This window comes from Clostridium sp. D53t1_180928_C8 (assembly GCF_015667795.1).
Taxonomy (GTDB): Bacteria; Bacillota; Clostridia; order Clostridiales; family Clostridiaceae; genus Clostridium.
In genome coordinates this window covers 137,122-190,088 of record NZ_JADPEL010000004.1, presented here as the reverse complement: position 1 = coordinate 190,088, position 52,967 = coordinate 137,122, and the positions used below count along the sequence as shown (strand labels likewise).

The window sequence follows — 52,967 nt, the reverse complement described above, 5'->3', positions numbered from 1 at the left end:
CAATGACTAATGAAGGTAATGGGGTGTATAGTTATACATTACCAGAAGGATGGGGAGATAAAACACAAGTAATATTTAATAATGGAAGTAATCAAATACCAGTAGCACAACAACCAGGATTAGTATTACCAACAGGTAGCTCAAAGATTTATGAAGATGGAGCTTGGAAAGATAGTATTGTTGAAGTTAAGGATCCAGAAGTATCTAGTTCAGTTGCTGATGGAACAGAGTTTATAGAATCATTAAAGGTAACTTTAAATGCAAGTAACACAACAGAAGCAACTTATTCAGTTAATGGACAATCTTCAAAAACTTATACTAATGGAACACCAATTACTATAGGGGAAGATGTAGCTGTAGGCGATACAGTAAAATTAACATTAACAGGTAAAAATTCAGAAGGAAAAACAACAACAAAAACTTATTCTTATAAAAAGATAGAAAAACCTACTTCAACTGCTTCAACAGCAAAAATCAAATTACCAAGCGGTTGGTCAAGTGCAAATATCTATGTATATGATGAAAGTGTAACTCCAACAAAGGAAATAGCAAAATGGCCAGGAGTAGCAATGACTAATGAAGGTAATGGGGTGTATAGTTATACATTACCAGAAGGATGGGGAGATAAAACACAAGTAATATTTAATAATGGAAATGCTCAAATACCAGCAGCACAACAACCCGGTTTTGTATTACCAACAAACAGTAATAAGATTTATAAAGATGGTTCTTGGATGAATAATGAAATTCCAGCTCCAGAGGTTTCAAGTTCAATAGTAAATGGAACAGAATTCAGTAATTCATTAAATGTAACTTTAAATGCAAAAAATACAATAGAAGCAACTTATTCAGTTAATGGAGAAAGTGCAAAAACTTATACTAATGGAACATCAATTACTATAGGTGAAGATGTAGCTGTAGGCGATACAGTTAAGTTAACATTAACAGGTAAAAATTCAGAGGGTAAAACTATAACTGTAACTTATAGTTATAAAAAGGTAGAAGAACCTGTTATAACTACATCAATTGCAAAGATGAAATTGCCAAGTGGATGGTCAAGTGCAAATATATATGTATATGATGAAAGTGTATCTCCAACTAAAGAAATTACAAAATGGCCAGGAGTAGCAATGACTAATGAAGGTAATGGAATATATAGTTATACATTACCAGAAGGTTGGGGAGAAAATACACAAGTAATATTTAATAATGGAAATGCTCAAATACCAGGAGCACAACAACCAGGATTTAATTTACCAGAAAATAAAATTGGAACTTATGAAAATGGAAATTGGACTTTAACAGATATAGTTAGACCTATACAAATAACTTCATTTGTAGCAGATAAATTATCACCACAAGTTGAAGAAACTACTATAGGTTTATCAGTAAAAGCAACTGGCGGAAATGGAACATTACAATATAAATTTACTTGTAAAAATACTGAAACTAACACAGAGAAGATTATAAGAGATTACTCAAATGCTAGTAATGCTGAATGGACACCATTAACAGCTGGAACTTATAAAGTAATAGTAACAGTAAAGGATTCAAAAGGTAATGCAAAAGAAGATTCTTTTGAATTTAAGGTAGATCCAAAGTATACAGATATAGTTTTAAATTCTCTTAACTTAGATAAAACAGAAGTAAGTGCAGGTGAAGAAATTTCAATTTCAGCAGATGCAAAGGGCGGAATAGGAAGCTTAACTTATAAATTCTATTATAAGAAAGGAGCAGAATATACTTTAATAAAAGATAATTCAAGCGAAGATTCAATAAAATGGACTCCAGAAGAAATTGGAGAATATTATGTTTATGTAGATGTTATGGATTCAGCTGGTAATATAAAATGTACATCTAAGAAAGTAACAGTGAGTAAAAAAGCGGTGGAGATTACAGATGTATCTGTGGATAAAACTACTATAAAGGTTGGAGATAGTGTAAATATTATAACTACAGCAGCTGGTGGTTCTAAGCTTCAATATAGGGTTGCTGTTCATGACTTTGAGAATACATGGACAACACTACATGATTTTAAAGATTCTAATATTACAGCTTGGAAACCAGAAATTGCAGATAAGTATGTAATTTGGGTAGATGTTATTGATGAAGAGGGAGATTATGCATCAAAATCAATAGAAGTTACTGTAATAGAATAATAAAGTATAGATTAGGGCTACTGTGAATAAATTCACAGTAGTCTTAAATTTATTATTATCATAGTATAAAGTATTGATTATTTTAAAGGTGAGGTATAAATGAAACATACTCAATGGTATTTAATTAAATTAAGAGGTGATATCCAAAAAATATCTTTTACATCAGAAGAGGCAAAAGATATTGCAAGAAAAATAGGTATTGATTTTACAAAGGAAAAGTTTGATTTGAATGAATTTACCATAGGAATTAATGTTGAATTAGAACATGGAACTAAATTTCTAAAATCAAATATAACAAATAATGATCCTATTTTAACAGGGAAAATTGCCTATGCACATCTATTAGAGTTTCCAGACTATTATACAAGGCTTAAAAAGCTTGAAACAGAAGCAAATGATTATTGGAAAGCAAAATTATAAAGATGCACTAATTTATAAAAAAAGTTTGTACTAGTCTTATTTGTAATTATAAAAAATTACTATTGCTTTGTGATATAATTAACGTAGATATAATTAAGAGGTAGTAATATATGAAAATAAAGATAGTTTGCTTAGATAAAAGTATTAAGTTTGAAAGTGAAAATAGTTTACTTATAAATATAAAGAGCAATAATGAAAGCTCTGAAAGACAAGTTTATAAAATAGGTAAAAATATATTAGAAAGTATTTATATAGATTATAAAGATTATAAAAAGATAATGTTTAAATCAGATATTATAATTATATTAGTAAATGATATTAATGATAAAAATATAGATAAAATAAATGACTTAAAAGGAGAAGCAAACTGTATAATTGCAATTGGACGAAATAATATACAAGATGAAGTAATAAAAGAGGAGTTTGAAAAAGCAAATAATGTAATAAAAATAAATCAGTTAATTATGGGAGAAAGAATAAACTTAAATTTATTAATGTTTATAGTTGAAAATAAAGATATTTTAAAGTATATAAAGTTAAATAAAAATAGTATTAATGTAATATTTGAGAAAAGAAATAGTATAGGTGAAATAACAATAGAATTATTAAAACAGTTTGGAGAGATACAATATGATAAGGAATATAAGTTTTATTTATATTCGAGGGAAGAGATTAGTTTGCTAGAATTAACTTATTTAGAAGATCCAATAAGGGAATATATAAGTAATGATTCAAAATTGTTAATTAATAATCTAGTAAGTGAAATAATTGACGATAAAAGTTTATATTTTATATCAATAAGTAAATAAAAATAATATATAGGTATGTTTTATTATAAAAAGCTCCATTAAATCAGTGATTACCATTGATTTGATGGAGCTTTTGATAATTTATAAGAAAAAATAATTTGTTAAAAATATAACTTAAATAACTTAAATAATTATTTATAAATTTAAACAAATTGTAGAAAAATGTCGAAGCTTGTACAATAAATTTGTACTTGAGAGAAAAACATTTATATGAATGTTAAAAAATATACAAGAGGAGAAATGATATGTTAGAAATTATAAAAAACACTTTAACAGACAATGCTATTTTAGGAGCAATATTTTCATCAGTAGCAATAATTCTTTTAGGGTTTTATTTAAGAAAAAGAGAAATATTAAATTCAAATGCATCTAAGATGTTAACTAAATTAGTTCTTACAATTTCTTTACCAGCATTAGCATTTACATCATTTATGAAAGATATAAATGGAGAACAGCTAAAACAAGGTATGAGTATCTTAGTTTGGGGATTTGCAATTTATATTGTATTAATTCCAATAACAAAAATAATGTATGCAAAAGTTAAAGGGGACAAGCAAGACGTATACAGAGTACTTACTATATTTGGTTCAACTACATTTTTCGGAACACCAATAGTTTCAGCAGTATATGGGGCAGTAGGTACTATGTATTCAAATATATTTAATATTGCTTATAGAGTTTTCTTATATTCATATGCATTTATAAAGATGTCTGGAACAAAGATGGATAAAGAAAACTTTAAAAAGAACCTAAAAGAGATATTCTTAAATCCAATTATTTTAGCTACATTCTTTGGATTATTTATTTGGTTATGCCAAGATATGCTTCCACAAGTTGCAGTTAATGTTAATGGAGAAGTTTCAAATTATGCATTTTTAAGAATAGATCAAACTTTACCATGGCTGTACAAACCTCTTACTTATTTAAGTAATTTAGCATCACCACTTGCATGGATTTCAATCGGAGCTACTTTAGCTGAAGTTCCATTCAAAAAAGCAGTATCTCAAAAAGATGCTTGGGGGTATAGTTTAATAAAAGTATTATGTGTTCCAGCTATAAACTTTGTTTTATTATTAGCAGTTAGTAAGTTAGGAATATTACCAGTTTCATTTGAGGGAATGGCAACAACAGTAATAATGATGGCAGCACCAACAGCAACAGTTGCAGCAGCATATGCAATTAGTTACGATAGGGAATCTTTATTTACATCAAATTGTTCATTATTATCAACTGTAGTAGCAGTAGCAGCTATGCCAGTATTAATAGTTATATTAGAAGTTATAAGAAATATAGGATTATTTGCATAAATAAAATTTTATATTAAATAATAAGAAAATAATAAGGACAAGCCATTCTATAAAGTATAGAGTGGCCATTGTTCTAAAAAATAATCTTGGGATTTAATAACAAAGGAGAGAGTTAGTATGATAAAATTAGTTTGTTATGGTGTTAGAGAAACAGAAGTTAAATACTTTGAAGAGATAAATAAAAAATTTGGATATGATATTAAATTAGTTACTTTAGGATTAAATCATGAAAATGTTAAAGAGGCAATTGGAGCTGAGGCAGTTATGGTAAGAGGTAACTGTAAAGCAGATAGACAAAATTTAGAGTTATTAAAAGCTAATGGATTACAATACCTTTTAACAAGAACAGTTGGCTTTGATCATGTTGATTTAGAAGCGGTTAAAGATTTAGAATTAAAGTGTGCTAGAGTTCCAGGATATTCACCAAATGCAATAGGTGAATTAGCAGTATCTTTAGCAATGATGTTACTTAGACATACAGCTTATACTGTAAATAGAACAAGAGAAAAGAATTTTGTTGTAGATCCATTTATGTTTAGTAAGGAAATAAGAAATTGTACAGTTGCAGTTTTAGGAGCTGGTAAAATAGGATTAACTACAGCAAAGTTATTCAAAGGATTAGGAGCAAGAGTTATAGCATATGATGTATTCCAAAGTGATGCGGCTAAAGAAGTAGTTGAATTTATGGAATTAGATGAAGTATTATCACAAGCAGATGTTATTTCAGTTCATATGCCATTTATTAAAGGGGTAAATTATCATATGATTAATGATGAATTTATATCAAAAATGAAAGATGGTGCTATATTAATAAATACTGCTAGAGGTGAAGTACAAGATATAGATGCTATAATAAGAGGAATTGAAGTCGGAAAGTTAGGCGGATTCGGAACAGACGTATTAGAAGGTGAATCTGCAACATTCTTTAAGGATTTAAATGGACAAACATTAGAAAATAAATCACATGAAAAGCTTATTGATCTTTATCCAAGAGTGTTAGTAACTCCTCACATAGGATCATATACAGATGAAGCTTTAACAAATATGATAGAATATTCTTATGAAAATTTAAGAGATTTCTTAAATGGAGAAGAGTGTAAAAATAGTATAGCATAATATAGCAATATATATGAGTAGAAAAAAAGGGGTGTTTTTTTACACCCCTTTTTATGTATTAAAAATATTTATAAGTATAAAACTAAAATGGTGATATTAATGAAGAAAAAAATGAGTTTTAAAAATAAAATACTTTTTTTAGCTATAATTATTACATTTGTGCCATTACTTTTATCTTATTTAATTTTTATTTCATCAAAATTAACTGATATAAATGAAAATATAAAAAATTCATTAAGAGAAGTTGGATATAGTATAAGTAATAGTGAGTTAATTAAAGAAAAACTTAATACAAAAACAAATGATGGTAGTGTTCAAGAATATACTAAGGGATATATAGAAAACCTCAACAATATTGACATTATTGTAGTTGGAGATATGACTGGAGAAAAATATTCTCATTTAGATGAAAGTCAGATAGGTAAAATATATGTAAATGAGGATAATAAAAGAGTTATAAGGAATGCAGACAGCTATTATTCTGTTATGGAAGGTTCTATGGGAATTACATTAAGATGGTTCGAACCAATATTTTTTGAGGGTAAGCAAGTTGGTTTTGTTATGGTGGGAAAATATTATAATGATATTACAGTAATTAACTTGCAAGCTAAAGTTAAATATTTATTATTGTTTATTTTCTCAATGTTTATTTCGATGATAGGGGCTAAAATATTATCTAATAAGGTTAAGAAATCAATATTAAATATGGAACCCTTTGAAATAGCAGCACTGTATAGGGAAAAAAATATAATACTTAATAGCGTTAAGGATGGTATTATTTCTTTAAATAAATATAAGAAGGTTATTGAGCTAAATAAAAATTGCTATAGATTATTTGAAAACTTTGATGTTAAATATATTTTAGAAAAATTAGATTTCTATATAGATAAAAAAGAAGAGTTTGAAATGAAGGAATTTATTATTTTAGATAAGAAAATTTTTGTTACTATGAAGCATATTTATTTAGATGATAATTGCCTTAGAACTATAATAACATTAATTGATAAACAGCCTATTAATAAAATTGCTAAAGAAATAACTGGGGTAGATGAAGTTGTTAAAAATTTAAGAGCAAATGTTCATGAATTTAAAAATAGTCTTCATGTTATTTTAGGATTACTTGAAATAAAGGCTTATGAAGAAGCTAAGAATTATATACTCAGATTACAAAAAGTTCAAGAAAATAGTACAAAAAAGTTTTATAATATAAAGGATAAATATGTCCGTGGTCTGTTAATTAGCAGAGAGTTAGTAGCTAGAGAGAGAAAGCTAGAATTAAATTTAACAGATGAATCTTTTTTAGAAGAGGATCATGGAATAATTGATTCAAATGATATAGTAACAATATTAGGTAATTTAATTGAAAATGCATTTGAGGCTTGTTCTTTAAAAGGACATAATAATAAAAGGGTTGAAATATCACTATATGAGGATGAATCGGTTATAGAAATGCAAGTGCGAGATAATGGGATAGATATTGATTTAAACTTGAAAAATAGAATTTTTAAAGAAGGAATATCTTCAAAGGGTGAAGGTAGAGGGACAGGACTATATTTAGTAAAAAATAGAGTTGAATTATATAATGGAAATATTGATATAGAAGAGTTTGATGGTGAAAAAATATTTGTTATTACAATTTTAAAAGGGGAATAAAAATGATGAAAGTATTAATTGTTGAAGATGATCCGATGGTTGCATTAATAAATAAAAGTTATTTAGAACAAATTGGTGATATTGAAGTTTTAGGGCCTGTAATGTATGAAAAGGACATTATTAATATATTAGAAAAAGAAGATATAAATATAATACTTCTAGATGTGTTTTTACCAGAAAAAAGTGGGATTGAGATATTACAGTCACTTAGAAGTAAGAGTTTTTTCAATGATGTAATAATGATTACTGCAGCAAATAATATAGAGGAAATAAAAAAGGCTTTTGCATATGGAAGTATAGATTATTTAGTTAAACCTTTTGAATTTGAAAGATTTAAAGAAGCTATAAATAAGTATAAAATAAAAAGAAAATTATTAAATAATGATAAAGTATTAACTCAAAGTGATATAGATACTTTAATTATAAATAAAGCTGAAGAGGTAGAGTTAAAACTTCCAAAAGGATTAAATAAAAAAACCTTAGATAAAGTAATAGAATTTTTAAATGAAAATTCAAAAAAAATATGGACACTTAGAGAAATTGCATATGAAATGAAAATAAGTAATGTAACTATAAAAAAGTATATGGATTATTTAGAGAAAATTGGGAAAGTAAGTTCGGAAATATCATTTGGAAATATTGGAAGACCGGAATATAAGTATTCTGTTATAAAAAGTAAATTATTATAAAATAATGTGGATTTGTAAATAAATATTATGGTATAATTTCGGTAAAACATAATGATATTTAAGGGGGCATAATTTATGGAATATAACAAATATAAATATATTGGATTTTTAGGACTATTATCATTAGTAGGGCTTAAAGGAGTTGTTACACATAATTACTTATGGTTTTTATTATTTATAAATTATTTGTGGTTTACATTTTTTTATGAGAATAGCATTGTTTATAAATTAAGTTTAAATAGAAAATAAAAGTTTGAAGAAGATTTTTGTATATATTACAAAAGTCTTTTTTTATAGGAATTTATATATTAAGCATAATTATATATGTAAAATTAAATGTATATAATATGGTATAAATAAGGAGAATGATTGAAATATGTATAATAAATACGAGATGTTAGTTAAAGTTTTAAAAGAAAAGAAAAAAATATGTATAGCATTTTCAGGCGGTGTTGACAGTACTTTATTGCTAAGAGTAGCGAAAGAAGAATTAGATAAAAATGTACTTGCAATTACGATAGTTTCATCTATGAATCCTAAAAGAGAAATTAAAGAAAGTATTGAGTTTTGTAAAGAAATAGGGGTAAAGCATATTTTAATAGAAGCAGATGAGTATAGTATTCCAGAATTTATTGCTAATGATAAGGAGCGATGTTATTTTTGTAAAAAAGCAATATTTACAAAAATAAAAGAAAAGGCTAAAAATGAAGGTTATGATATAGTTGCAGATGGAAGCAATATTGATGATGATTCAGATTATAGACCAGGAATGAAAGCATTAAAAGAGTTAGGAATAATTAGTCCATTAAAAGAGGCTAATCTTAGTAAAGATGAAATAAGAAAGATATGCAAAGAAATAAATTTAAGTATTTGGAATAAGCCATCAATGGCATGTTTAGCATCAAGAATACCATATGGTACATCTATTAGCAAAGAAAAATTAAAAAAAGTTGAATTAGCAGAAGAGATTTTATTAAATAAGGGTTTTAAACAATTTAGAGTAAGATATTATGATAATCTTGCTAAAATAGAAGTTTTAAAAGAGGATATTAATAAAATAATTTCTATTTCAGAAGAGATTATAGGTGACTTCAAAAAAATAGGATTTAATTATATAGCCTTAGATTTAGAAGGATTCAGAAGTGGTAGTATGAATGAAGTTTTAAAATTATAATAAAAATAGATGCCAAGGGATTTTGGCATCTATTTTTTATTAATTGATAAATAAAATTTAAGAGTTTTTTATTTTATTCTTAAATTCTAAATATTGATTTAATATATTAGGATTTTTTTTCAAAAACTCATTAAAAATCCTTAAGTCTTCAACAGTATCTGCTTTAATTACATGTTCTATTAATTCAGTTTCTATTAGTACATCATTTCTTTGACTTAAGTTTTTTAAAAAATTTTCGATTATATTGTGTCTTTTATATAAGAAAGCACCAATTTCAATACCCTTATCAGTTAATGATATCAATCCATATTTTTGATATTTTATTAATGATAAGTTTCCAAGTTTTTGCATCATTTTAGATGCGGAAGAATCTCTAACATTTAACATTTGTGCAACTTTATTTAATCTTATATATGTATTTTCTAAACTACATCTATAAATCATTTCTAAGTAATCCTCCATAGAAGGAGTCAATAATTTATTAGCGGCATTTATCATTTCATAGCCTTTAACTGTATGAAAATCTTTATTTATAAAAATCACCTCAACAAAAAAATAATACAAATTTTTACAAAAAATCGTCGCACATTAATATTTATGTGCATATGTTAGACTAGGGAAAGATTTTTTCACTAGGCTTAAAAAATAAAAAACAAAAAGGAGACTGTTAAAATGGAAAAACAATTAAATGATATTATGCCACTAAGTAACTTACTGTTAGGAGATAAATGCAAGGTTAATTCACTTATTGCTCATGGAGCTATAAGAAGAAGACTTTTAGATCTTGGATTAATAGCAGGTACTGAAGTAATGGCACTTGAGCAAAGTCCTTCAGGTGATCCAATAGCTTACTTCATACGTGGGGCTGTAATTGCATTAAGATCAGAAGATGCTTCACAGATTTTAGTTGAAAAAATATAGCTTTATTTTATGGATATTTATAAAAAGTAAATTAAATTACTATTTTAATAAATTTTTTATTGGAGGAATAAATATGGGCTTAACAAAGCAATCAACGGGAACTCATGCAATGGATGAAAATTTAAAAATAATAAAAGATTCTGAAGATGAAAAAATAATTGCTCTTGGAGGAAACCCTAATGTTGGTAAAAGTACTGTTTTTAATAATTTAACAGGTTTAAAACAGCATACGGGAAACTGGCCAGGAAAGACAGTAACTAATGCTACAGGGAAGTATCAGCATAACAATAAGGACTTTATATTAGTTGATATTCCAGGTACCTACTCGTTAATGGCAAATTCGGAAGAGGAAGAAGTTGCAAGGGATTTTATATGCTTTGGAAATCCTGATGCTACTGTAATTGTTGTTGATGCAACATGTTTAGAGAGAAATTTAAATTTAGTCCTTCAAACTATGGAGATAACTAATAAGGTTATTGTCTGTGTAAACCTTATGGATGAAGCAAAGAGAAAGGGGATAACAGTTGATCTTATAAAATTATCATTATTGCTAGGTGTACCAACTATAGGAACTAGTGCTAATTTAGGAGAAGGGCTAAATGAATTAATGGATTCAGTATACAATGTTACTTTTGATAAAACTATACTGAATCCAATTAAAATTAAATATGATGAAAGAATCGAAAATTCTATTAAAATAATAGAACCGAATATTAAAAAAATACTTAAAGATAAAATAAATTCAAGATGGCTTGCATTAAAATTATTAGAAAATGATACTTCATTATTAAACTCTATAAATAAATATTTGGGATTTGATATAACTAGTAATAAAGAGGTAATTCAAGTTGTTGAAGAAGGAAAAAAATACTTAAATACTAAGGGAATAAATCATGAAAGTCTTAGAGACGAAATAGTTTCGGTTATAGTTAAGAAATCAGAGAAGATAAGTAAAAGTGTAACTTCATTTACAAAAGAAGAGTATAATTCTACTGATAGAAAGATAGATAAGATATTAACATCAAAGAAATTTGGTATACCAATAATGATATTACTTTTAGGTGTTGTTTTTTGGTTAACAATAACTGGAGCAAATTATCCTTCTCAACTTTTATCTGATGGATTATTTTGGATGCAAGATAGATTAACAGAATTTTTTATTTGGATTGGAGCACCAGTTTGGGTAGAAGGGATATTAGTTCAAGGTATGTATAAAACATTAGCATGGGTAGTAGCTGTTATGCTACCTCCAATGGCAATATTCTTCCCGTTATTTACGTTACTTGAGGATTTAGGATATCTACCACGAATAGCATTTAATCTAGATAATTTTTTTAAAAAATCATGTGCCTGTGGAAAGCAAGCTCTTACTATGTGTATGGGGTTTGGGTGTAATGCAGCTGGGATAATTGGATGTAGAATAATAGATTCACCAAGAGAAAGATTAATAGCGATTATTACAAATAACTTTGTACCTTGTAATGGTAGGTTTCCTACTCTAATAGCAATAATAACGATGTTTTTTGCAGGAATGTTTATAGGTCCGTTTAAATCTGTAATATCAACTGCTTTATTAGTAGGAGTAATTATTTTAGGAGTTTTAATGACTTTATTTATATCAAAAGTTCTTTCAAAAACTATTCTTAAAGGTGTTCCATCATCATTTACCTTAGAGTTACCACCTTATAGAAAACCACAAATAGGAAAAGTGATAGTTAGATCTATTTTTGATAGAACATTATTTGTTCTTGGAAGAGCTATAAGTGTTGCAGCTCCGGCAGGTATAGTTATTTGGATTATGGCTAATGTAAGTGTAGGAGATATGAGTTTATTAACTCATTGTGCGAACTTCTTAAATCCATTTGCTCAAGCTATAGGATTAGATGGATATATATTAATGGCATTTATACTAGGTTTTCCAGCTAATGAAATTGTAGTTCCAATAATAATTATGAGCTATATGGCAACAGGAAGTATGTTAGAGTTAGAAAGTTTTACGGAGTTAAGAAACTTACTTATAGCAAATGGATGGACATGGGTTACAGCAGTATGTGTAATGCTATTCTCACTTATGCATTGGCCTTGTAGTACAACATGTTTGACAATAAAAAAAGAAACACAGAGTTGGAAGTGGACAGCAGTATCATTTTTAGTGCCAACAGTAATGGGAATAGTAATTTGTTTTATGTTTACTAGTATTGTAAGACTTTTAGGATTAGCATAAAATCATTAATTTGGAGTCAATTAATAAATTTTAATATAAAGAAAAAATTAAGGGTGTATCAAAATATATATGTTGAATAATTTATTTGTTTGTTCAATAAGAATTTCGATACAACCCTTTTTATTAAGTACATTATTATATACTTACTGATTAGTATACTAAAATAATTAGGTAACTAAAATTTAAAACTTACATTGTATTTGATATAATTAAGATATAAATAAATTAACAAGGAGAGATACTATATGATTAAGCATATTATTTTATGGAATTTTCAAGAAGGAAAAGGTAGTGAAGAAGATAAATTACAAATAAAGAATGGACTTGAAGAGCTAAAAAATAAAATACCAGGAATAGTTGAAATAGAAGTTATAACTAAACCAGTAGCAGGAAGTAATGCAGATATAATGTTAAATAGTACTTTTGAAAGTATTGAAGCATTAAATAATTATCAAGTTCATGAAGAGCATGTTAAAGTTGCAACATTTGTAAGAAGTGTAACTTGTAATAGAATGTGTATGGATTACGAAATATAGAGGAGTTCATTAGTGGAGCAGTTGTATATTGATAATATAGTAAGACAATATTTTATTAGTAATAATTATTATATTAAAGAAGGATCTAGTGGTATGAATAATACCACTAAATTTTTAGTAGTAGATAATAAAGAGTATATTTTAAGAATATATGAAAGTCATAATGAAGTGGAAAAAGTTAATTATGAGCATTGTATTTTAAAGGCTTTAAAGAAAAGAGATTTATCCTTCAATATTCCAGAACCAAAAGTTAATTTAAATGGAAAAACTATAGGGGTAAGTAGTGATGGAAAGTTAATTTCTATAGCTAATATGATTAATGGAAAAAATCCTAAATTAGAAAGTGTTAATCAGTTTTATAGGCTGGGGAAGGTAGTGGGAGAGATAACAAATGCATTAGCTAAAGTTGATGTAAAAATGGAGCCAATATATTCGGCCTGTTATGAACTAGAAAAATCATGCCCAAAATGTCCATTGGATAAAGTTATAGAATTTTGTATTAATCCTCCAGAAGAATTTAAAAACGAAGAAAAAAAGCTTATAGAGTTAAAAAAATATTTTGAAGAGTTTCAAAAGATTATTCCAATACTAAGAAAATTACCACATCAGCTCATTCATGGAGATATTAATGCATCAAATGTGTTAGAAGATGAAAATAATAATATATCTGCTATTTTAGATTTTGAGTTTGTTGCTAAAGATTTAAGGGCAATGGATTTAGCTATATGTTTATCTGAGGCCATTGCGAACGATTATGATGATGAATTTAAATTTAAAAATATTAATAGTTTTATTAAAGGGTATAAGGAATATATCAACTTAATAATTGATGAAATAAGAATAGTTCCATATCTAATAATGCTTAGAAGGTTAGATGTAATTGTACATTTTCTTGTTAGATATAATGATAGTATTAATAATAGTTTTATTTCATCTAGTGATATACTTAAGGATCAAATAATAAAAGCGGTAAAACTTTGTGATTGGGTATATAAAAATGAAGAAAGAATAATAAGAGCATTTATGTAAAGAAAAGTTATTATTAATATAAATAAATTATGAATAATACTAGGTTATATATATAAATTTAGTATGAAAATAAAAATTAGAGTAGGAGGGGTTTTGAATGAATGAGGTTATAAAGAATATTAAATCTAGAAGAAGTTGTAGGTTTTACAAGAAAGAACAAGTATCTAATGAAGAATTAAATGAAATTTTAGAGTGTGCTCTATGTGGACCAAGTGGTATGAATAGTCAAGGCTGTTATTATACAGCTATTCAAAATAGAGAGGTATTACAAGAATTAAATGAAGCAGTAAAAAGTGTGTTTAGAGAAAGGAAAGATGAAAGAGGATTTAATGAAAATTATAATTTTTATTACAATGCACCAACTCTTATAATAGTAACTGCTAAGAAAGATTACAAATATTTTTATACTGATGGTTCAGCAGGTCTTGAAAATATATTTTTAGCGGCAACAGCTTTAGGTTTAGGGTCATGTTGGATAAATCAATTAGGGGATACCTGCAATTCTTATAAAGTAAGAAAAATACTTGATAGATGTCATATACCATCAGGGTTTGAAGTTATAGGATGTGCATCAATTGGATATATAGCGAAGGAAAGTATAATACCTAAAAGAATTCCAGGAAGAAGTTTAATTATAAGGTAAGATAAATTAAAGGTTTTTATAAAAAGTGACAAGTGTAAGTTTGTCACTTTTTTGTATAATTTATTAAAAATAGTGATAGTATAAAAGAAAATTGAGAAATAATAGAATAATTAAGGAATATAATATGTGAAGTATAACATTATTTTTTCATAGTTATATACTTCATACCAGGTGTTAGATATATTACAGGGTATACTGAATGTGTTACAAATTTATCATATAAAAAGTTTTATATTAATGGTTATTATACTAATATATATAAATTTAAATAAAAATTAACAAGTGTTTAATTTAATCTTTAAATAATATAATTAAAATTATGTTAGGTTAATTTGTCTATTATATATATTTATGTGAGAAATATGATGAGTAAAAATAAAATACTTAATAAAGTTTTAAGTGCTTTAATTGCATTTGTAATGTCTACGTATATATTTGAAGGTAATATAGTAAAAGCATAAAGTAAAAGCTTCATAGAGAAAATATCTAGTTTTAATACAGGATCATTTAGTGAAGATGGAGGAGCCGCAGAAATTGTAAAATATAATAAAGATAATAATAAATTTTATGTTATTAATGGAATTAAATCAAAGATACATATTGTTAGTCTAGATATTAATACAGAATTAAAAGCTGATAAAGATTAAGTATAGTAAATCTTCAAAATGGTGAATCAAAACTAGCTACTTTTGAAAAGTTTGATAATATTATATTAATGAAAGGGGCTAATCCTTCAGTTGACTTAGAACCAGAATATATAACGATTGACTCAGCTAGTAGTACGGCATATATAAGTTTACAAGAATCAAATTCAGTCGCCATATTAGATATTGAGTCAGGTGAATTTATATTAGTAAAAGGATTAGGATTTAAGGATCATTCTAAAGATGAGAATGAAATTGATGTAGTTAAAGATAAAAATATTAATATTAAAACTGAAGAAAATCTTTATGGTGTATATATGCCAGATAGTATTACTTTATATGAAGTAAATGGAGAAAAATATATTTTAACTGCAAATGAAGATGATGCAAGAGAATTTGGAGATTTTAATGCACTTGTAGATATAAAGTCAAGGCTCTGAACAGGATAAAGAAGATGAGGTTATAGTATATCCGAATAATAACAAATATTCAAATAATAAACTTCCGCAAGCTGGAGGAAGAAATATAATTTCTATATCCGTTTTAGCTGTTATTATGATTATTAGTGGAGTAATTATTATTAAAAAGAAAAAAGTTATTTAATTTATTAGACCTTAATATTTCAAATAATATTATAGAAGCAATATGTAAATTGTATAAAAATCAAGGTTATATATTGCTTCTTATTAATATATAACATTTAGACATATATTAGTGACATAGAGTCATAGTTTTTATTTATATATATAAGTATAATAATTTTATAATATGAAAACGTTGTACAAAATGTAAAGTGATATGTATTAGGAGGATATTATGGGAATTATATTTAATAAAGAAAATAGATTATTTCATATTCAGTCAAAGAAGACAAGCTATGTATTAAGAGTTTTAGAAACAGGTCATTTAATTAATTTATATTGGGGAAGAAAAATTAATTCAAATAAAATAGATTATGTAGTAAGGAAGAGACCGTGTGGAAGTTTTTTAGCCGATTTAGATAATATAGATGCATTACATTTAGAAGTTATTCCACAGGAATATCCAAGTTACGGGAATCCTGATTTGAGATCACCTGCAGTTCAAATAAAATTAGAGAATGGAACTACAGTAACTGATTTTAGATATGATAGTTATGAAATATATAAAGGTAAAAAGAGGCTTGAAGGTTTACCAGCAACTTATGTTGAAAAAGAAGATGAAGCTGAAACTTTAGAAATAACTTTAAAAGACGAATTAGCTGGAATAAGAGTAATATTATCATATACTGTGTTTGAAAATTATGATGCAATAACAAGAAGCTGTAGAATTATAAATGATAGTAAAGAGGAAGTAAATTTACTAAGGGGTTTAAGTGCAAATGTTGATTTTAAACATAGTGACTTTGATTTAATTCAATTATCAGGTTCTTGGGCAAGAGAAAGACATATAATAAGAACGCCATTAAGAAATGGTGGACAATGTATTGAAAGTAGAAGGGGGGCAAGTAGCCATGCACAAAATCCATTTATAGCCTTAGTAAGCAAAGATACAACTGAGGATAATGGAGAGGTTTATGGATTTAACTTAATTTATAGCGGGAATTTCTTAGCTAATGTTGAAGTTGATATGCATAGCAATGCAAGAGCTCAAATTGGTATAAATCCATTTGATTTTACTTGGAATTTAGAAGCGGGAGAAGAATTCCAAACTCCGGAAGCTGTTATGGTATATTCGTCTAATGGATTAACAGGAATGTCTCATATATATCATGATTTATATAGAGAAAGGCTATGTAGGGGGATTTATAGAGATAAAGAAAGACCTATACTTATAAATAACTGGGAAGCAACATATTTTGATTTTAATAATGAAAAAATTAAGGATATTGCTAAAGAGTCTAGTAAGCTTGGAATTGAATTATTTGTATTAGATGATGGATGGTTTGGAGAAAGAAATAATGATGATTGCTCACTTGGAGATTGGTTTGTAAATGAAGATAAGCTTAAAGGGGGGTTAAATACATTAGCAACTGATATTAATGAGATGGGAATGCAATTTGGTTTATGGTTTGAACCAGAAATGATATCTCCAAAGAGTAAATTATATGAAGAACATCCAGATTGGTGTATTCATATTGATGGAAGATTAAGATCAGAAGCAAGAAAACAACTTATATTAGATTTATCTAGAGATGAAGTTTGTGATGCTGTAATAACAATGCTTACAGATGTACTAAAATCAGCACCAATATCATATGTTAAATGGGATATGAATAGAAATATGACTGAAATAGGTTCACCAGCGTGGCCAGCGAAAAAGCAAAAAGAAATTGCTCATAGATATATGTTAGGTTTATATAAGATATTAGAAAATATAACTTCTAATTTTCCTAATGTTTTATTTGAGAGTTGCTCAGGTGGTGGTGGAAGATTTGATGCTGGAATGTTATATTACATGCCTCAAACTTGGACAAGTGATGATACTGATGCAATCGAAAGATTAAAAATTCAAGAAGGAACTTCATTAGTATATCCAACAATTACAATGGGAAGTCACGTTTCAGCAGTGCCAAATCACCAAGTTTATAGAATGACACCACTTCATACAAGAGGGGTAGTAGCTATGGCAGGTAGCTTTGGATATGAATTAGATATAACAAAAATGACAGATGAAGAAAAGGAAGAAATAAAGTCACAAGTTAAATTCTATAAAAATATTAGGAATACTGTACAATTTGGAGATTTATATAGATTAAAGAGTGCTTTCAACAGTAATGAATCAGCGTGGATGAATTTATCTAAGGATGGAAGAAGTGCATTAGTTAGCTATGTTAAAAAATATTCTGAACCTAATGTAATACCAGGAAGATTAAGGGTAAAGGCGTTAAATGAAGAATCTTTATATGAAGTTATTGAAACTGGAGAAGTATTTGGTGGAGATGAGCTTATGTATATAGGTCTTGAAATAGGAGAACTTATAGGAGACTATCGAGCTAAGTTTTGGACTTTAAGAAAAGTTGATTAGTATTTTTGAGTAAAGTTATTATTTTTATTGACAAAAATAAAACTTTAAAAAGCAACATAGAACCATATAGGTTTTATGCTGCTTTTTTTTATTTTATTTAATTGGTTAGTAAATATTTTTCTGTAGTTTTCTTTTTAGTATTTCGATATTCTTTAGGGCTGACACCTTTTATTTTTTTAAAGGTTTTAGAAAAGGCTAAGGGGTCACTATATCCGCATGAATAAGCAATATTAGCTATTGGTAAGTCTGTGTTGTACAATAGTTCGGCAGCTTTAGTTATTCTAAATTTCATTAAAAATCTTTGAGGTGACATATTTAAATTGCTTTGAAAAATAGAAGTTAAATAACTTCTATTTAAACATATATAATCAGCTATATCAGTTACTTTAATAGGATTATGGTAATTATTTTGTATAAATTCAATTGCTTTGTTTATATAATTATTGGTATTTTCTTCTTTTGTTAGTAAAGATACATCTTTTCTATCCTCACATAGTTTTGAAAAAAATAAGTATAATAAACCTTCAATTTTAAAGGCATCAGAATCAGACATTGTATGATGCTTTAACATTTCTAATACATAGTCTTTCAATGAATCATCTTTATCATAGGTAAAAATTAAATTATTATTATCTAGTCCAACTGAATTTAAATAAATTTTTGCTTTATCACCATCAATTCCAATCCATAAGTATGTCCAAGGATCATCTTTGTCAGCTTGATAAAAAGTTACAATATTTGGTTCAATTAAAAATCCTTGATTTTTAGTTACTGTATATTTATTATCATTTACATAATAATAACCTTTTCCATTTAGAACATAATGAATTAAATAATTGGGCCTAACTGCAGGTCCAAATGAATAAAGTGGCGCACATTGTTCTAATCCACAATAGCAAAGGTATAAGTCGTTAAAATTACGATTAGTATTTTCTAAAAAATATATATCTAACATAAGTTCTCCTAAATCTAACATTAAGCCATAATTTTATAATGTTGTTATATATAATTTTATTTTACCAAATAATATAATTCAAGATATTATTTTTAAGAATAATAAGTAATATTATTTTAAGTTATAACATGTAATCTATAGGTATTAATATTGATAATATATTAGATTATGAATAAAGAGCAGTATTATGTTAAAAAATGGAAATATAGTACAAGTATACAAGAAAAATATGGAGTATAATAATAGTTAAGGTATCTCGAGATAATAAATCTAACATTTAGACATGTTTTAATTACATCTATCTATTTAGAAATTTATAAAAAGGATTTAAAATAATAAATGTAAACGATGTATAAAGGTTTTATCTTACGGCCAAGCGTTGTAACATTTGCGCTTGATTTTAGTTGAGAGCTAACAATGTTATGTCAATAGATAGAGAATCTAACCTTCAGATAGAATTAAAACTCAATCTGAAACTAAGGATTAAATTTATATCGAATATTTATGAGAGGGATGAGGAAATGAAAAATAAAACAGTGATGGCGACAATTTTACTAACAACTTCAATACTAACAACACTTTTTACAGGATGTTCAAGTAATGTTGGAACAAATAACTCTAAAAAACAAATTGTGTTTTTTAGTAATAAAATAGAAGCCGTAGATACCTATAATAAGCTAGTAGAAAAATTTGAGGATGAAAATCCAGACATAGATGTAATTGTGAGTGCACCACCAGATGCAACAACAGTATTAAAAACTAGGTTAGTGAAGGGGGATGCTCCAGATATTATTTCTTTATCTGCTGATAGAACCTTTGCAGATTTTGTAGATGCCAATATATTAGAAGATTTGAGTGGTAAAATAGATTTTGATGTAATTGACCCAGTTTATAGTCAAATGTTAAAGGATCTTGAATTAGAGAAGGTTGAAGGGAAGTTTGGTGTTCCATATGCATTAAATGCAAGTGGAGTTATATATAACAAGAATATTTTTGAAAAGCTAAATTTATCTATCCCAAATACATGGGATGAATTTATAAATGTTGCCAAAATAGTAAAAGATAATGGTATAACACCTTTCTATTTTACATTAAAGGATTCTTGGACTTCACTGCCACCTTGGAACACTATAGCTAGTACTTTAGTTAGTAGTGATTCTTTTCAAAGAGTAAATAATTTAGAAATTACATTTAATGAACTTTATGATGAGACAACAGATAAAATAATTCAATTAATGGATTATGGACATTCAGATAATTTTGGAGTGGGATATAATGATGGTAACACTGCTTTTGCTCAAGGAAAAACAGCAATGTATCTTCAAGGAAGCTATGCAATAGCACCAATATTAACAGTAAATCCAAATTTAAAATTGGGAATGTTCCCATTGCCAGCATCTAATAACGAAGAAGAAAATAAATTAGTTTCAGGTGTAGATGTTTATTTTGCAATTCCAAAGGACTCTAAGAATAAAGAAGAAAGTATAAGATTTATAAACTTCTTATTAAGAGAAGAGAATGCTAAAACATATATTGATGAACAATGTGCATTTTCAGCAGTTAAGGGAGTAAAACAAGAAGATTCTAAATTTGAAGCTTTTGATGAATTCTTTAAGAATTCAAGAGTTGTAGATTTCCAAGATCATTTTTATCCAGCTGAATTACCAGCAGGAGATATGGTACAAACATATTTATTAGATGGAGATAAAGATAAATTCTTAAATAATTTTCAAAAAGAATGGTTAAAAGCAAATAGGCAATATATTAAGAAATAGTATAGAAGGTGATTAGAGATGAAAAAAAGAGATAGATTTTTTCTATGTACAATAATACCAATGATAGTTGTATTTTTCTTATTCCATACGTTCCCATTATTGAAAGGTGTAATGTATAGCTTCACAAATTTTAGAGGATTTGGAGATTTCGATTTTGTTGGATTAATGAATTTTAAGGATTTATTTACTGACTCAAGAGTATTAAATTCATATATGTTTACATTTAAATTTGCCATAGTTGCAACGATAATTGTAAATATAATAAGTTTAGCTTTAGCATTAGCATTAAATTCAAAAATTAAATTTAAAACTACTTTAAGGGGCTTGTACTTTTTGCCTAATATATTAGGTGGTTTAATTGTAGGGTATATATTTAATTATATTTTTACTTTCATAATTCCTAAAGTTGGACAAATGATGGGGAGTGAAATTTTTAGTAAAAGTATTTTAGGAAGTACAAATTTAGCGTGGATAGCTGTAGTAATAGTAGCTTCTTGGCAAGCGATTGCATTCAATACTATAATTTATATTTCTGGTCTTCAAACTATTCCAGATGATGTTTATGAGGCAAGTGGAATTGATGGAGCTGGTAAATGGCTACAATTTAGAAAAATTACATTCCCATTAATTGCACCATTCTTTACCATTAATATGGTTTTATGTATGAAAAACTTTTTAATGGTATTTGATCAAATTATGTCATTAACAGGAGGCGGGCCTGCACAATCAACAGAATCAATATCTATGCTTATATATAAAGCTGGATTTGGTGGAAGTCAATTTGGATATCAATCAGCAAACTCTGTTATATACTTTATAGTTATTGTAGCCATATCAATATTCCAAATTAAAGTATTAGAGAAGAGGGAGGTACAACTATAATGACAGAAGTAAGTTTAAAATCTAATAATATAGTTAAATCAAAGAAAAAATATTTAATAAAAAAACAAGATGGAAAAGTTAATTGGCCAATTACTGTATTACTTATAGCTTGTTCATTAACAATATTATTTCCACTTTATATAACAATAGTTATAGCTTTTAAACAACCATCTGAAATGATGGGAAATGTATTATCATTACCTAAAAGTTGGAGGTTTAGTAATTTTGCACAAGCAATTGAAATGACTAATTTCTTTCATACAATAATGAACAGTTTTTTTATAACAGCTGGAGCAGTAGTAGTCACTATAGTTACAAATTCATTAGTTGCATATGTTATTGCTAGAAATATGCATAAGAAATTTTATAAGTTTGTATACTTCTATTTTGTAAGTGCAATGTTTGTGCCATTTTCAATGTTAATGTTGCCTTTAGTTAAGCAAGTAAGCTTCTTTAATTTAGATAATAAGCTTGGAATGATAATTTTATATATGGTATTTGGTATGTCAATGAATACTTTGCTTTATGTTGGATATTTAAAGAATATTCCACTAGAATTAGAAGAAGCTGCTTATGTTGATGGAGCTAAGCAATGGACAGTATTCTGGAAAATAATATTCCCGTTGTTAAAGCCTATGCATGCGACAGTTGGAATAATGACTGCTCTTTGGGCTTGGAATGATGTAATGATGCCTCTTGTAATACTAAGTGAGCAAAGTGCAGCAACTTTACCATTAGCTCAATATATATTCCAATCAAAATTTGGAACAAACTATAATGTAGCATTTGCATCTTATCTTTTAGCATTATTACCTTTATTAGTATTCTACTTATTTGCTCAAAAATGGATTATAAATGGAGTAACTAAGGGAGCAATTAAATAAAAATTTTAAAATAGAACTTCTATTAAAAAAGTATTTATTAGATTAAATATAATATTAATAGAGGTTTTATTTTTTTGTAAAAAAGTTTTGTAAATTATAATATAAGTTTTGATAAGAGATAGTTTATTGATATATACTGTAATAAAATTCAAATATAAATAAATAGTATAGATTTAGTAAAAAATAATTTATAAAGGAGTAAGTGATTATGTTTAAGTTTTTAGCTGTTTTAATTCATATTATAAATATACTTACAATAGTATATATGGTATTTAAGGAAAAGCGTTCAGCAAATAGTATTATAGCGTGGACATTAATCTTATATATAGCACCCTATATAGGATTCATAGCATTTTTACTAATTGGAAGAAAAATAAATAATTCCAATATGTTTGGAATTAAAAACGCAGAAATAAAGATTTTTGAAAAATATAGTAAGCAGGTTAGAAAAAGAAGTCAATTACAGGTAGAAAGTAATAATTTTGAGAATATGGATATGATAATGGCTTTAGAGGCTATGGATTATTCGCCTTATAGAAATGACAATGAAGTTTATATGTATTCAGATGGAAAAGATTTTTTTAAAGAATTATTAAATAGCCTTAATAAAGCAAAGAAAAGTATAAATATAGAGTTTTATATATTTAAAAATGATGATATAGGCACCAAAATATTAGATATATTAGAAGATAAAGCGAAAAGTGGTGTTGAGGTTAGATTATTATATGACTCTGTTGGAAGTAGATTATTAAATAGAAATGCTTTGAAAAGGTTAAGAGCTGTCGGAGGAAAAACAGGTGAATTTTTTCCATCTTGGTTAAAGTTTATAAATCCTAACATGAATTTTAGAAATCATAGAAAGATAGTTGTAATTGATAATAAGGTAGGATTTGTTGGAGGCTTTAATGTTGGGGATGAGTATTTAGGAAAAGATACGAAATTTGGATATTGGAGGGATACTCATATTAAATTTAAAGGTAGTGCAGTTAAGGATTTAAACTTAAGGTTTTTAGCTGACTGGAGATATGCAACTAAGGAGGAAGTAGACTTAAGCTCTGTATTAGATATTGATGATGAAAAGAGTAGAGATGCTAACATTGGAATGCAAATAGTTTCAAGTGGGCCAAATTTAAGTGATAGATATGAAATTAAATTGGCATACTTAAAAATGATACAAAAAACAAAAAAGTACATATATATTCAATCTCCTTATTTAATTATAGATAAAAGCATATCAGATAGTTTAAAGTTAGCATCTACATCAGGTATAGATGTAAGAATAATGTTACCAGGAAAGGGAGATCATCCATTTGTATATTGGGCAAATTTAGTTAATGCGGGTGATTTATTAGAGTTTGGAGTGAAAATATATCATTATGATAAGAATGCATTTTTACATGCTAAAACTGTAGTTATCGACGATGAAATATGTTCAATTGGAACTGCTAATATGGACACTAGAAGTTTTGAATTAAATTTTGAGGTTAATGCTTTTATTTATTCTGAAATAATAGCAAAAGAACAAAAATATGAATTTGAAAGGGACATATTAAAGTGTGAAGAACTTACACTAGAAAAGTATAAAAGAAGAAGTAGAGTTGTTAAAGTTAAAGAAGCAATTTCAAGATTATTTTCAGATGTACTGTAACTAAATTGACAACTAAAGCTTATATTCTGTGATTACGAAAATTAATGATATAACCTCCATTAAGTAATATAATTTATTCAGATTATATCATTAAATTTTCATTTTCACTGTAGTTAGCAGTTTACTTTAAGTATTATTTATTTTCAGATTCTACTTTCTTTATCCAAGCTTTTACTTGAGGTGTTAAGCAAGCAACATCATTTGAAGTAACTTTAGAAACAAATAATAAGTCTCTAGCACCTATAGTTGGAGATAATCTATCTAGAATTTCTTCAGAGTTAAGAGTAGTATCTACAAGGAAAGCTGTAGGCATGAATTGAGCCCATCTTCCTAAGGTTTCTATTTCAGTGATTAAGTCATAATCTGGATCTCCTCCACATCCACAATTTTCATCGTGTTCATGTTCATGATTATGTTCACTTCCACATCCACAAGAATCATCAGTGTGATTATCACATCCACAATCAGAATGATCATGAGAAGTTTGTTGTATATAATATGTAATTAAATGTATAGCCATAAAGCCACCGCCTTTTTATAAGTTATATTTATTTTATATTATTAAAGCTTTGCTGCATAGTCTTTTAATTCTTCTAAAAAAATACTTGCAGCTTTTGAGAGTTTTAGTTCTTTAGAATATATAAATGAAAATGAACGAGTAAAATGTTTGCCAAGACTTATAGAATATAATTCATTTCTAGATTCGGCCTCAGAAATTACATGCTTAGATGTAATTGTCAATCCTAAATCATTTTTAACAGCTTCTTTAACAGCTAAATTACTACCTAATACCATCATACTTTTAGGAATGATTTTATTTTGTGTAAAAAATAAATCAAGATATTCTCTAGTTCCAGATCCTTCTTCACGGGCAATCCATCTTCTATTTTGAAGATTTTCTACGTTAAATTCTATGTTTTTTAAATCACTGTTATAGGGCATTGCAATAACCATATGATCTTGTAAAAAATATTCTTGTTTAAATAAGGCCGATGAAGCAGAGCCTTCTATAACTCCTAAATCTAACTTCATTTTTTTTAGTTCTTCAGATATAAGAGAAGTATTTTCTATAATTACTTCTATATCAACATCAGGATATTTACTTGAAAAATAAGATAAAAATTTCGGTAATATGTATTCTCCTATAGTTAAACTAGCTCCTATCTTTATACTTCCTTTAACTGTGTTAGAAAGTGTCTTTACGTCAAGAAAAGTAACATCTAAAAGATTTATAATTTCTTTAGCTCTTTTATATAAAGTATAACCACTTTCAGTAATAGATATAGTTTTTTGTTTAACAGACCTATTAATTAGTGTAACGCCAAAAATTATTTCTAAATTTTTTATATGAGTACTAACACTTGGTTGTGAAAGATTTAAATATTCGGCTGCTTTAGTAAAATTTTTAAAATCAACAACGGCAATAAATGTTTTAAATTCTTCAATCAATGTAATAACCTCCTATTATTAATGGGTAAACTAAATATAATAATTATATTATACACTAATTATTTAAAAAAGTAATGGTTATTATATTTAATATTTATTTTACTAATGATAAGTAAATAGATATACTAAGCTATGTAAAAAGCAATGGAAAAATTTAAGGAGGAATTAACATATATGAAAAATAATAAATTTATAAATTATATGAAGGGAATATTGCCAGGACTTTTAGTAGCAGTAGCAGTTGCGGTTGTAGGGATGTTCATTGCTAAATTTGTACCAAAACTAGGAGCAGGAACAATATCAATATTTTTAGGAATGTTTGTAGGTAACTTATTTTTAAATCAAGATATTTTTCAAAAAGGGTACAAATTTTCAGAAACTGATATATTATCGTATTCAATCGTTTTATTAGGAGCAACATTAAGTGTAAGTACATTATTAGAACTTGGTGTAGGTGGATTTGTATTTATAGTTCTACAAATGGCAATAACTATAGTTGGTGCACTATATATAGGTAAGAAGTTAGGGTTTAGTCAAAACTTTAGATTCTTAATGGCTAGTGGAAATGCTGTATGTGGATCATCTGCTATAGCAGCAACAGCGCCAGTAATTGATGCGGATGATAAGGAAAAAGGGATTGCAATTACTATAGTAAATATTACAGGGATAGTTTTAATGTTTATTTTACCAGTAATAGCAAATGCATTATTTAAGGCTGATACAATGCAAACAGGAGCTTTAATAGGTGGAACATTACAATCAGTAGGGCAAGTAGCTGCAAGTGGGGCCATGGTTGGGGAGTCTGTAAAAGACATGGCTATGATTTTTAAAATATTAAGAGTTGTATTATTAGTTGTTGTAGTTTTTGTATTTGGACATTTAAAAAATAAGAGCAATGAGGAAATAGTAGAAGAAGAAATTGAAGAAATAGAAAAGAAAAAAGTGAGAATTCCTTGGTATGTTATAGGATTCTTTGTAACTTGTGCTTTATTTTCATTAAAGGTTATACCTGTAAATGTATCACATGTATGTAAAAGTATAAGTAATAATCTTGAAATTATTGCATTAGCAGCAATTGGATTAAGGGTAAATGTAAGAGAATTACTTAAACAAGGAAAAGCTGTATCTTTATATGCACTAGGAGTAGGATCATTACAAATAGTTGCTGCATTAATATTGATATTTATATTAATTAGATAATAAAGTTTTATTGAGATATAAGCTAAGAGATAAAAGAGTATTGTTAAATTTTTAGATTTAGATAATGCTTTAAATATTTCTCTTAGCTTTTTTATAATATTTATGATAATCTTGAAGATGAAATTATAAATAATAAAATGTTGACAAAAATATTATATAAAAAGTATTATAGTTAAAAATAAATTATAAATAACACGTTAGGAGTGAAGAGAGTGGAAAAAGGACTTATACATATATATTGTGGAGATGGTAAGGGTAAAACTACTGCTGCTATGGGATTAGCAATTAGAGCTGCTGGTAGAGAGAAGAAGATATTTATAACTCAATTTTTAAAAAGTGGGAAAAGTGGAGAATTAGTATCTTTAGATAAGTTAAAAGAAAATATAACATTTTTGCCAGGAAAGCCAGTAAATAAATTTGTATGGAATATGAATGATGAAGAAAAATTAGAAGCTAAAAAAGAGCATACTATTAGATTTAGAGAAATTATAGATACAATAAAAAAAGAGCAATATGATTTGTTGATATTAGATGAATTAATAGGCACAATAAATAATGGCTTTATAGAATTAAATGAAGTTATAGAGTTTTTAAAAAGTAAGCCTCAAACATTAGAAGTTGTAATGACAGGAAGAAATCCAGATGAAAAACTTATAGAACTTTCAAATTATGTAACAGAAATGAAATGTATAAAACATCCTTTTGAAGAAGGAATTCCTTCTAGAATTGGAATAGAGTTATAAAATATCTAGTAAATAATTCTTAGTTAATATATAATACAGAGGATAGAAAAATAAAGATATGATAAATAAAGGAGTAACCTATGAGAGCTGTATACAGAAATCCAAAAGAATTAGCAACAAAATTAAAAGATGTAATTGATTTATATCTAGATGATTTATTATCATATGAAAAGTTAGAAAGCACAGTTGTAGCTATGATAAAAGCAAACGATGATAGAATTTATAAAAATGGATTTATGCCAACTAAATTAATTGCTGCTATAGGCGAAGAAAGAAAAGCAATAGTAGATAAAATAGCTACAGATAATAATTTGTAATTTAGTAAATTAAAAGGAGCTGTATATACAGCTCCTTTTAGCTTATCTTTCGTATAAAAGAGTTATTGCAGTGTAAAACTAACATCCGCATCCTTGACTAGAAGGCTCATTTGATACACTATTAACGCTTATACAAGCACCTTTATAGCAACTTACTTTAAGACATTTTTGAACTATTTGAGTATTGTCACTATATATCTTTAACATATAAGTTGTATTTGGACATAAAGGCCCTAGTAAAAATTGTCCATTATCATCTGTGAATGTGTGAGTTAGTGGTACTGGATATTCACATTTATCAACAATTTGAAGCAATTTAACAACAGCATCAGCAACTGGTAAACCGGCAGAATCAATAACTGTACCAAATATACAGCTTCTAGTTTCTTTTGGTAATTTTACAGTAGCATCTATTTGTTCATTATAACCAGTTTTAAAAACACAATTTCCTAATCTACAGCTCATAATTTTATCCTCCTAAGTGAATTGTAATATACTATAATATATTCCAATATAAACTCAATGTGTTTCAAATTATAAATTTTGTTTATGTAAAGTAATTTTGTTTTATAAATAAAAAAATATAAATATTAAAATTAATAGTTTTATATATATTTTTGTAACTTATGTTACTGAAAAAGTTCTTCATGTAAGTTATAATGATTAAAAATATAATATGACAATATAGGAGGAAGACAAATGAGCTGTGGATGCGGAAGTATGAATAAAAAAGATGGAAAAGTTGTTGTTGATTTAGTAAGAAGTAAGGGAAAAGCTGATTTCCCATTATCAATACAACATGAAATAGAATGTAGCTGTGGAAAGAGTTTTGTAATGAAAACTTTAGTAGATAAATGTCCATGTTGTAGTATGACTTATGGAGTTACTCCTTGTTCTTCAAGGGATAAAGAAAATATAGTTGCAGCAGATATAAACTATTAAAAAAATAACTAAATTGCTTTGCAATTTAGTTATTTTAATATTTCAAAATCATAACCAGCATCTTTTAAAACTTTAATTATTCCAGGTAAAGCGTCTACCGTAGTATTCTTTGTCATACAATCATGCATTAGTATTATTGCAGGATTTTTATAATTGCCATCTTTATCTTTAATTTCTCTAGCAACATTTTGAATTAAAGTAGAAGCTGGAATATTATTTCCTTTAGCATCACCTGAATCTACATTCCAATCATAAACATTTACTCCGTTTTCATTTAATTTATAAGTTATGTTTTTAGTAAAGTCTTTTCCCCTAGCATTTCTAACAATAGTATTATGGGAACCACCAGGAAATCTAAATATAGTACAATCATTTCCTGTAACATCTTTAATAAAGTCTTGTTGTTTATTAAAACTCTTAAAAAAAGCTTCTTCACAAGTATAAACATATTGAAATTCATGATCTGCAGTATGATTACCAATAGCATTACCTTCATCATAAGCTCTTTTAATAAACTTAATATGAGGTTCTATATAAGGTGAAATTATAAAAAAGGTTGCATGAATATTATTATTTTTTAATATATCAAGTATTAATTCTGTATTTTTACTAGGACCATCATCAAAGGTTAGATATGCAATTTTTTTTGTATCTTCTTTAATTTCTTTTTCAATAGTACTATCATTTGAAGATTTTTCTATATTATTGGGAGATGATAGAGAAGCATAAGAGGGCAAATTACTTATAAATAAAAATAAAAGTAATAATATGATGACTTTTTTTAGAAAAATAAAATGAGTATTTATAGCTTTCATTTTTAGTCCTCCTTATAAAATATAAATAGTTTAAATTAAAGTTTTGTGCTTTATATAATATTCTGTGTAGTATTAATATGAATTTATACATTAAATAAATATATTTTACTAAGATAAATATAGGGAGTTTTAGTATGAACATTTATAATAATGAAGAATATTATGAAATTATAAAGAATTCAAGGAGATTAGTAGTAGATGAATCCATATGAACTTATAATGAAGATTGATAGAAAAATGAAAGAAGATCCAGTTTTTGCAAATAAGTTTAATAGATTAGTAGGTGAATTGAATAGAACTCCAGGGTTACAACAAGAAATAATGAGAATAGCACAAATAAAGGATGAGAGTAAGAGACAAAGAGCTTTAAATAATTTACCTGACAATATTAAACAATCAGTAAAGGAAATGTTTAAACTACTAAATTAATACAATAATTAAAATAGTCTATTTTAATGAAAGATATAATTAGATCATTAAAATAGGCTATTTTTTCATAATATATATGCTAATAAATACTACACAAATGGCGAAAAAAGGAATATAATGTTTTTGTAATAATGTAATTATAAAATGGAGGTAGAATGTATGTTAAAAGGAACAAAAACTGCTGAAAATTTAATGAAGTCATTTGCTGGTGAATGTCAAGCTAGAACAAGATATACTTATTATGCAAGTGTAGCTAAGAAGGAAGGATATGTTCAAATAGCTAATATATTTATGGAAACAGCAGAGCAAGAAAAAGAGCATGCTAAAAGATTTTTTAAATTTTTAAAGAGTGAATATAATGGTGAGGCAATAGAAATGACAGCAGGATATCCAGTTGCATTATATGATGAAACATTAATGAATCTTAAGTCTGCAGCAGCTGGAGAGCATGAAGAATGGGCTCAAGATTATCCTGAATTTGCTAGAATTGCAAGAGAAGAAGGATTCATTGATATTGCAATTGCTTATGAGAGAATAGCAGAGGTAGAAAAAAGACATGAAAATAGATATTTAAAATTACTTAAAAATATAGAGAATAATACTGTATTTAAGAAGGAAGAGGCTGTTCTATGGAAATGTAATAATTGTGGATATATTTATGAAGGTGATGAAGCACCTAGTGCATGTCCAGCGTGCTTACATCCACAAGGATACTTTGAAGTTTTTCTAGAAAATTATTAAGCTTTATAATATAGGAAAGTTGTATCAAAATAGTAGTATCGAATAATTAACTATAATTTTGATATAACTTTTTTTATTTAATTGATTATTTATAAAGGATAGATACATAGAATAAATTATAGTTAAACGTAAAGTAGTATAGTTTTCATAGTGAAAGTGTGGTGTGAATGTGGAAATTAAAATTGATGTAATAAAAATAAATAATATTGAGATAAAAGTATTAGATTTAGTTTGGTTTATTATGATTCCAATAATTAATGTAAATTATATTTTAGCTAGTTTGTTAGCTAAGAATGGTCATGATCTTACAATTGCATTAGATAAGATAATTCCGTTTAAATCTATATTTATTATTCCGTACGTATATTGGTATATATATATTATAATAGGTTTTTTGTTTATATTGATGAATTCAAGAATAGATTATATGAGGTTATTTATATCATTTTTGATAGGTATGTGTGTATGTTATGCTGTATATTATATATATCCAACAGAAATTACTAGGCCTATAATTTCAAATAGTAATATACTAAATAATTTGGTAAATGGTATATATTTAGCAGATAAACCAGTAAATTGTTTTCCGTCATTACATGTTTTAACAACTTATTTTATAATGAGGTATACAAAATATGAAAACTCTAGAAAGAAATTTTACTATACACAAGTAATAGGAATATTAATAATATTATCTACCTTATTTATAAAACAACATTTTGTAGTAGATGTTATTGGAGGAATTTTATTAGGGGAGATTACAATACTTTTAGTAAAAAAAATAGATGACTATAAAATAGAAAAAATATTAAATTTACCATATATAATAAAAGATATATTTTTAATAAAATTTAAGAAAAATAATGATATAAAAAGTAAGGATATTATAAAAGGTGAAAAAGAGTTAATTAAAAATAAAAAATAAATATAAAAAATGGTGTTTAAAATTTCTTTAAACACCATTTTTTATGGATAAAATTTATAAACATTAGAGAAACTAAAAAAGCTAAGGAGGAATAAGTATGGAATTTTTATATAATTTTTTTATTTATGGTTTTATAGGATGGATAATAGAAAATGCTTTTTGTTATTATATTAATGGGCATTTTCAGTATGAGGGTTTCTTAAAGGGACCATTTAAACCGATGTATGCAATAGCTATGGCTTGGATACTTGAATTGTATAAATGTATACCTAATATATTATTTTTAGTTATCATATCGATTATAATTCCAACATCAGTAGAATATATAACAGGATTAATAATGAGAAAGTTTTTTAATAAGGATTATTGGGATTATTCAAAAGAAAAATATAATTATCAAGGAATTATATGCTTAAGGTTTTCTGTAAGTTGGGTTATTTTAAGTATTATTGATGTGAAAATAATACATCCATATTTTATATATAAAATTTATAGTTTAATAAATGGAGTTTGGCCAATATTATTAGTGTTACTAATAATAGCTTTAGGAATAGATGAAGTATTAACACTTGTTGAGTTTAAGAGAAAAGGTCAAATAATTTAATATTTAAAATTAAAAGATAAGAGTTAGAGAATTTGTACTAACCTCTAAGATAATAAAGAAAAATATTATTAGAATCTTTTAAAGTTTAAAACTATTTAATATTGATATATAATTGACTATATAATAATTGATTAGAAAGAGGAATAGTATGAGTTTAATAAGTACATATGAAAAATTTACAAATATAAATGAAGAGTTTATAGAATTCATCGATAAACTAGTTAAAGAAAATTTTGAAACTTTCAGTGAAGAGCAAATTAAAATGAATTTAAAAATAGCATTAAATAATTATGAAAAGATAAAATTTGAAAGTGATGAAATTCCAATTGATGAAGAGAATAAAAATAATTTAAATGATTTAAAATATTTAATAATGAGTGCTCTGTTTTTAGTGTCTGATTTGAAGCATTTTTATGAAATAAAGGAGTATGATAGATTTAAAATGAGAGCAATAAATTATATAAATAATAGTAGAAGAAATAAATATTATAATTAGAATCTGATTAAAACCTTTAACATAAGTATAGACTTAATGTTAAAGGTTTTTTAGTTATAATAAAGAAAAAAATATATAAAATAACATAAATATTAAAATATTGACAAAATAAGGCAAGAAGTTTAACATAGAGTAGATTGTTAAAATATACTAAAATGAGGTTAAAAATGTATAAAAATTTAAAGAAAAGTGTTTTAATATTGGTATTTTTATTTATAATAATTATTTTTGATAATAAGTCTATTTATGCTAGTAAAATAGATTATCTAAATACCTCAGTAGCTGAAAATCAAAAAGTCAATTTTGAAAATATAACAATAAGAGATGGTATATCAAGTGATTTTATTACGTGTATTTATCAAGATTCACGTGGGTTCATATGGATAGGAACTAATGATGGATTGAATCAGTATAACGGTGAAAGTGTAAAAATATACAATTGTGAAGAAGGATTGTCAGGAACACATATAAATGCTATTAATGAAGATAGTAATGGAGCCATATGGGTAGGAACTAGTAATGGATTAAATATAATAAATAGTAAAACTGAAGAAGTTGAACAAATTCCTAGTGATATTAATAATGAATTTGCAATATCACATTATAATGTTACATCTATTTATAGAGATGTTAATGATACTATGTGGGTAGGAACTAAAAAAGGATTAAATGAATATAATAGTGAAAATAAAAACTTTAAAAAATATTTTGGAAAAGATTTAGATGAGAATAGTTATTTATCTGATTCATATATAACAGATATTGAAGGGTTTTATAAAAAGGAAGATAAAAATTTTATATTAATAGGTACTAGACAAGGAATAAATTCCTTAGATATAAAAAATAGAAATGTTAAAGAAAATGAATATGAATATGAAGAGAATATATATGTTTATGATATTGAAGTCGATAAAAATAGTAGAATATGGGTTGCAACAAATAAAGGGGTTAGGAAATATAATAATGAAGATGATACTTTAGTAGGTGTTGATATTGATTTTGGGGAAGATATGTATACAGATATTACGAAGGTTTTGTGTGATAAAAAAAATAATCTTTGGTTTGCAAGCACAAATGGAGTAGTGAAATATAATGAATATGAAAATAAAACATGGTTATATAAAAGTGATAAAAGATTTATTAATTACTTAGCTAGTAATATTATACAATGTTTTTTTGAAGATAGAAGTGGAATATTGTGGGTAGGAACAGATAATGGAATAAGTAAGTTAAATATTACTCAACAAATAAGTAATGATATTAATATTATTTTGAAAAATGAAAATATAGAAAAGACAAGCGTTACATCAATAATTAAAGATAATTATGGAGAGTTATGGATAGGTACTAAATACCAAGGATTAATAAGGATATTATTAAAAGAGAATAAGGTTAAAAGATATGTGTATGATGAAAATGATCTTAACACTATAGATAGTAACTGTATAAATTATGTATTTCAAGATGACAAAGGAGAAATGATTATTATAACCGATAATGGAATATCTTTATTGGATAAAGAAGATGAAAAAATTCATAGAGTATCCATAGAAAAATCAGTAAATAAAGATTATATACAATTTCAGAAAATAATAAAGGATAGTGACGGTAATAAATGGCTTGCTAGTAATATGGGTATATATAAGTGGGATAAAGAAACTAGTGAAGTAAAAAGTTATGCAGATAAGTTTGAGGAATATGGAATTCAAGATAAAAATATAGTAGATATATACCAAGATAAATTTGATAATAATATATTATGGTTAGCTGGAGACTCTTATACAGGACTTATAAAATTTCATAAAGAATATGGTGTTTTGAAAAATTATATTAGTAAAAAAGATGAAGATAGCTTAAGTTATGATTCTATAAATTGTATTCAAGAAGATGAATGTGGAAACTTATGGATTGGAACTGATAGAGGATTAAATAAATTTAATATTGAAAATGAAAGTTTTACTGTATATTTAAAGGAAGACGGAATAAAGAGTGAATATATAAACTCAATTATAATTGATAGTAATGGGGATTTATGGATTGGGACTAATAATGGGTTGTGTAAATATGATATAAGTCAAAATAGATTCATAAGTTATAATGAAAATTATGGAGTTATAGGAAACCAATTTAATTTAAATTCTTGCTATAAAACGAATACTGGAGAAGTATTATTTGGAACAAATGAAGGGATCGTTTCATTTAACCCAGATAAAATTGAGGAACTTACTTATGAAGAAAATAAAGTAGAAATAGGTAGTATAATAATAAATGGTAAGGCCATAGATTTTAATGGTTGTAATATTAATCTTGAGTTAAATAGTAATGAAAATAATATAGAAATTAAATTCTTTTTACCTGATTATAGAAATTATTTTAATGTTACATATATGCATATGATTGAGGGGATTGATGATGAATGGATATCTTCTACTAATGAAAGTTATGCAAAATATTCAGCAGTACAACCAGGTAATTATATATTTAAAGTAAGAGCAATTCAAGAAGATGGAAGTATTACAGAAGATACCTCTATAAAAATAGAAGTGAAAAGTCCTTGGTGGATGACAAAAACAGCATATTTTATATATATTGTATTAGGGATGATGATAGTAGTTTATTGTTGGAATCATATTAATATTTTAAGAGCTTTAGTTGATAAACAAACTAAAGAGATTAATGAAAAGATGATAGAAAATAAATTATTATATGAAAAAAATATAAAAAGTGAAAAATTTAAAAATGACTATTTTGTAAATTTATCTCATGAATTAAGAACTCCTATTAATATAATTTTATCAACAGTACAATTAATAAATTCATTAGGTAAAGATAAGGATATTCCTAGGAAAAAGCTTAATCATTACATGGAGATTGTACAAAAAAGTTCAAATAGCTTACTAAGAATAATTAATGATATTATAGATAGTTCAAAAATAGAATCTGGTACGTATAAAATAAAGAAGCAAAATAGTATTGATATAGTTTATTTAGTTGAAGAAACAGCTTTAACCATGAGCGATTATATTGAAGAGAAGGGAATTTCATTAATTATCGATCCTGAAATAGAAGAAAAAGAAATATCTTGTGATCCTAATGAAATAGAAAGATGTATAGTTAATATTATAGGAAATGCAATTAAGTTTACTCCAGAGGGAGGCAAGATAGAAGTGTTTATTAAGGATAATAATACTAGTGTAAGTATTTCTATAAAAGATGATGGAATAGGAATATCAGAAGAGGATCAAAGATTTATATTTAATAGGTTTGAACAAGGTAAAAATGAAAGTTGTACAAAGGTAAGTAGTAGTGGTATAGGATTAACTTTAGTTAAATATATTGTAACATTACATGATGGAACTATAGATTTAGAGAGTGAGTTAGAAAAAGGAAGTAAGTTTACAATAACATTACCATGTGAATAAATATAAGAAATTATCTTAAAAGAGAGTATAGTATATATTCGGTAGTTTTAAGATAATTTCTTTTTTTATGTTATAAAATTAAATAAAATGTATTGACTCTTGTGTAAGACAAGAGTTTATAATTTGAAAAGGATAAAGAAATAAAGGAGATATATATGAGAAAAGAATTTTTTAAGTATGCTATTCCATCAGCATTAGCTATGTTTATTTCTTCACTATATACAGTAATTGATGGAATATTTGTTGGACAAGGTGTTGGAGATTCTGCTTTAGCAGCGGTAAATATAGTTCTTCCTTTTACAGTAATGTTATTTGGATTAGCTTCTATGTTTGCTATTGGTGGTGGAGCTTTAGTTTCTAAAAATATTGGAGCAAATAATGTAGAAAAAGCAGTTAATATTTTTAGACAGGTTTTTAAAGCTTTATTAATATTTAGTTTAATAATAAGTATAGTGTGTGTGGTATTTACTAGTCAAATAGTAACAGTATTAGGAGCTACAGAACTATTAAAGCCACTTGCTGTAGATTATTTAAGGTTTTATGCAATATTTTGCATACCAAATTTAATTGGAATTGTTTTAAATAGTTTTGTTAGAAATGATGGTAGACCAAAGCTTGCGATGGTATCAACTATAAGTGGAGCCATTACTAATATAATTTTAGATTATATATTTATTTTTAAATTAGGAATGGGAATTAAAGGTGCAGCTATAGCAACTGGTCTTGGACAAATAATAACAGTAAGTATATTAATACCTCACTTTGTTATGAAAAAAGGATTTTTATCATTTGGTAACGTAAAAGTATCATTTAAAACAGTAAAGGAATTTTGTACTATTGGATTCCCTTCATTTTTTGCTCAAGGAAGTTATTCTATAATTGTTTTACTTCACAATATAGCTTTAGTAAAGTATGTAGGTGAAGTTGGAATTTCAGCATATAGTATATTGAATTATTTAACTACTAATATATATATGGTCTTATATGGAATAACATTAGGTGTACAACCTCTTGTTAGTTATAATTATGGGAAAAAAGATGGCGAGAAAATGTTAGGATTCTTTAAGATAACCAATATTTCAAATATAGTAATAACAGCTTTTTTTGTTGTTATAAGCTTTGTATTTGGCCCAGTGTTAATATCAATATTTACAAGAGATGGACAAATAGCAGAATTAGCATATAATGCCCTAAAAATAGCATGTTTGAGTTATTTTGCAGTAGGAGTAAATTTAAATAATTTAGTTTACTATCAAGCAATTGAAATTCCTAAATATTCTAATTTGAGCTGTATATTAAGATCAGTAGTGTATTTACCAATATGCCTATTTGTACTAGGAAAGTTTTTTGGTGTAAATGGTATTTGGGTAAGTGCAATTATTTCTGAGACGTTAACATTTATAACTATAAAAATAGTTGGAAATATAAAGTTATATACCTATAGAGTTATAGAAGCAAATTAAATGCTTTTAGTATATAAACTGTACTGAGATATTAAAGTGTTATATCTCAATACAGTTTTTTATATTTAATAAGTTATACTAAAATAAAAAAACAGCTATTAAGTATAAAATAATTGAAGATAAATATTTAAAGTGATAGAATAAATAGCACTATTAAAAGGAATAAACTATATAGATTTGAAATATGAGTTAATATTTTTAAATTTAAATAATTTTTAAGCTTTATAGTGTTTATTATATTTTAATAATAACAATTTTAGAAGGGGAATAGATATGATATCTAAATTTTCAATTGGAGAAGTAGCTAAAATACATAATATTACGGTAGAGACATTAAGACATTATGATAGAGTGGGATTGTTGAAACCATCATATACAAATGAAAATACTAGATACAGATATTATACTACTAAGGATTTTATAATATTAGGTTTAATTAAGCAATGTAAATCTATGGGGTTATCTTTAGAAGAGATAAAGGGTATAATAGAAAACTATACATCACCAGAATCGGTATTACAAGTTATAGGGAAGCAAAAAAAAATAATAAATGAAAAAATAGAAGAATTAAATAAGATAAATAATAATATTACTTTTTTAGAGGATCGCATAAAGCTTTTGTTAAATGAAGGATTAAACAAAATATTTATAAAGTTTTATGAGGAAAGAACCTTTATAAAATATAATAATACAAACAGATTTACAGAGGAGTTTGAAGTAAATTTAAGTAAAATTTTATCGGAAATAGAAAGAAAGTATAGTTATTTTAATAAGGAATTAGGCTTTGTTGTTTCTTATAAAAATCTTAAAGAAAATAATCAAATAACTTATAAAAATACAATGATAAACTTTACTAGAAGAATGAATATTAAAGAATATAATAAGATAGTTTTACCTAAGGGTAAATATTTAACCCTAAATTTTGATGATGATTATAATGATACAAAGAAGTATTACGATATCATTATGAAATATATAAAAGACAATGAAATTGAGACATTAGGAGATTTTTTTGAGGTATATATAATAACGAGAGTAAGTAATAATGGTATGGAAAAATCTTTAGGTAGAATACAAATACGTATAAAATAAATTTCAGGGTTTAAATTTTATTTATAAAATACTATAAATAAAATGTAAATCAATATGTTCCAGTGTATATATTTATATTGAGAAGTTAAAGGATTAAAGGAGGTATATACAGCATGGCAAAGTGGTTATTAGATCCAGGTCATGGGGGAACAGATTCAGGAGCAACTTATAAAGGTAGAAGAGAATGTGATGATGTTCTTAGATTAGCTTTACGAGTTGGGGAAATATTAAAAAGTAATGGAGAAAATGTTTATTATACAAGGGTTACAGATGATACTTTAAGCTTAGCTGATAGAAGTAGTAAAGAGAATGTTGAAAATTATGATTATTTCGTAAGTATTCATAGGAATGCATATCGGGCAGAATCTGCAAAGGGGGTTGAGACTCATGTATATGCAACTGGGGAAACAGCAGAACAATTAGCCAGTAAAGTTAATGAAGAAATGGTTAAAAATGGTTTTGTAAATAGAGGAGTAAAAGTTTCGAATTTTCATGTTTTAAGAGAAACAAAATGTCCTGCAATATTAGTAGAAGTTGGTTTTATAGATAATACTTCAGAAAATTCTTTGTTTGATTTAAAGTTTGAAAAAATAGCTCAATCAATAAGTAAGGGATGTTTATTGCAAATAGGAAAAGAAATAAGCATTATTAATAGTTCCAATAGTTATGAAGTATATTATAGGTGTGTTGTAGGAAGTTTTAAAGAAAGAATAAATGCAGAAAATAGAAAAGCTGAATTAATAGCAAAGGGATATAAAGATACCTTTATAGAGATATATAAGAAAAATTAAAAATTTTAAAATGACCATATCAAAATATTATTTGAGTTTTGATATGGTCATTTTTATTAATAAAAATTCAAATTGTAGGTGAAAATAAGTGTAATGAATAGATAGGAAAGAGGTGTTAATCATGAAGAAGAAATATGAAATAATAAATTGTCTAACTTTAATTTTATTTTTTAGTGTAGTAAATAAAAATATTGCTATAGAAGTACCAACATCAGATTATGATGATTATTTTAATCAAAATAATACAAAACAATATAATACATTTCCAGATAATAATTTAAATAATAATTTAAATAATAATGATATGAATAAAATAGAGGATTTTCATTATTATTTTGATGATTATGATTACTATAATAATTATAAGGATTTTCAATATTACGATAAAAAGGATGATTATTATGATCATAATTATTATGATAATGCTGAATAATTATACAGTGAAAAATGGTTTTATTTAAAGTTTGAAAAATTTAAAAAATATTCCGTATAATTAAAGTGTATTAAAAAAGGATAAAATATTAATGTTTTGTTAATAAAAACGGTATCAAATTAAATAAATTGCATAAAAGGGGTGTATTTACACAAAATTCTTGTAGACAAATGTAGAAAAAAGAAGTATAAATATAATATAGGATATGTAATGGAGGGAATAAAATGGTACTAATAGGAATATTAATGGTGATAGTTGGATTTGCACTTAAATTAGATAGTATAGCGGTAATAATAATATCAGCTCTTGCTACAGGATTTGCAGCTCATATGGATATTACTGAAATATTATCAATCCTTGGTAATACATTTGTTAATCAAAGATTAATAACAATTTTTATATTAACACTACCTGTAATAGGTATATCAGAAAGATATGGATTAAAAGAAAAAGCAGTTTCATTAATTAAGAAAGTTAAGAATCTTTCAACAGGAAAGCTTTTAACATTATATTGTTTAATAAGACAAATTGCTGGAGCTATGTCATTAAGAATAAGTGGACATCCTCAATTTGTTAGACCTTTAATAAATCCAATGGCTCAAGGTGCAGCAATAAGTAAGTACGGAAAGCTAGATGAGAAAACAGAGGCTAAAATAAAAGCAGCGGCAGCATCTATGGATAACTACGGTAATTTCTATGGGCAAAATTTATTCTTAGCAAGTTCAGGAGTTTTATTAATTGCTAATACATTAAGCGAGTTAGGATATGCAACAACAGGATTAGATATTGCAAAAGCTTCAATTCCTGTAGCAATAATTGCTTTTGGATTAGTTTTAATTCAAAACATATTATTGGACAAGCAATTGGAAAGACAGTTTGGAAAAAAGAATAAATAAGCACAAAGGAGAAATGATATATGGATTTTGCAGCAATTTCTAATATGCTATTAGAAATATTCTACATAATAATTGGAATTATGATGTTAAATACAGCTGTATTAACATTACGTGATAAAAATCATAAAGCAAAAATAGGGACAGCCTTATTTTGGGCATTACTAGGAGTAATATTTATATTTGGACCATATATACCATCAGTAGTTGTTGGTGGGATATTAGTTGTTATAGCAGTACTTACTTTAACTAAACAAGTTAAACCAGGAACTGTTAAGGCATTAGATGAAAAGTTCGGAGAAGAACAAGCACAAAAATTAGGATTAAAGGTATTTATACCATCATTAGTTATAGCTTTAGCAGCATTAGGAATTGCTCAATTTACACCAATATCAGGAACAGCAGCAATTGGTGTTGCAGCAGTTATTGCAGTAATAGTTACGTTTATTATTACTAAGGCTAAGCCTAGAGTTTTAGTTGAAGAATCAGATAGAATGCTTCAATCAGTAGGTGCAGTAAGTATACTTCCACAATTATTAGCAGCGCTTGGTGCATTATTTACAGCAGCAGGAGTTGGTGATGTAATTTCATCAGGAATATCAAGTGTATTACCACAAGGAAATATATTTATAGGTGTTACTGCTTATTGTATAGGTATGGCAGTATTTACGATGATAATGGGAAATGCTTTTGCAGCCTTTTCAGTTATTACAGTTGGTATAGGAATACCATTTGTATTTGCACAAGGTGCTAATGTTGCAATTGCAGGAGCTCTTGCGTTAACAGCAGGTTATTGTGGTACATTATTAACACCAATGGCAGCTAATTTTAATATTATGCCAGCTGCTTTACTTGAAATTGAAGATAAGAATTCAATAATCAAGCATCAAGCACCAGTAGCTTTACTTTTATTAGCTATTCACATTGTATTAATGTACTTCTTAGCATTTTAATTAAAAGAATAATTTAATATGTTATAATATATATGAGATATTTTCTAAAGCATTTATTGATTAGAAGATATCTCATAATTCTTACCACAATAAATAATAAAATTTACCAGTTAATTAAGAATAACAAAGGAGAAGATGAATATGAAAGTTTTAATAACAGGATTCGATCCATTTGGAGGAGAACCAATAAATCCAGCATTAGAAGCAGTGAAGTTATTACCTGATACTATTGCTGGAGCTGAAGTAATTAAACTTGAGATTCCAACAGTATTTAGAAAATCTTTAGAAAAAATAGAAGAAGCTATAGAAGCTTATGGACCTGATATAGTTATTTCTATAGGGCAAGCTGGGGGTAGATTTGGAATTACTCCTGAAAGAGTTGCAATCAATATGGATGATGCAAGAATTAAAGATAATGAAGGTAATCAACCATTAGATATTACTATATATGAAGATGGAGAAGCAGCATATTTCTCTAACTTACCAATAAAAGCTATGGTTAATGAAATGAAGATAAATGGAATTCCAGCATCAGTTTCAAATACAGCAGGAACTTTTGTATGTAATCATGTTATGTATGGAGTATTATACTTAGTTGATAAGAAATATCCTAATATTAGAGCAGGATTTATACATGTTCCATATATACCATCACAAGTAGTTGATAAGCCAGAAAAACCATCAATGAGTACAATTGATATTTCAAAAGGATTAGAATTATCAATAAAAGCAGCAGTAGAAAATATAGAAGATATTAAGGCTGTTGGTGGAGCAATTTGCTAGGATGCTAGAACCCAAAGAACAAAAGAGGATCTTTGTTTATGGTAGTTTAAGAACAGGTTTCTTTAACTATAATAAATATTTGTTAGGAAAAGTATCAAATGCTCAAGATGGAAAAGTAAAAGGTAAATTATATCATATGCCACACAAAGGTTATCCTGCATTAATTGAAGGGGATGATGTGGTAATTGGGGAAATAATGACTTTAAATGACTTTGAAAGTGTAATGATTCCAATGGATGAAATGGAAAATTACTATGGGGTAAATGATAGTAGAAATGAATACAATAGAGTAGTAATGGATGTTGAACTTTTAGACGGAAGTAAAGAAAGTTGTTATGTTTATTATTATACTATGAATGATAAAGATGTTTTCGAAGAAAATAGTATTTACATAAAAAATGGTGATTGGAAGGACTATATGTCAAAAAATCATTATAAATAAATAGTTATGTCTCTTGATTTTATCTAATATGTGGATTAAATCAAGGGACATTTTTTTATATTTGACAAAGAAAAATATTAGGAATAAACTTATCATAAATAAACATAAATAAAATGAGGTGAAATAAATGGGAAACTGTAGTACATGTCCAAGTAATGGATCATGTGGAAAAGATGAAACACAATGTGGAATTGAAAATAATCCAGAAAATAAAATAAAAAATATAATAGCTGTAATGAGTGGTAAAGGTGGAGTTGGAAAATCTACTATGTCCGTTATGATTGCTAGACAATTAGCTCAAAGAGGATATAGAGTAGGAATTTTGGATGCGGATATAACAGGGCCTAGTATACCAAGATTACTTCATATAGAGGAAGAAAGAGCAAGAGGAACAGAAACGCTTATTTTCCCAGTAGAAAGCAGCGAAGGAATTAAAGTTATGTCTTTAAATCTAGTTGTAGAAAAGGAAGATGAAGCTGTTATTTGGAGAGGTCCAGCTATAGTTAATGTTGTAAAGCAGTTTTGGACTGGAGTATATTGGGGAGAGCTAGATTACTTAATAATAGATATGCCACCAGGAACAGGGGATGTCCCATTAACAGTAATGCAAACTATACCTATTAAGGGAGTAGTAATGGTTTCTATTCCTCAAGATATGATTTCTATGATAGTTTCTAAGTCTATAAATATGGCTAGAAAAATGAATATAGATATATTTGGTGTAATAGAAAATATGAGTTACATTAAGTGTCCTGACTGTGATAAAACTATTAAATTATTTAACGGTGAAAGTACGGAGAAATTCTTAAAAGATATGAATGTAGAACTTCTAGGAGAACTACCTATGCATAGAGCTATTACTAATTATGGTTCTTTAGAATTAGTAGAAGAGGAAGAAGAAATAGCTGAATTATTTGATCCTATAGTTGAAAAGATAATGAATAAATCAAAGAAAAAATTAATTTTATAATTATATTTATAAAAACATCTAAACTTATATTTGAACTAATTTTAGTAATATATATAGTTCAAATAGGGTATTAGGTGTTTTTATTATTTTTACAAAAGCATAATAAGTATAAATAAGCCTTAATTGAAGGATAAGTAAAAAATTGTTATAATAGTAAATAAAACGTTTAATGGGGTGGAGAGAATGGCAACAATAAAGGAGATCGCAAAAGAAAGTGGAGTATCCATTGCAACTGTATCTAATATTATACATGGAAAACCTGGGGCAAGTGATGAAACTAGAAAGAAAGTAATGGATGTTATAAAAAGATTAGATTATACTCCTAATATAATTGCACAAAGTCTAAAACAAAAAAATACAAAAACCATTGGAATAATTACAGAAGATTTAACTGTATTTAATACTGCAAATATAGTAGATGGAATAAATGAATATTGTGATCAGCATGGCTATCAATTTGTATTAGGAAATTTAAGGTTATATAAGAAATATGATAAAAAGTTTTATGATTCTGATAAATACTATTCTAGAGTAAATGAAGAATTTAAATTGATGCTGTCAAAGCAAGTAGAGGGAATAATATATATAGCATGTCATTGTAGAGAACTAAAATGTATTCCAGAAGAATTTCCTATACCTATAACAATTGCATATGGTTTTACGAAATCAAATAAGTTATCATCAATAATATTTGATGATGAACAAGGTGCTTATGAAGCAACTCAAAGAATTATTAAAGCTGGAAATAATAAAATAGGAGTAATTTGTGGATTACGTCAAAGTTTACATACTGAACAGAGATTAATTGGCTATCAAAGGGCTTTGTATGATAATAATATATTATTTAATCCTAATTATATATGTTATGGTGATTGGGAAAGAGAGTCTGGATATAAAGCTTGTGAAGTATTAGTAAAGCAAGGGGTTACAGCTATTTTCTCAATGAATGATGTTATGGCTGGTGGAGTATATGATTATATGAATGATAAAGGATTATTAATTGGGAAGGATATATCTCTAGTTGGATTTGATAACCGTGAAATAAGCCAGGCTTACAATCCCAAATTGTCAACAATGGCATTACCACTCTTTGATATTGGAAGAAAATCAGCACAAATTCTAATTAATTCTATAGTATCAAATAAGTCAGATAATAAATCGTATAAAATAAATTGTAAATTTATAAATGCAAAATCATTAATTAAAAGATAAGTAAAAGGTATATCGGTATTAATACTGGTATATCTTTTTATATAATAATTTAAATTATATAAAAAATAAATTTTATTAAAACGTTTAATAAATAGAGAAAAATAAAGAAAATACAACATAGCTACTAGAAAATAAATAAAAATAAGGGAAATAATGGTTTTAAAATCCTTTTAAATATGGTATAAATAAGTAAAGAGGAAGTAAAATCTTTGAAATTTTATAAAACGTTTAAGTGATATTGAAATAAGGGAGGCATTAATATGAACATTAAAGGAAGTAGTAAATTATTTTCATTACCTTTACAAAATATAGAGATTAATGATGGATTTTGGAGTAAGTATACTAAGTTAGTTAAAGATGTGATTATTCCATATCAATGGGATATATTAAATGATAAAGTTGAAGATGCTGAGCCTAGCCATTGTTTAAATAATTTTAAAATAGCAGCAGGTGAAATAGAGGGTAAATTTGGAGGGGCAGTATTTCAAGATACGGATGTAGCAAAATGGCTTGAAGCTGTGGCATATTCTCTAACTACAGAGAAAGATGAGAATTTAGAAAAGGTAGCAGATGAAGTTATTGAATTAATAGGAAAGGCACAATGTGAAGATGGATATATAAATACTTATTTTACTATAAAGGAACCAGAATTAAGATGGACAAATCTTACGGAGGGACATGAACTATATACAGCAGGACATTTATTAGAGGCAGCAGTAGCATATTATAATGCAACTGGAAAAGATAAGTTTTTAAATATAATGATTAAATTTGCAGATCTAATTTGTGATACATTTGGAGAAGATGAAAATAAGAAGCAGGGGTATCCGGGACATCAAGAAATAGAATTAGCATTATTTAAATTATATGAGGTTACAGGTAATAGAAAATATGCAGATATGGCTAAATATTTTATAGATGAAAGAGGAAAGGAGCCTAATTTCTTTTTAGAAGAAGAAAAAACTGAACAGTTTAAGAGAATATTTCCTGAGTTTGCAGGATATACACCTTTATATTCGCAATCACATTTACCTGTAAGAGAACAGAAAACTGCAGAGGGACATGCCGTGAGGGCAACTTATATGTATTGTGCTATGGCTGATTTAGCTTATGAGTATAATGATAAAGAGTTATTTAAAGCTTGTGAAACACTATGGAACAATATAGTTAATAAAAGAATGTTTATAACGGGAAGTATAGGTTCGTCAGGTTTATTAGAAAGATTTACAACAGATTATGATTTACCTAATGATATAAATTATTCAGAAACCTGTGCATCTATAGGATTGGCTTTATTTGGATTAAGAATGGCTAAGATAACAAAAGAATCAAAGTATATAGATATAGTTGAGAAGGCATTATATAATACTGTTCTTTCAGGAATAGCAATGGATGGAAAAAGCTTCTTTTATGTGAATCCTTTAGAAGTATGGCCTGATTCATGTTTACCACGTACATCTAAGGAACATGTAAAGTCAGTACGACAAAAGTGGTTTGGAGTAGCTTGTTGTCCTCCTAATATAGCAAGAACTTTAGCTTCATTAGGGCAATATATTTATATGCAAGATAAAGATACTCTATATATTAATTTATTTGTAGCTAATAAATCAAAAGTGGAATTAGAGAATAAGATTTTAAATGTTGAAATGATTAGTAAATTTCCTGATGATAGTAGTGTTAAATTACATGTATTATCTAATAATAATGAAAAATCATCAATTGCAATTAGGATACCAGATTATGCAGAAGAGTTTTCAATTAAATTAAATGAAGTATTATATGAATTTGAGAATAAAAATGGTTATGCAATTATTAATGGAGTATTTAATGATGACAGCATAGATATTCAGTTTAATTCACCAGCCAGATTTATTTATTCTAATCCATTGGTAAGAGCTGATTTTGGAAAAGTAGCTATAACTAAGGGTCCTTTAGTATATTGCTTAGAGGAAATTGATAATGGTAATAATCTTTCTGGGATAATGATAGACACAAATAGCAAAATAGAAGAAGAGTATGATAGTGAACTGCTAGGAGGAAGTACGGTTGTATATGTTAAGGGGAAAAAGGTAAGTGATTTAAACTGGAACAATGAAAAACTTTACTTTATGAGTAAACCTATTTTAAGTGATGTTAAACTAAAAGCAATACCATATTGTTATTGGGGTAATAGAGGTAATGGTGAGATGAATGTGTGGATAAAAGAAATGTAAAATAAAAGAAAATAATATATCATACGTACAATTTATTGCAAATCAATAAAATTACACTAAAAAATAGAATGTTTTTAAATAAATGGAAAAAATAGCTAAGGAATGTATTGACAATAATGATATATATTAGTTACAATAATATTGTAATAATTCAATAAAATAAAAATAAATAAATTGTATTTATGAAATGAATTAAAAATTCAAGGGATTAAAAAGACTACATAAGCTTTAGCTTTTGTAATATATTTATGAGGAGTTATGGAGGGGTATTATGATTAATATGAAAACGTTTAAAAGGTTAATAGGACTTTTATTAGCTACATCAGTAACTACAGGGTTAATGGTTGGATGTGGATCAAGTAAAAGTACAGATGATTCAAGTAAAGGAACTGAATCAGAAGAGGCTGTAACTGATGAAAGTTCAGAGGAAGAACCAACAGTAGTTACTGCAGGTGATGAAAATGGTACTGAATTTGAAATGTGGACATTCGTTGAATTACATGCTCAATTCTATCAAGAAATGGTTGAAGAGTGGAATAAGCAAAATCCAAATAAAACAATTAACTTAAAAATGACAGTTTTACCTTATGGTGATATGCATACAAAATTACAATCATCTTTACTTGCAGGTAAAGGAGCTCCAGACTTATGTGATATAGAAGTTGGACAATTCCCTAATTTCTTAAAGGGAGTACCACAACTAGAACCATTGAATGATGTTGTTGAGCCTTATAAGGATTCAATAGTTGAATCAAGACTTAATCTTTATAGTAAAGATGGAGATATGTATGGATTACCAACACACGTTGGAGCAACAGTAGCATTCTATAATACAGAATTATTAGAAGCAGCAGGAATTGATTATACTGCAATAAAAACTTGGGATGATTATAAGGACGCAGGTAGTAAATATTATGAAGCTACAGGAAATTATTTAGGAACAGCAGACACAGGAGCAATATGGACAGAATCATTAATGATTTCAGAGTTAGGTAGTGATTATACAGATAAGGATGGTAATCCGCAAATTGATACTCCAGAAATGGAAAAAGTATTAACAACATTAAAAGAGCTTCAAGATAGTAATGCAATTGCTACAATAGCAGGTGGACAACCGGATAATGAAGAAGCCTTTGGTGAATACAATAATGGAACATATGCTTCAGCTATTATGCCAATGTGGTATATGTCAAGATTTATAAACTATATGCCAGAATTATCAGGTAAGATTGCTATAGCACCTGCTCCTGTATTTGAAGAGGGACAAGACCGCTCAGTTGGTGGAGGCGGTACTGGTACTGTTGTAACAAATCAATGTGGTGATGTTGACTTAGCTAAAGAGTTCTTAGCATTTGCAAAGCTTTCAGAAGAAGGAAATATAAAGGTTTGGGAAATATTAGGATTTGATCCAGTTAACACTACTGTTTGGGATAACGAAGAAGTTACTAATAACACTGATAATCAATATGTACAATATTTCAAGAATAATCCATTTGATGTATTAAAAGAAATAAAAGAAGAAATAGGATTATGTAAGGTTGTTGAAAATAGTCCATCTATAAATGAAGTTTTCTGTACTACTACTTTAAACAGTATATTTGAAGATGGTGAAGATGTAAAAGAAGCATTAGACTATGCTAAAGATGAAATAGATAATGCAGTTCAATAAATAAAAGTATAATAAATGCAAAATTCATCAGTAATGATGGGTTTTGCATAATTTATAGAGGGGGTAAGTCAATGGTAAAAAGATTTATATATAATAAAAAAGTTGCACCATATGTATTTATATTACCATTTATAATTATATTTCTAGTATTTTTTATTTCACCTATGGCTAGAACAATTGTGATGAGTTTTCAATCAGTGTTACCAGGAATAACAGAATGGGTTGGCTTTGATAATTATAGTAGATTATTAGGTGATAAGGTATTCCTTAAGGCTGTTATGAACAGTATGAAATATATGATTTGGACTTTAATATTACTTATTCCAATTCCTATGCTACTTGCGACAGTTTTAAATAGTAAATTTGCTAAAGGAAGAGAATTCTTTAAATCAGCACTTTATTTACCAGCATTAACATCTGTAGTTGTTGCAGGTACAATATTTAGATTAGCATTTAGTGAATTAGATGGAGCAGTAATGAATTCTGTTATAGGATTCTTTGGAATGGATCCAATTAAGTGGTTAAAAGGAGCAGGTACAGGTTTCTTTGCATTATTACTTTTAGCATGTTGGAGGTGGACAGGCGTTAATATGCTATATTTCTTATCAGGTCTTAAGAACATACCAGATGAATTATATGAATCGGCAGATATTGATGGAGCAAATGCTGTTCAAAAATTCATTTATATTACAGTTCCACAATTAAAACCAACAATAGTATATGTATTAACTATTTCAATATATGCAGGATTAGCAATGTTTACAGAAAGTTACATGATTTGGGGAGGGAATTCTTCACCTAAGAACATAGGTCTTACAATTGTAGGATATTTATATAGACAAGGTATTGAAAAGAATGCAATGGGATATGCATCTGCAGTTGGAATCATATTATTTATTATAGCTATGACTATTAATATGATTCAGTTAAAAATGAATGGAACATTTTCAAAGGAGGAATAATTAATGTCTAGTTTAGAAATATCAAAAAAAATAGAAAAGCCACTTAAAAAAAGTACTATTGGAAATAAAAAACGTTTGGCATTACAAATATTAATTTTTGCATTATTCCTCATTTTATCTATTATCATAATTATTCCATTTTATATATTAGTTATATCATCATTTAAGCCAGGAAATGACTTAATACGTTATGGAATAAATTTAAAGATAGAGTTAGATAAGATGTCATTAGATAACTTTATATTCTTATTTACAGGAAATCATCAGTATTTTACTTGGTTTTTTAATAGCTTATTTTTAACAGCAATTTCAGTAATAATAACTTTATTTGTTTGTGCAGCTGTTGGATATGGATTTTCAATGTATGATTTTAAATTCAAGAATTTCTTATTCATCTGTGTATTATTTGTAATGATGGTTCCATTTGAAATATTAATGGTCCCTATGTATAGCCAGATAATAGATATGGGGTTGATTGATACCTACACAGGTATTATATTGCCTGGGATAACTAGTGCATCAACAATATTCTTCTTTAGGCAATATTTACTTGGAATACCTAAGGATTTAATTAGTGCAGGAAGAATTGATGGAGCATCAGAATATGGTATTTTCTTCAGAATAATACTTCCAATTATGAAACCGGCATTTGCAGCAATGGCAATTTTAAATACAATGGGTGCATGGAATAATTTATTATGGCCTTTACTTGTTTTAAAAACAGATACTAAATTTACTTTACCAATAGGGTTAAATACATTGTTAACTCCTTATGGAAATAATTACGATTTATTAATAGTTGGATCATTTTTCTCAGTAATTCCAGTTTTAATAATTTTCTTATGTTTCCAAAAATATTTTGTTGATGGTATGACAGCAGGAGCTGTTAAGGGATAAAATACAAAAATATAAATACAAGGGAGAGATATCTTATGAGTGAAAAAGCAAAAATGATAATAGATAAAGAGTTTAAAATATCAGAAATAGATAAAAGAATTTATGGATCATTTATAGAGCATTTAGGAAGAGCAGTATATGGTGGAATATATGAACCAGGACATTATACTTCAGATGAAAATGGATTTAGAAAAGACGTAATAGATTTGGTTAAAGAATTAAATGTACCAATTGTAAGATATCCAGGAGGAAACTTTGTATCTAATTTCTTCTGGGAGGATAGTGTTGGAGCTGTAGAGGAAAGACCAAGAAGATTGGAACTTGCATGGAGAAGTTTAGAAACTAATGAAATTGGATTAAATGAATTTTCTAAATGGACAAATGCTATAAATTCAGAAATAATGATGGCAGTTAATTTAGGAACTAGAGGAATTGCAGATGCATGCAATCTATTAGAGTATTGTAATCATGAAAGCGGAACAAAATATAGTGATTTAAGAATTAAGCATGGAGTAGAGAAACCACATAAAATTAAAACTTGGTGTTTAGGAAATGAAATGGATGGACCTTGGCAATTAGGTCACAAAACTATGGATGAATATGGTAGACTATCAGTAGAGACTGCAAGAGCAATGAAAACTATAGACCCAAGTATAGAAGTTGTTTCTTGTGGAAGCTCATATAAGGATATGCCAACATTTCCAGAGTGGGAAGCAACAACTTTAAATTATAATTATGATGAAATAGATTATGTTTCACTTCATCAGTATTATGGTAATAGAGCTAATGATACTGCAAACTTTTTAGCTCAAACAGTAGATATGGATGAATTTATTAAAACTGTAAAATACACATGTGATTATATAAAAGCAAAAAAACGTAGCAAGAAAACTATTAATTTAAGCTTTGATGAATGGAATGTATGGTTCCATTCTAATGCAGAAGATGATGATATTATGAAAAATAGACCATGGCAAATTGGTCCGGCATTATTAGAAGATATTTATAATTTTGAAGATGCGTTATTGGTAGGCTTAATGTTGATTACGTTATTAAAGCATAGTGACAGAGTTAAAATTGCTTGTATGGCTCAGTTAGTAAATGTTATTGCACCAATAATGACAGAAAAAAATGGTCCAGCTTGGAAGCAAACAATTTATTATCCTTATTTACATGCATCAAAATATGGAAGAGGAATAGCTCTGCAATCAGTAATATCATCACCAAAACATGATACTATAGATTTTACTGATGTTAATGATGTAGAATCAATAGCTATATATAATGAGGAAAAAGAAGAGGTTACTATATTTGCTGTAAATAGAAACTTAAGTGATGATATTAACTTAGAGTGTGATGTAAGAAGCTTTGATGGATATAAAATAATAGAACATATAGTATTAGAAAATAATGATATGAAAGCTGTAAATTCTATAGTTAAAGAAACAGTTACACCAAAACTAGTTAATAGAAGTGAATTAATTGATGGAATTTTAACTTCACAATTAAGTAAAGTTTCTTGGAATGTAATTAGATTAGGAAAAAATATATAAGGTATATTAATAGATTGGCTAAGTATCTACAATTTGCAGTCATTAGTATACTATAATAGTTTTTTAGCCCTTTGTAATTTATTT

Annotated in this window: 51 protein-coding genes; 45 read left to right on the top strand and 6 right to left on the bottom strand. The window is 26.8% G+C overall.

Features of this window, described 5'->3' with window-relative positions; translation table 11 throughout:
- The 9 genes from I4V51_RS04935 to larE form a co-directional block, all read left to right on the top strand.
- Positions 1-2,159 (top strand): starch-binding protein (locus I4V51_RS04935; protein ID WP_195987199.1); only part of this gene is annotated, 2,159 nt, incomplete at its 5' end.
- Between the two features lie 99 nt (positions 2,160-2,258).
- Positions 2,259-2,579, top strand: a complete 321-nt coding sequence (locus I4V51_RS04930) for a DUF5661 family protein (RefSeq protein WP_195987198.1) — start codon at positions 2,259-2,261, stop codon at positions 2,577-2,579.
- A 110-nt stretch (positions 2,580-2,689) separates the two neighbouring features.
- Entirely contained in the window at positions 2,690-3,388 is a 699-nt protein-coding gene (locus tag I4V51_RS04925) for a hypothetical protein (protein ID WP_195987197.1), read from the top strand.
- Positions 3,389-3,633: 245 nt separating this feature from the next.
- Positions 3,634-4,695, top strand: coding sequence for an AEC family transporter (locus tag I4V51_RS04920; protein WP_195987196.1), 1,062 nt, complete (start codon positions 3,634-3,636; stop codon positions 4,693-4,695).
- A gap of 117 nt (positions 4,696-4,812) precedes the next feature.
- Positions 4,813-5,811: a 2-hydroxyacid dehydrogenase gene (locus I4V51_RS04915; protein WP_195987195.1), complete on the top strand. Its 999-nt coding sequence runs from the start codon at positions 4,813-4,815 to the stop codon at positions 5,809-5,811.
- 99 nt (positions 5,812-5,910) lie between these two features.
- Positions 5,911-7,464, top strand: a complete 1,554-nt coding sequence (locus tag I4V51_RS04910) for an ATP-binding protein (RefSeq protein WP_243281393.1) — start codon at positions 5,911-5,913, stop codon at positions 7,462-7,464.
- Between the two features lie 2 nt (positions 7,465-7,466).
- Positions 7,467-8,153 carry a response regulator gene (locus tag I4V51_RS04905; RefSeq protein WP_195987193.1) on the top strand — a complete coding sequence of 229 codons (687 nt, stop codon included), beginning with the start codon at positions 7,467-7,469 and terminating at the stop codon, positions 8,151-8,153.
- Between the two features lie 75 nt (positions 8,154-8,228).
- Positions 8,229-8,402 carry a hypothetical protein gene (locus tag I4V51_RS04900; protein WP_195987192.1) on the top strand — a complete coding sequence of 58 codons (174 nt, stop codon included), beginning with the start codon at positions 8,229-8,231 and terminating at the stop codon, positions 8,400-8,402.
- 127 nt (positions 8,403-8,529) lie between these two features.
- Positions 8,530-9,327 (top strand): ATP-dependent sacrificial sulfur transferase LarE, encoded by a 798-nt coding sequence (gene larE / locus I4V51_RS04895; protein WP_195987191.1) that lies wholly within the window; start codon positions 8,530-8,532, stop codon positions 9,325-9,327.
- A 57-nt stretch (positions 9,328-9,384) separates the two neighbouring features.
- On the opposite strand, the gene I4V51_RS04890 is transcribed toward larE, so the two are convergent.
- Positions 9,385-9,861 carry a metal-dependent transcriptional regulator gene (locus I4V51_RS04890; protein WP_195987239.1) on the bottom strand — a complete coding sequence of 159 codons (477 nt, stop codon included), beginning with the start codon at positions 9,859-9,861 and terminating at the stop codon, positions 9,385-9,387.
- Between the two features lie 138 nt (positions 9,862-9,999).
- Here I4V51_RS04890 and I4V51_RS04885 point away from each other — a divergent pair, with 138 nt between their 5' ends.
- The 7 genes from I4V51_RS04885 (at position 10,000) to I4V51_RS04850 (ending at position 18,330) form a co-directional block, all read left to right on the top strand.
- Positions 10,000-10,248 (top strand): FeoA family protein, encoded by a 249-nt coding sequence (locus I4V51_RS04885; RefSeq protein WP_195987190.1) that lies wholly within the window; start codon positions 10,000-10,002, stop codon positions 10,246-10,248.
- A gap of 73 nt (positions 10,249-10,321) precedes the next feature.
- Positions 10,322-12,472 carry a ferrous iron transport protein B gene (feoB, locus tag I4V51_RS04880; protein ID WP_195987189.1) on the top strand — a complete coding sequence of 717 codons (2,151 nt, stop codon included), beginning with the start codon at positions 10,322-10,324 and terminating at the stop codon, positions 12,470-12,472.
- Between the two features lie 245 nt (positions 12,473-12,717).
- Positions 12,718-13,008 (top strand): Dabb family protein, encoded by a 291-nt coding sequence (locus I4V51_RS04875; RefSeq protein ID WP_195987188.1) that lies wholly within the window; start codon positions 12,718-12,720, stop codon positions 13,006-13,008.
- Positions 13,009-13,020: 12 nt separating this feature from the next.
- On the top strand, positions 13,021-14,037 hold the full coding sequence (locus I4V51_RS04870; protein WP_195987187.1) for a phosphotransferase: 1,017 nt from the start codon (positions 13,021-13,023) through the stop codon (positions 14,035-14,037).
- 97 nt (positions 14,038-14,134) lie between these two features.
- Positions 14,135-14,680 (top strand): nitroreductase family protein, encoded by a 546-nt coding sequence (locus tag I4V51_RS04865; protein WP_195987186.1) that lies wholly within the window; start codon positions 14,135-14,137, stop codon positions 14,678-14,680.
- Positions 14,681-15,395: 715 nt separating this feature from the next.
- Entirely contained in the window at positions 15,396-15,764 is a 369-nt protein-coding gene (locus I4V51_RS04860) for a hypothetical protein (RefSeq protein ID WP_195987185.1), read from the top strand.
- Between the two features lie 376 nt (positions 15,765-16,140).
- Positions 16,141-18,330: an alpha-galactosidase gene (locus I4V51_RS04850; RefSeq protein WP_195987184.1), complete on the top strand. Its 2,190-nt coding sequence runs from the start codon at positions 16,141-16,143 to the stop codon at positions 18,328-18,330.
- A gap of 97 nt (positions 18,331-18,427) precedes the next feature.
- Here the strand turns inward: I4V51_RS04850 and I4V51_RS04845 are convergent, their stop codons facing one another.
- Positions 18,428-19,285, bottom strand: coding sequence for an AraC family transcriptional regulator (locus I4V51_RS04845; protein ID WP_195987183.1), 858 nt, complete (start codon positions 19,283-19,285; stop codon positions 18,428-18,430).
- 521 nt (positions 19,286-19,806) lie between these two features.
- Here I4V51_RS04845 and I4V51_RS04840 point away from each other — a divergent pair.
- The 4 genes from I4V51_RS04840 (at position 19,807) to cls (ending at position 24,474) form a co-directional block, all read left to right on the top strand.
- Positions 19,807-21,060, top strand: a complete 1,254-nt coding sequence (locus I4V51_RS04840; protein WP_195987182.1) for an extracellular solute-binding protein — start codon at positions 19,807-19,809, stop codon at positions 21,058-21,060.
- A gap of 18 nt (positions 21,061-21,078) precedes the next feature.
- Positions 21,079-21,942, top strand: coding sequence for a sugar ABC transporter permease (locus I4V51_RS04835; protein ID WP_195987181.1), 864 nt, complete (start codon positions 21,079-21,081; stop codon positions 21,940-21,942).
- Positions 21,942-22,826: a carbohydrate ABC transporter permease gene (locus I4V51_RS04830; protein WP_195987180.1), complete on the top strand. Its 885-nt coding sequence runs from the start codon at positions 21,942-21,944 to the stop codon at positions 22,824-22,826. Before I4V51_RS04835 ends, I4V51_RS04830 begins: the two co-directional genes overlap by 1 nt.
- Before the next feature lie 208 nt (positions 22,827-23,034).
- Positions 23,035-24,474 (top strand): cardiolipin synthase, encoded by a 1,440-nt coding sequence (gene cls / locus I4V51_RS04825; RefSeq protein ID WP_195987179.1) that lies wholly within the window; start codon positions 23,035-23,037, stop codon positions 24,472-24,474.
- Between the two features lie 133 nt (positions 24,475-24,607).
- On the opposite strand, the gene I4V51_RS04820 is transcribed toward cls, so the two are convergent.
- The gene (locus I4V51_RS04820; RefSeq protein WP_195987178.1) at positions 24,608-24,994 is read right to left on the bottom strand and encodes a hypothetical protein; all 387 of its coding nucleotides are present in this window, start codon (positions 24,992-24,994) and stop codon (positions 24,608-24,610) included.
- A 41-nt stretch (positions 24,995-25,035) separates the two neighbouring features.
- Complete coding sequence (locus I4V51_RS04815) at positions 25,036-25,923, bottom strand: LysR substrate-binding domain-containing protein (RefSeq protein ID WP_195987177.1); 888 nt, start codon at positions 25,921-25,923, stop codon at positions 25,036-25,038.
- 174 nt (positions 25,924-26,097) lie between these two features.
- Here I4V51_RS04815 and I4V51_RS04810 point away from each other — a divergent pair, with 174 nt between their 5' ends.
- From I4V51_RS04810 to I4V51_RS04800, 3 genes are all read left to right on the top strand, one after another.
- Entirely contained in the window at positions 26,098-27,123 is a 1,026-nt protein-coding gene (locus I4V51_RS04810; protein WP_195987176.1) for a putative sulfate exporter family transporter, read from the top strand.
- 212 nt (positions 27,124-27,335) lie between these two features.
- Complete coding sequence (locus I4V51_RS04805; protein ID WP_195987175.1) at positions 27,336-27,866, top strand: cob(I)yrinic acid a,c-diamide adenosyltransferase; 531 nt, start codon at positions 27,336-27,338, stop codon at positions 27,864-27,866.
- A gap of 80 nt (positions 27,867-27,946) precedes the next feature.
- Entirely contained in the window at positions 27,947-28,183 is a 237-nt protein-coding gene (locus tag I4V51_RS04800; protein WP_195987174.1) for a TIGR04540 family protein, read from the top strand.
- A 78-nt stretch (positions 28,184-28,261) separates the two neighbouring features.
- Here the strand turns inward: I4V51_RS04800 and I4V51_RS04795 are convergent, their stop codons facing one another.
- Entirely contained in the window at positions 28,262-28,648 is a 387-nt protein-coding gene (locus tag I4V51_RS04795; RefSeq protein ID WP_195987173.1) for a carboxypeptidase-like regulatory domain-containing protein, read from the bottom strand.
- Between the two features lie 234 nt (positions 28,649-28,882).
- Here I4V51_RS04795 and I4V51_RS04790 point away from each other — a divergent pair, with 234 nt between their 5' ends.
- A complete protein-coding gene (locus tag I4V51_RS04790; RefSeq protein WP_195987172.1) occupies positions 28,883-29,125 on the top strand; it encodes a hypothetical protein in 243 nt (80 codons plus the stop codon).
- A gap of 29 nt (positions 29,126-29,154) precedes the next feature.
- Here I4V51_RS04790 and I4V51_RS04785 read toward each other — a convergent pair whose 3' ends face one another.
- Positions 29,155-29,940 (bottom strand): polysaccharide deacetylase family protein, encoded by a 786-nt coding sequence (locus I4V51_RS04785; RefSeq protein WP_195987171.1) that lies wholly within the window; start codon positions 29,938-29,940, stop codon positions 29,155-29,157.
- A gap of 198 nt (positions 29,941-30,138) precedes the next feature.
- Here I4V51_RS04785 and I4V51_RS04780 point away from each other — a divergent pair, with 198 nt between their 5' ends.
- The 21 genes from I4V51_RS04780 (at position 30,139) to I4V51_RS04680 (ending at position 52,883) form a co-directional block, all read left to right on the top strand.
- Positions 30,139-30,369 carry a hypothetical protein gene (locus I4V51_RS04780; protein ID WP_195987170.1) on the top strand — a complete coding sequence of 77 codons (231 nt, stop codon included), beginning with the start codon at positions 30,139-30,141 and terminating at the stop codon, positions 30,367-30,369.
- 159 nt (positions 30,370-30,528) lie between these two features.
- Positions 30,529-31,110 carry a rubrerythrin gene (gene rbr, locus I4V51_RS04775; protein WP_195987169.1) on the top strand — a complete coding sequence of 194 codons (582 nt, stop codon included), beginning with the start codon at positions 30,529-30,531 and terminating at the stop codon, positions 31,108-31,110.
- Positions 31,111-31,279: 169 nt separating this feature from the next.
- A complete protein-coding gene (locus tag I4V51_RS04770) occupies positions 31,280-32,035 on the top strand; it encodes a phosphatase PAP2 family protein (RefSeq protein ID WP_347708642.1) in 756 nt (251 codons plus the stop codon).
- A gap of 97 nt (positions 32,036-32,132) precedes the next feature.
- Positions 32,133-32,639: a putative ABC transporter permease gene (locus I4V51_RS04765; protein WP_195987168.1), complete on the top strand. Its 507-nt coding sequence runs from the start codon at positions 32,133-32,135 to the stop codon at positions 32,637-32,639.
- A 148-nt stretch (positions 32,640-32,787) separates the two neighbouring features.
- Positions 32,788-33,135 carry a hypothetical protein gene (locus I4V51_RS04760; protein WP_195987167.1) on the top strand — a complete coding sequence of 116 codons (348 nt, stop codon included), beginning with the start codon at positions 32,788-32,790 and terminating at the stop codon, positions 33,133-33,135.
- Positions 33,136-33,302: 167 nt separating this feature from the next.
- Positions 33,303-36,557 (top strand): two-component regulator propeller domain-containing protein, encoded by a 3,255-nt coding sequence (locus I4V51_RS04755; RefSeq protein WP_195987166.1) that lies wholly within the window; start codon positions 33,303-33,305, stop codon positions 36,555-36,557.
- 155 nt (positions 36,558-36,712) lie between these two features.
- Positions 36,713-38,020, top strand: a complete 1,308-nt coding sequence (locus I4V51_RS04750) for an MATE family efflux transporter (RefSeq protein WP_195987165.1) — start codon at positions 36,713-36,715, stop codon at positions 38,018-38,020.
- 273 nt (positions 38,021-38,293) lie between these two features.
- Entirely contained in the window at positions 38,294-39,112 is an 819-nt protein-coding gene (locus I4V51_RS04745; RefSeq protein ID WP_195987164.1) for a MerR family transcriptional regulator, read from the top strand.
- A 113-nt stretch (positions 39,113-39,225) separates the two neighbouring features.
- Positions 39,226-39,903: an N-acetylmuramoyl-L-alanine amidase gene (locus I4V51_RS04740; RefSeq protein ID WP_195987163.1), complete on the top strand. Its 678-nt coding sequence runs from the start codon at positions 39,226-39,228 to the stop codon at positions 39,901-39,903.
- Positions 39,904-40,024: 121 nt separating this feature from the next.
- Positions 40,025-40,336, top strand: coding sequence for a hypothetical protein (locus I4V51_RS04735; protein WP_195987162.1), 312 nt, complete (start codon positions 40,025-40,027; stop codon positions 40,334-40,336).
- A gap of 224 nt (positions 40,337-40,560) precedes the next feature.
- Complete coding sequence (locus tag I4V51_RS04730) at positions 40,561-41,232, top strand: DUF969 domain-containing protein (protein WP_195987161.1); 672 nt, start codon at positions 40,561-40,563, stop codon at positions 41,230-41,232.
- 20 nt (positions 41,233-41,252) lie between these two features.
- Positions 41,253-42,182: a DUF979 domain-containing protein gene (locus tag I4V51_RS04725; protein WP_195987160.1), complete on the top strand. Its 930-nt coding sequence runs from the start codon at positions 41,253-41,255 to the stop codon at positions 42,180-42,182.
- Positions 42,183-42,323: 141 nt separating this feature from the next.
- The gene (gene pcp / locus I4V51_RS04720; RefSeq protein ID WP_195987159.1) at positions 42,324-42,965 is read left to right on the top strand and encodes a pyroglutamyl-peptidase I; all 642 of its coding nucleotides are present in this window, start codon (positions 42,324-42,326) and stop codon (positions 42,963-42,965) included.
- Position 42,966: 1 nt separating this feature from the next.
- Entirely contained in the window at positions 42,967-43,407 is a 441-nt protein-coding gene (locus I4V51_RS04715) for a gamma-glutamylcyclotransferase family protein (RefSeq protein ID WP_195987158.1), read from the top strand.
- A gap of 127 nt (positions 43,408-43,534) precedes the next feature.
- Positions 43,535-44,377 (top strand): Mrp/NBP35 family ATP-binding protein, encoded by an 843-nt coding sequence (locus tag I4V51_RS04710; protein WP_195987157.1) that lies wholly within the window; start codon positions 43,535-43,537, stop codon positions 44,375-44,377.
- 183 nt (positions 44,378-44,560) lie between these two features.
- Positions 44,561-45,589 (top strand): LacI family DNA-binding transcriptional regulator, encoded by a 1,029-nt coding sequence (locus I4V51_RS04705; RefSeq protein ID WP_195987156.1) that lies wholly within the window; start codon positions 44,561-44,563, stop codon positions 45,587-45,589.
- A 260-nt stretch (positions 45,590-45,849) separates the two neighbouring features.
- Positions 45,850-47,802 carry a beta-L-arabinofuranosidase domain-containing protein gene (locus tag I4V51_RS04700; protein WP_195987155.1) on the top strand — a complete coding sequence of 651 codons (1,953 nt, stop codon included), beginning with the start codon at positions 45,850-45,852 and terminating at the stop codon, positions 47,800-47,802.
- 271 nt (positions 47,803-48,073) lie between these two features.
- Positions 48,074-49,471, top strand: coding sequence for an extracellular solute-binding protein (locus I4V51_RS04695; RefSeq protein ID WP_195987154.1), 1,398 nt, complete (start codon positions 48,074-48,076; stop codon positions 49,469-49,471).
- A 71-nt stretch (positions 49,472-49,542) separates the two neighbouring features.
- Positions 49,543-50,433: a sugar ABC transporter permease gene (locus tag I4V51_RS04690; RefSeq protein ID WP_195987153.1), complete on the top strand. Its 891-nt coding sequence runs from the start codon at positions 49,543-49,545 to the stop codon at positions 50,431-50,433.
- A gap of 3 nt (positions 50,434-50,436) precedes the next feature.
- Entirely contained in the window at positions 50,437-51,330 is an 894-nt protein-coding gene (locus I4V51_RS04685) for a carbohydrate ABC transporter permease (RefSeq protein WP_195987152.1), read from the top strand.
- A 35-nt stretch (positions 51,331-51,365) separates the two neighbouring features.
- Positions 51,366-52,883 carry an alpha-N-arabinofuranosidase gene (locus I4V51_RS04680; RefSeq protein WP_195987151.1) on the top strand — a complete coding sequence of 506 codons (1,518 nt, stop codon included), beginning with the start codon at positions 51,366-51,368 and terminating at the stop codon, positions 52,881-52,883.
- The last annotated feature ends 84 nt before the right edge of the window (positions 52,884-52,967 follow it).

What these genes read in the sequence shown, in the direction of transcription:
- I4V51_RS04900 (WP_195987192.1), top strand. Translation starts at nt 8,229, where the DNA reads ATGGAATATAACAAATATAAATATATTGGATTTTTAGGACTATTATCA.
- I4V51_RS04840 (WP_195987182.1), top strand. Translation starts at nt 19,807, where the DNA reads ATGAAAAATAAAACAGTGATGGCGACAATTTTACTAACAACTTCAATA.
- I4V51_RS04910 (WP_243281393.1), top strand. Translation starts at nt 5,911, where the DNA reads ATGAAGAAAAAAATGAGTTTTAAAAATAAAATACTTTTTTTAGCTATA.
- I4V51_RS04885 (WP_195987190.1), top strand. Translation starts at nt 10,000, where the DNA reads ATGGAAAAACAATTAAATGATATTATGCCACTAAGTAACTTACTGTTA.
- I4V51_RS04920 (WP_195987196.1), top strand. Translation starts at nt 3,634, where the DNA reads ATGTTAGAAATTATAAAAAACACTTTAACAGACAATGCTATTTTAGGA.
- cls (WP_195987179.1), top strand. Translation starts at nt 23,035, where the DNA reads ATGTTTAAGTTTTTAGCTGTTTTAATTCATATTATAAATATACTTACA.
- I4V51_RS04930 (WP_195987198.1), top strand. Translation starts at nt 2,259, where the DNA reads ATGAAACATACTCAATGGTATTTAATTAAATTAAGAGGTGATATCCAA.
- I4V51_RS04780 (WP_195987170.1), top strand. Translation starts at nt 30,139, where the DNA reads ATGAATCCATATGAACTTATAATGAAGATTGATAGAAAAATGAAAGAA.
- I4V51_RS04740 (WP_195987163.1), top strand. Translation starts at nt 39,226, where the DNA reads ATGGCAAAGTGGTTATTAGATCCAGGTCATGGGGGAACAGATTCAGGA.
- I4V51_RS04745 (WP_195987164.1), top strand. Translation starts at nt 38,294, where the DNA reads ATGATATCTAAATTTTCAATTGGAGAAGTAGCTAAAATACATAATATT.
- I4V51_RS04735 (WP_195987162.1), top strand. Translation starts at nt 40,025, where the DNA reads ATGAAGAAGAAATATGAAATAATAAATTGTCTAACTTTAATTTTATTT.
- pcp (WP_195987159.1), top strand. Translation starts at nt 42,324, where the DNA reads ATGAAAGTTTTAATAACAGGATTCGATCCATTTGGAGGAGAACCAATA.
- I4V51_RS04760 (WP_195987167.1), top strand. Translation starts at nt 32,788, where the DNA reads ATGAGTTTAATAAGTACATATGAAAAATTTACAAATATAAATGAAGAG.
- I4V51_RS04790 (WP_195987172.1), top strand. Translation starts at nt 28,883, where the DNA reads ATGAGCTGTGGATGCGGAAGTATGAATAAAAAAGATGGAAAAGTTGTT.
- I4V51_RS04905 (WP_195987193.1), top strand. Translation starts at nt 7,467, where the DNA reads ATGATGAAAGTATTAATTGTTGAAGATGATCCGATGGTTGCATTAATA.
- I4V51_RS04715 (WP_195987158.1), top strand. Translation starts at nt 42,967, where the DNA reads ATGCTAGAACCCAAAGAACAAAAGAGGATCTTTGTTTATGGTAGTTTA.
- I4V51_RS04755 (WP_195987166.1), top strand. Translation starts at nt 33,303, where the DNA reads ATGTATAAAAATTTAAAGAAAAGTGTTTTAATATTGGTATTTTTATTT.
- feoB (WP_195987189.1), top strand. Translation starts at nt 10,322, where the DNA reads ATGGGCTTAACAAAGCAATCAACGGGAACTCATGCAATGGATGAAAAT.
- I4V51_RS04680 (WP_195987151.1), top strand. Translation starts at nt 51,366, where the DNA reads ATGAGTGAAAAAGCAAAAATGATAATAGATAAAGAGTTTAAAATATCA.
- I4V51_RS04845 (WP_195987183.1), bottom strand. Translation starts at nt 19,285, where the DNA reads ATGTTAGATATATATTTTTTAGAAAATACTAATCGTAATTTTAACGAC.
- I4V51_RS04765 (WP_195987168.1), top strand. Translation starts at nt 32,133, where the DNA reads ATGGAATTTTTATATAATTTTTTTATTTATGGTTTTATAGGATGGATA.
- I4V51_RS04865 (WP_195987186.1), top strand. Translation starts at nt 14,135, where the DNA reads ATGAATGAGGTTATAAAGAATATTAAATCTAGAAGAAGTTGTAGGTTT.
- I4V51_RS04695 (WP_195987154.1), top strand. Translation starts at nt 48,074, where the DNA reads ATGATTAATATGAAAACGTTTAAAAGGTTAATAGGACTTTTATTAGCT.
- I4V51_RS04830 (WP_195987180.1), top strand. Translation starts at nt 21,942, where the DNA reads ATGACAGAAGTAAGTTTAAAATCTAATAATATAGTTAAATCAAAGAAA.
- I4V51_RS04685 (WP_195987152.1), top strand. Translation starts at nt 50,437, where the DNA reads ATGTCTAGTTTAGAAATATCAAAAAAAATAGAAAAGCCACTTAAAAAA.
- I4V51_RS04710 (WP_195987157.1), top strand. Translation starts at nt 43,535, where the DNA reads ATGGGAAACTGTAGTACATGTCCAAGTAATGGATCATGTGGAAAAGAT.
- I4V51_RS04700 (WP_195987155.1), top strand. Translation starts at nt 45,850, where the DNA reads ATGAACATTAAAGGAAGTAGTAAATTATTTTCATTACCTTTACAAAAT.
- I4V51_RS04915 (WP_195987195.1), top strand. Translation starts at nt 4,813, where the DNA reads ATGATAAAATTAGTTTGTTATGGTGTTAGAGAAACAGAAGTTAAATAC.
- I4V51_RS04750 (WP_195987165.1), top strand. Translation starts at nt 36,713, where the DNA reads ATGAGAAAAGAATTTTTTAAGTATGCTATTCCATCAGCATTAGCTATG.
- I4V51_RS04860 (WP_195987185.1), top strand. Translation starts at nt 15,396, where the DNA reads ATGAAAGGGGCTAATCCTTCAGTTGACTTAGAACCAGAATATATAACG.
- I4V51_RS04795 (WP_195987173.1), bottom strand. Translation starts at nt 28,648, where the DNA reads ATGAGCTGTAGATTAGGAAATTGTGTTTTTAAAACTGGTTATAATGAA.
- I4V51_RS04785 (WP_195987171.1), bottom strand. Translation starts at nt 29,940, where the DNA reads ATGAAAGCTATAAATACTCATTTTATTTTTCTAAAAAAAGTCATCATA.
- I4V51_RS04800 (WP_195987174.1), top strand. Translation starts at nt 27,947, where the DNA reads ATGAGAGCTGTATACAGAAATCCAAAAGAATTAGCAACAAAATTAAAA.
- I4V51_RS04875 (WP_195987188.1), top strand. Translation starts at nt 12,718, where the DNA reads ATGATTAAGCATATTATTTTATGGAATTTTCAAGAAGGAAAAGGTAGT.
- I4V51_RS04705 (WP_195987156.1), top strand. Translation starts at nt 44,561, where the DNA reads ATGGCAACAATAAAGGAGATCGCAAAAGAAAGTGGAGTATCCATTGCA.
- I4V51_RS04690 (WP_195987153.1), top strand. Translation starts at nt 49,543, where the DNA reads ATGGTAAAAAGATTTATATATAATAAAAAAGTTGCACCATATGTATTT.
- larE (WP_195987191.1), top strand. Translation starts at nt 8,530, where the DNA reads ATGTATAATAAATACGAGATGTTAGTTAAAGTTTTAAAAGAAAAGAAA.
- rbr (WP_195987169.1), top strand. Translation starts at nt 30,529, where the DNA reads ATGTTAAAAGGAACAAAAACTGCTGAAAATTTAATGAAGTCATTTGCT.
- I4V51_RS04835 (WP_195987181.1), top strand. Translation starts at nt 21,079, where the DNA reads ATGAAAAAAAGAGATAGATTTTTTCTATGTACAATAATACCAATGATA.
- I4V51_RS04925 (WP_195987197.1), top strand. Translation starts at nt 2,690, where the DNA reads ATGAAAATAAAGATAGTTTGCTTAGATAAAAGTATTAAGTTTGAAAGT.
- I4V51_RS04850 (WP_195987184.1), top strand. Translation starts at nt 16,141, where the DNA reads ATGGGAATTATATTTAATAAAGAAAATAGATTATTTCATATTCAGTCA.
- I4V51_RS04730 (WP_195987161.1), top strand. Translation starts at nt 40,561, where the DNA reads ATGGTACTAATAGGAATATTAATGGTGATAGTTGGATTTGCACTTAAA.
- I4V51_RS04810 (WP_195987176.1), top strand. Translation starts at nt 26,098, where the DNA reads ATGAAAAATAATAAATTTATAAATTATATGAAGGGAATATTGCCAGGA.
- I4V51_RS04725 (WP_195987160.1), top strand. Translation starts at nt 41,253, where the DNA reads ATGGATTTTGCAGCAATTTCTAATATGCTATTAGAAATATTCTACATA.
- I4V51_RS04820 (WP_195987178.1), bottom strand. Translation starts at nt 24,994, where the DNA reads ATGGCTATACATTTAATTACATATTATATACAACAAACTTCTCATGAT.